This window comes from Enterobacter sp. 4974935, from assembly GCF_058661735.1.
Genome location: NZ_JBZWGT010000003.1, coordinates 3,248,775 through 3,305,658 on the forward strand (window position 1 = coordinate 3,248,775; position 56,884 = coordinate 3,305,658).

Below are 56,884 nucleotides of genomic sequence, written 5' to 3' on the forward strand. Positions count from 1 at the left end.
TGATCGGCTTTGAAGATATGCTTCACGTAAACCTCACGTCGCCGTCACTGACTTACGTTTCGTCTGCCAGCGAAGAGACAGGCCGCCAGGCGGCAGGGCTGATGATCCGCAGGCTGAAGGAGCCGGATCTGCAAACGCAGCGTATTACCCTCTCCGGCCAGCTTATCGCGCGGGAATCGGCGTAAATTCAGAATTTAGCATGGGTCTTATAGCGCGTGATGACTGCTATATTTCCATGATTTGCCATGGATAAATGTAATGCCTACCGTTATCACCCACGCTGCCGTACCTCTGTGTCTGGGCTTAGGGCTCGGAACCAAAGTCATCCCACCCCGCCTGCTGTTTGCCGGGATCGTCCTCGCCATGCTGCCTGACGCTGACGTACTGGCGTTTAAATTCGGTGTCGCCTACGGGAATATTTTCGGCCACCGCGGTTTCACTCATTCGCTGCTGTTTGCCTTTGGAGTGCCCATACTTTGCGTGCTGGCTGGGCGTCGATGGTTCCGGGCCAGCCTGTCACGCTGCTGGCTGTTTTTAACCGTGTCGCTGCTGTCGCACAGCCTGCTGGATTCGATTACCACCGGCGGGAAAGGCGTCGGCTGGCTGTGGCCCTGGTCAGATGAGCGCTTCTTTGCGCCGTGGCAGGTGATTAAGGTCGCGCCGTTTGCACTGTCGCGCTATACCACGCCGTACGGGCATCAGGTGATTATCTCGGAACTGCTGTGGGTGTGGCTGCCGGGAATCGTGCTGATGGGAGTATTATGGTGGAGGAAGAGAAGGTAAAAAAAACCGGGTGGCGGCTACGCCTTACCCGGCCTACTTTCACCTGTAGGCCCGGTAAGCGTAAGCGCCACCGGGCATTACGGACTTACTTACGACGCCAGGTGGTGCCCTGCGGGCCGTCTTCCAGAATAATACCCATCTCGGTCAGACGGTTACGCGCCGCATCCGCCGCCGCCCAGTCTTTCGCCTGACGCGCTTCCAGACGCGCTTTAATCAGTGCTTCAATTTCCGCTACTTCACCGTCGTCCGCCTGCGCGCCGCTTTGCAGGAACACGTCCGGGTCCTGCTCCAGCAGGCCGAGCACGGAAGAGAGCTTACGCAGATGAGACGCCAGCGCATTCGCCGCCGCCATATCTTCTGACTTCAGGCGATTCACCTCACGCGCCATGTCGAACAGCACGGAGTAGGCTTCCGGGGTGTTGAAGTCGTCGTTCATGACCTCAACGAAGCGGGCTTCGAACGCCTCGCCGCCAGCGGCCGGAACAGACCTGTCGGTGCCGCGCAGTGCGGTATACAGACGCTCCAGCGCAGCGCGCGCCTGCTTCAGGTTCTCTTCGCTGTAATTCAGCTGGCTGCGATAGTGGCCGGACATCAGGAAGTAGCGCACGGTTTCCGCGTCGTAATACTTCAGCACGTCGCGCACGGTGAAGAAGTTACCCAGCGATTTCGACATCTTCTCGCGGTCAACCATCACCATCCCGGAGTGCATCCAGTAGTTCACGTACTCGCCGCCGTGAGCACAGGTGGACTGCGCGATTTCGTTTTCGTGGTGCGGGAACATCAGATCCGAACCGCCGCCGTGAATGTCGAAATGGTTGCCCAGCTGTTTGCAGTTCATCGCGGAACATTCAATGTGCCAGCCCGGACGCCCTTCGCCCCACGGGGATGGCCAGCTCGGTTCGCCCGCTTTGGACATCTTCCACAGCACGAAGTCCATCGGATTACGCTTCACGTCAACCACGTCCACGCGTGCACCGGCCTGGAGCTGGTCCAGATCCTGGCGGGAAAGCGCACCGTAGGTTGGGTCCGTCGGCACCGAGAACATCACGTCGCCGTTGTCCGCCACATAGGCGTGACCGCGCTCGATCAGCTTTTGGGTGATCTCAATGATTTCATGAATATGGTGGGTCGCACGCGGCTCGCTATCCGGGCGCAGAATATTCAAGGCATCAAAATCCTTGTGCATTTCGGCGATCATGCGATCCACCAGCGCGACAAAGCTTTCGCCATTTTCATTAGCACGTTTAATGATTTTGTCGTCGATGTCGGTGATGTTGCGCACATACTTCAGGTTATAGCCCAGGAAGCGCAGGTAGCGGGACACCACATCGAACGCGACAAAGGTACGGCCATGGCCGATATGACAGAGATCGTAAACCGTAATACCACACACGTACATGCCGACTTCCCCGGCATGGATAGGTTTAAATTCCTCTTTTTGGCGCGTCATTGTATTAAAGATTTTTAACATCGAAGATTCCATGTAAACACGTGTGTGGATTGTTTGTTCCTTATAATACCCATAATTCGGAGCACGGTCAGCACACAATGCAAGGTGATCGTGTCCTGTGGTTATGCTATAACAAGCCCCTATATGTGACCCGAGCACGGGTCGACGCACCACAATAACGGAACAGGATGCAAAAATGGTTACTTTCCACACTAATCATGGCGATATCGTAATCAAAACCTTTGATGACAAAGCGCCTGAAACAGTTAAAAACTTCCTGGACTACTGCCGCGAAGGTTTCTACAACAACACTATTTTCCACCGTGTGATCAACGGCTTTATGATCCAGGGCGGCGGTTTCGAGCCTGGCATGCGCCAGAAAGAGACGAAAGAAGCGATCAAAAACGAAGCGAACAACGGCCTGAAAAACACCCGCGGTACGCTGGCAATGGCCCGTACTCAGGCCCCGCACTCTGCTACCGCACAGTTCTTCATTAACGTGGCGGACAACGACTTCCTGAACTTCTCTGGCGAAAGCCTGCAAGGCTGGGGCTACTGCGTATTCGCAGAAGTGGTTGAAGGCATGGACGTGGTCGACAAGATCAAAGCCGTTTCTACTGGCCGCAGCGGTATGCACCAGGACGTTCCTAAAGAAGACGTTGTGATCACAAGCGTGACCGTCAGCGAGTAATTCGTGGCGACACTCTTTATTGCGGATCTGCATCTGCAAACAGAAGAACCGGCGATAACCGCCGGTTTTCTGCGTTTTTTACGCGGTGAAGCGAAAAGCGCCGATGCGCTGTACATTCTGGGTGACCTGTTTGAGGCCTGGATAGGCGACGACGATCCGAACCCGCTGCACCGTGAGATGGCAGCGGCCATTAAAGCGCTGGTGGATTCCGGCGTCCCCTGCTATTTCATTCACGGCAACCGTGATTTCCTGATCGGCCAGCGCTACGCCCGCGAGAGCGGCATAACGCTGCTCCCGGAAGAGCAGGTGCTTGACCTCTATGGCCGCAATATTCTGATCATGCACGGCGACACGCTCTGCACTGACGATACCGGCTACCTGGCGTTTCGCGCCAAAGTTCACATCCCGTGGATCCAGAAAGTGTTCCTCGCCCTGCCGCTGTTTATCCGCAACCGCATCGCCGCCAGAATGCGCGCGGGCAGCAAGGCCGCCAACAGCAGCAAATCGATGACCATCATGGACGTCAACCCGCAGGCGGTGGTGAACGTGATGGAGAAGCATCGCGTTCAGTGGCTGATCCACGGCCATACCCATCGTCCCGATGTGCATTCCCTTATCGCCAACGGCGAGCCCGCCCATCGCGTGGTTTTAGGTGCCTGGCACAGCGAAGGATCGATGGTCAAAGTCACGCCGGAAGGTGTGGAACTGATCGCCTTCCCGTTCTAACCCTCCTCGTTTTTTCGCCCATTTCACGACCACGCAACCGTTTTCCTTGCCGGTATTACATGCTATTCTCTGTGCCCTCGAAAGCAGTGTGTTCCGCACCACAGGAGTTTTAAGACGCATGTCTTCCCGCAATAATCCGGCGCGTGTCGCCATCGTGATGGGGTCCAAAAGCGACTGGGCTACCATGCAATTCGCCGCCGAAATCTTTGAAATCCTGAATGTTCCGCACCACGTCGAAGTGGTTTCCGCGCACCGTACGCCGGATAAACTGTTCAGCTTCGCCGAAAGCGCCGAAGAGAACGGTTACGAGGTGATCATTGCCGGTGCGGGCGGCGCAGCACATCTGCCGGGCATGATTGCCGCCAAAACCCTGGTGCCGGTACTGGGCGTGCCGGTACAGAGCGCCGCGTTAAGCGGGGTTGATAGCCTGTACTCTATCGTCCAGATGCCGCGCGGTATCCCTGTCGGTACGCTGGCGATTGGTAAGGCGGGTGCCGCAAATGCCGCCCTGCTGGCCGCGCAGATCCTCGCGACGCATGATAATGACTTACATCAACGCCTGGCGGAGTGGCGTAAAGCCCAGACCGACGAGGTGCTGGATAACCCGGATCCGCGGGGTGCAGCATGAAGCAGGTTTGCGTTCTTGGTAATGGTCAGCTTGGCCGGATGCTACGTCAGGCCGGTGAGCCGCTGGGTATTGCCGTCTGGCCCGTCGGGCTGGACGCCGAGCCGGAAGCCGTGCCGTTCCATCAGAGCGTGATCACCGCCGAAATTGAACGCTGGCCGGAAACCGCCCTGACCCGCGAGCTGGCGCGCCATAACGCCTTTGTGAACCGCGACGTCTTCCCGATCATCGCCGACCGTCTGACGCAAAAGCAGCTGTTCGACAAGCTCGGCCTTGCGACCGCGCCGTGGCAGCTGTTGTCCGACAAAAGCGAGTGGAATGACGTCTTCGCCATGCTGGGCGATCTGGCGATCGTGAAGCGTCGTGTCGGCGGCTACGACGGTCGCGGGCAGTGGCGCCTGCGCGCGAACGACACCGCCGAGCTGCCGGACGACTGCTACGGCGAGTGCATCGTTGAGCAGGGCATAAACTTCAGCGGTGAAGTGTCGCTGGTGGGCGCGCGCGGGCATGACGGGCACACCGTTTTTTACCCGCTAACGCATAACCTGCATCAGGACGGGATTCTGCGCACCAGCGTCGCCTTCCCGCAGGCCAATGCTGACCAGCAGGCGCAGGCGGAAGAGATGCTCTCTGCCATCATGCATGAGCTGGGCTATGTGGGCGTAATGGCGATGGAGTGTTTCGTCACGCCATCGGGTCTGCTGATCAACGAACTTGCGCCGCGCGTGCACAACAGCGGCCACTGGACGCAAAACGGTGCCTCCATCAGCCAGTTCGAGCTGCACCTGCGCGCCATCACTGACCTGCCGCTGCCGCAGCCGGTGGTGACCAGCCCGTCGGTGATGATCAACCTGATCGGCACCGATCTGAACTACGACTGGCTGAAGCTGCCGCTGGTGCACCTGCACTGGTACGACAAAGCGGTGCGCCCGGGTCGTAAGGTTGGCCACCTGAACCTGAACGATACCGACACGGACCGCCTGAGCGCCACGCTGGAAGCGATTGTTCCCCTGCTGCCGCCAGAATACGCGAGCGGGATTGTCTGGGCGCAGTCAAAACTGAAGTAAGTAACCCCCGCCGGGGAGTTGACCTTCCCCTTCCCCGGCGTACAATTCCCGCCCATTGCTGCTTAGCTTTCTTCTGGAACCACCATGAACGATGGAACGGACTATCGCGCGATCCTCGCGTCCGATACCCCTTTAATCGACGTTCGCGCGCCGATCGAATTTGTCCAGGGTGCGATGCCCGCCGCACTCAACCTGCCCTTAATGAACGACGACGAGCGTGCCGCCGTCGGCACCTGCTATAAACGCCAGGGTCCGGACGCCGCACTGACGCTCGGCCATAGCCTGGTCAACGGCGAGACGCGAGAGGCGCGCATCAACGCCTGGCGCGAAGCCAGCCTGGCCCATCCTGAGGGCTACCTTTGCTGCGCGCGCGGTGGCCAGCGCTCACATATCTCCCAGGCCTGGCTTAAAGAGGCGGGAATCGATTATCCGCTGATCCGCGGCGGCTATAAGGCCCTGCGCCAGACGGCAATTCAGGTGACGATTGAGCAGTCACAAAAACCGATGGTGCTTATCGGTGGCTGTACCGGAAACGGCAAAACGCTGCTGGTGAAGCAGCATGCGCAGGGCATCGATCTGGAAGGGCTGGCGCACCATCGCGGCTCGTCATTTGGCCGCACGCTCACCCCGCAACTTTCTCAGGCGAGCTTCGAGAATCACCTTGCCGTCGAGCTGCTAAAAAAAGATGCCGCGCGCTGGGTGCTGGAGGATGAGGGCCGGATGATTGGCTCTAACCACCTGCCGGAGTGCCTGCGCGACCGCATGGCGGAAGCGCCTGTCGTGGTGGTCGAAGATCCGTTTGAGATCCGTCTTGAGCGCCTGCGCGAAGAGTATTTCGACCACATGTGGGCCGATTTTTTTGCCGCCTACGGTGAAGAAGCGGGCTGGAAAGCCTACAGCGAATACCTGCATCACGGCCTGTTCGCCATCCGCCGTCGTCTGGGGCTGCAACGATTCGCGGAATTTACCGCGCTATTAGATTCCGCGCTGCTGGAACAACAGCGCTCTGGAAGCACTGACGCGCACTTCAGCTGGCTTGTGCCGCTGCTGAAGGACTATTACGACCCGATGTACGGCTATCAGCTGGAGAAGAAAGCGGAGAAGATTGTTTTTCGCGGGACGTACGAAGAAATTGCCGAGTGGCTTGATCGCTGAAAAAAGCCGGGTGGCGGCTACGCCTTACCCGGCCTACGCGTGCTTTTGTAGCCCCGGTAAGCGCAGCGCCACCGGGGAACAAACCACTTAGAAGTCGTAACGCAGACGCACCAGGTTCATGTCGCCCAGGTTGTCGGTGCTGGAGGTGAACACGTGTTCGTAATCCACGCGGAAACCGTAGTCCAGCTGGACGCTGATACCTACGCCGTTGTCGATGCGCTGGTAGTTACGGCCGCTCACGTACTCAATGCGGTCGCCCATGAAGTACGGCTGAATGGATTTCACCGCATACTGACCGACCGGGAATTTGTATCCTGCGAAGTATTCAATACCCCATGCATCACCGGCGAAGTAGTCGTTAACGGACACTTTTTTGGTGGTCATGAAGTTCTGATACCAGCCGCCGCCTGCGGAGAAGGTCCAGTTATCCGGCGTCCAGCTCAGTGCGGTGCCGAGAATGTTCTGGTCGTAGGATTTGCTGTCGCCGTTGTCCGGATTACGCATGTCCGCGCGGGTGTAGTTCCACGCTGCGCCCCAGGTCAGATCGGTGGTCAGGTGGTAATCGATACCCAGTGAACCGCCGCCTTTACGCTTGTAGCGCAGACCGTTGCCCGGCAGGTATTCGCTGTCTTCAAACAGGTAAGAGGCGTAGATGTCAGCATCGCCCACGGTTTTCTTGTACTTCAGCATCTGGCGTGAACGGTAAGAGCCGTCGTAGTCGCCGTTGATCCCGTTACCCGACGCCTGACCAATCATGTCGTAGTCCCAGATATCGGTTTTCGCGCCCACCACGTCATAGTACACGCTGTTCTGCTGGCCGAAGGTCAGCGTACCCCAGGTGTCGCTCTTCAGACCGGTGTAGAGCATACGGCGTGAAGTATCGTGCGCGCCGTCGGCGTAGTGGTTATCCCAGTTAAACTGCGCCGGAATGTTCACACCCAGCTCGTAGTAGGTGATCCAGCTGATGTCATCGAACAGGTAGTAGTCTGCCGCGAAACGGAAACGGGTACCGCCGTCAAAGCCGTTACGCTTGTAGCCGTTTTTGCCGTCGTCACCGGTCATGTTCTGGAACTGAGGACGGATGCTGCCGCCAACGGTGAAGTTCAGACGGCTCAGCGGGTTACCCGCCTGCGGATCCTGTTTCAGAAGGGTGATTTCCGCCTGAGATGCGAAAGAAGCCAATGCCACTGCTGCGCCGATCGTTGTCGCCAGCGCTGTTTTTCTTATAGTCATTATTTTTCCTTGATAGACACGCTGCTAAATATTTAGCTGGTGAATATTAACCGGAAAAATTCGGGCTGTGTGGGCGGGTTTTTAATGTTTTGTGCTACTAAATGCATGGGTATTAACGATTAGTGCTATTAATCGATGACACACCAGCAGAAATGCCGGTGCGTCATCATCACGCAAGTAAACTAGCTGACAAACTGGCGGAACAGCGCTTTACCTTTCAACAGCCGCGTCCCGAGCCAGCCACCGCACAGGGACAGCAGCACCGCGCCGCAAACGGGCAGCGTTAGCCACAGCCGCCAGTCAGGCTCCCATGGAAAATCAAAGACTTTCGTCTGAAGCACCGCCAGTGCGGTTTCCGCCCCGATGGCCGCCACCAGGCCCGCCACCAGCCCGAGCAGGGCAAATTCGCTCCACAGCGTGGCGCGCAGCAGCCGTTTACTGGCCCCCAGCGTGCGGTAGACCACCAGCTCCTGATGACGCTGACGCATGCCGACCTGCACCTGCGCCAGCAGCAGCAATAGGCCGCAGACGGTCACCAGCACCACCATCACCTCCAGGGCGCGGCTCACCTGTTCCAGCACCTGCCCGACCTGTTTGAGGATCGCGCCGATATCCAGCAGGCTCACCGTCGGAAATTCCCGGTTCAGTTGCGTCAGCATGCCGTTGCCGTTTTCCCAGCGGAAGCTGGTCAGCCAGCTCTGGGGCTGTCCGTCCAGCGCGCCCGGCGGGAAGATGAAGAAGAAATTTGGCCGCAGGCTTTCCCAGTCCACTTTGCGCAGGCTGGTGACTTTGGCGGTGAAATCCTGGGTATCACCGGTAAAGGTCACGCTATCGCCGAGCTTCACGTTCAGGCGTGTCGCCAGCCCCTCCTCCATCGACACTTCCCCCGCTTTCGGCGGCCAGGTGCCGGCCACGATCGGGTTATGGTCCGGACGTTTCGCCTGCCAGGTCAGGTTGAGCTCGCGGTTGAGCGATTCATCCTTATTTCCCTCCGTGGACTGGCCGTTGATCTGCGTCAGGCGGGCGCGCACGATCGGATAGAACGATTCCGGAATAATGTGATGCTCAGACAGGAAACCCTTCAGCGGCGTCACCTGTTCGGGAGCAATGTTGATCAGGAAATAGTTCGGGCTTTCCGGCGGAAGCTGCTGCTGCCAGCGATCCAGCAGATCCCCGCGCAGCACCAGCAGAAGCGCCAGCAGCATAAACGACAGCGAAAATGCCGAGAGCTGGCTGAGGGTAGACCACGGCTGGTGCAGCAGTCGGTTAACCGCCAGCCGCACCGGCAGCGATCTCACCGTCAGCTTTTTGAGAAGATTGAGCAATAGCCAGCCCACCACGCCGCACAGCAGCGCCAGCACCACCGCGCCCGCCAGCACCGCCCACAGCAGCGTACTGCCGCCCATCAGCCAGGCCAACAGCCCGACTGCCACCGCAATAATCACCGGCAGATAGAACTTCAGCGGCCAGACGCTGGCCACCACATCCCGGCGCAGCACGCGCAGCGGCTGGGTGGCGAGCAGCAGCCGGTAGGGGCGTAACCCCACCAGCAGGGAGATCGTCGTCATCGCGCCGATGGCCCACAGCCACGGCCAGAGGCTGGCAGGCGGCAGCGCAGCGGGCAGTACCGGTTTGAGCAGCACCATCAGCAGCTTTTCAAACAGCAGCCCTATCGCCCCGCCGGTCAGAGCCGACAGCGCCAGCACCATCAGCCACTGGCCGACAATCAGCTTGCGCAGCTGTGCCCGGCCCGCGCCGAGGGTTTTGAGTATCGCCACCAGATCGTAACGGCTGCGGCAGTAGTGCCCCATTGCCACGGCAACGGCCGCAATGGCCAGCAGCAGGGTTAACAGCGCCGACAGCAGCAGAAACTGCTGAGAACGCTCAAGGGATTTGCCGAGCGCCCCGTCATCCTGCTCCAGCCCGTACCAGCGATGTTCCGGCTTGAGCTGAGGCAGGAGCCATTTTTCATACGCCTCCAGTTGAGCAGGCGTCCCGCCAAACTTATAGCGCCATGTGACGCGGCTACCCGGCTGGACGGCGTTGGTTTTCGCCACATCAGCAGTGTTCATCAGCAGGCGCGGCGCGAGCTGGAACGGATTAAATCCGGAGTCGGGTTCCTGCACCACTTCCCCGGCAATTTTGAGGGTCGCGTCGCCGACGTCGATACTGTCGCCGGGTTTCAGGTTCAGCAGCGCCATCAGACGCGAAGCCAGCAATACCGTACCGGAGGCCGGTTTTAGCCCCGGCGGACTGGTTTGTAAGTCACCATACATCGGGTAGATGTCATCCACGGCTTTTACGCTGGCAAGCTGTGGCGTGTCGCCCGCAAAGGTCATGGTCTGGAAGGTAATTTGCTCTCCCACCTTCAGCCCCTCTTTGCGCGCTTCCTCAATCCAGCCCGGCGGCACGGGGCGAGAACTTTGCAGAGCCCGGTCCCCCGCCATAAATTCCCGACTCTGCTGGCTAAGCCCTTTCTCCATACGATCGCTGACGCTGCCGAGCGCCAGCACGCAGGCCACCGCCAGGCTCAACGCCAGCCAGACAATCAGCAGCGAGGGCGAGCGCCATTCGCGCCAAAACCAGCGGGCAATCATGCTTCCTCCTGAAGAACACCGTTCACCAGCCGCAGGCGGCGGTCGCAGCGGGCGGCCAACTGCGGGTCGTGGGTAACCAGAATCAGCGTGGTGCCATGCTCGCGGTTGAGGGAAAACAGCAGATCGGCAATTTTGTCCCCGGTTTTACGGTCGAGATTGCCCGTGGGCTCATCGGCAAACAGCACTTCCGGGCGCCCGTTAAACGCCCTGGCCAGCGCCACGCGCTGCTGCTCACCGCCGGAAAGCTGTGCCGGAAGGTGGTGGAGACGTTTTCCCAGCCCCAGCTGTTCCAGCAACGCTTTGGCGTGATCGCGGCTTTCGCGGGTATTTTCACCGCGCAGCAGGCCGGGCAGCTCAACGTTTTCCAGCGCGTTGAGGGTTGGGATCAGCATGAATGACTGAAAGACAAACCCGATATGCCGGGCACGCAGCGCGGCGCGCGCCTCTTCATCAAGCGCGTGGAGGGGCTGGCCGACCAGGTTCACTTCCCCGCTGCTGCCATCGTCCAGCCCGGCGAGAATGGCCAGCAGCGTGGACTTACCGGAACCGGATTCGCCAATCAGGGCGATGGTTTCGGCACGTTTGACAACGAGTTCAACTCCGGTGAGGATGGAAAGCTCGTGTTCTCCCTGACCGACGGACTTCTTAAGACAATGAACTTCAACAATGTTTTCCGCTGGCATTTGCCCTTCCTGTTTTTGATGCTGATGACCTTCCGCGCGGCGGCTGCGGACACGTTATTGATTCTGGGCGATAGCCTGAGCGCGGGCTATCGTATGGCGGCCAGTGTGGCCTGGCCCGCCCTGCTCAATGATAAATGGCAGTCCCGGGCGTCTGTCGTTAACGGCAGCATCAGCGGCGATACGTCGCAGCAAGGCTTATCGCGCCTGCCTGCCCTGCTTAAGCAGCATCAACCGCGTTGGGTGCTGGTCGAACTGGGCGGTAATGATGGTTTGCGCGGCTTCCAGCCACAGCAAACGGAGCAAACGCTGCGGACTATTTTGCAGACCATTAAGGCCGCTAACGCCCAGCCGCTGCTGATGCAAATTCGCCTGCCCGCTAACTACGGCCGTCGGTATAATGAGGCGTTTAGCGCGATCTATCCTAAGCTTGCCAAAGAGTTTGATATTCCGCTGCTGCCATTTTTCATGGAAGAGGTCTATCTGAAACCCCAGTGGATGCAGGATGATGGCATTCACCCCAATCGCGATGCCCAGCCGTTCATTGCCGACTGGATGGCAACCCGGCTGGCTCCTTTAGTAAAACATGACTCGTCAAACAGCTGAGAACCTGACAGGTAAAGTTATGCAAAAATCGGTCTTAATAACAGGATGTTCCAGCGGAATTGGCCTTGAGAGCGCCCTTGAACTGAAACGTCAGGGGTTTTGGGTGCTGGCGGCCTGCCGCAAACCCGAAGATGTCGAACGCATGCGAGGGCTGGGATTTACCGGCATTCTGCTGGATCTCGATTCGCCAGAGAGCGTGGAGCAGGCCGCCGATGAGGTTATCGCCCTGACCAGCAACCGTCTTTACGGTCTGTTTAACAATGCGGGCTACGGCGTGTACGGCCCGCTACAGACCCTCTCGCGGGAACAGCTGGAGCAGCAGTTCTCCGCAAACTTTTTTGGGGCGCATCAGCTCACCATGCGCCTTCTCCCCGCCATGCTGCCGCACGGCGAAGGGCGGATTGTCATGACCTCCTCGGTGATGGGCCTGATCTCCACGCCGGGACGCGGGGCTTACGCTGCCAGTAAATATGCGCTTGAAGCCTGGTCCGATGCGTTGCGCATGGAGCTGCGCCACAGCGGCATTAAGGTCAGCCTGATTGAACCGGGCCCCATCCGCACCCGCTTTACGGAAAACGTTAACCAGACGCAGGCGGACCAACCGGTCGAAAATCCCGGTATCGCGGCGCGTTTTACGCTTGGGCCAGAAGCCGTGGTTGCCAAAGTGCGCCACGCATTTGAGAGCGATACCCCTAAAATGCGCTATCCGGTGACGCTGGTGACCCATGCCGTCGGCTGGTTGAAACGCCTGCTGCCGGGGCGGATGATGGACAAAATTTTGCAGGGTTGAGTTGAAGCGACGACGCTTACCCCCATGTAAAGAGTAAACCGATAAAAGAGAATGCCGCATGTCCGTACAGAATATCGTCAACATAACTGAAGCTAACCTGCAACAGACACTCGAACAGTCAATGACTACACCGGTGCTGTTCTACTTCTGGTCTGAACGCAGCCAACACTGCCTGCAGCTGACGCCGGTCCTGGAAAGCCTTGCCGCGCAGTACAACGGTCAATTCATTCTGGCGAAGCTGGATTGTGACGCCGAACCGATGGTGGCTTCCCAGTTTGGCCTGCGTGCGATCCCAACCGTCTACCTGTTCCAGAACGGTCAGCCGGTGGATGGCTTCCAGGGGCCGCAGCCGGAAGAGGCGATCCGCGCCCTGCTGGATAAAGTCCTGCCGCGCGAAGAAGAGCTGAAAGCGCAGGAAGCCATGGCGCTGATGCAGGAAGGCAAGTACGACGAGGCGCTGCCGCTGTTAAAAGACGCGTGGCAGCTGTCGAACCAGAACAGCCAGATTGGTCTGCTGCTGGCAGAGACCCAGATTGCGCTGCACCGCCCCGAAGACGCGGAAGCCGTGCTGAAAACGGTGCCGATGCAGGATCAGGACACCCGCTATCAGGGCCTGGTGGCGCAGATTGACCTGCTGAAACAGGCGGCGGATACCCCTGAAATTCAGCAACTTCAGCAGCAGGTTGCGGACAACCCGGCGGATGCCGCGCTGGCAAGCCAGCTGGCGCTTCAGCTTCATCAGGTGGGGCGTAATGAAGAGGCGCTGGAGCTGCTGTTTAGCCACCTTCAGAAGGACCTGGGCGCCGCAGACGGTCAGGCGCGAAAGATGTTCCAGGAGATCCTGGCCGCGCTCGGCACCGGTGACGCGCTGGCGTCTAAGTATCGTCGTCAGCTGTACGCATTGCTTTACTAACAAAAATGCCCGGTGGCGCTAACGCTTGCCGGGCCTACAAAAGCCGATATTACCCCGTCTTTTTCAACTGCGTCACCACCAGCTGGTGGCGCGCGTTGTAAAACTTCCGATAGGTCAGATAGCAGGCAATAATCGTCGACAGGCTCGCCGTAGAGAGCAGCATAAACGTCACCATAATCTGGTATTTAATCGCTTTTACCGGATCGATACCGGCAAAAATTAGCCCCGACATCATGCCCGGCAGGCTCACCAGACCCACGGTTTTGGCGGAATCCACCGTTGGGATCAGCGAAGAACGAATGCTGTCGCGGATCAACCGCGCCGAGGCCACCTTCGGTGTCGCGCCCAGGCTTAGCTTCTCCTGAAGCTGTTGCTGTTCACTGCTGAAGCGTTGCCCCAGATTGTTGTAGCATAACCCGACCGCCACCATCGCATTGCCCGCAATCATCCCGGAAATGGGGATCACCTGCATCGGCGTAAATTCTATCGAGCCGGAGAGCACCAGTACCGCCAGCGTTAACGCGGTCCCGGTGGTGATGGCAATAAACGACGAGAGGAACGCTTTATCGATGTATTTACTGCGTTTCTGCGCGTTCCATGCCGCGTTAAAGCAGATAAACAGCACCATCAACAGGGTCAGCACGGCATGATTGACGTTGAAGATGTATTTCAGCACATAGCCGACGATGATGAGCTGAATGACCGCGCGAACGATACTCCACAGAATATCTTTTTCCAGCCCCAGCTTCTCCCGGTAGCTGACCACAATCGCCACCAGCACCAGGACCATCGACAGCGCCAGCGATTCGTTGGTTATGTTATGTTCACCCACGGTGAGCCTCCTCCATTTTCCCGCCCTGCGGCCTGAGCGTGATGACATCATCCGCATGGCTAATTTCGTTTGAATCGTGCGTCACCCACAGCACGGCAATATCCTGTTCACGGACGTAGCGATGAATAATCTCATTGACGTTGCGCTTGTTAGCGTCATCCAGCGCGCTGGTGATTTCATCCAGCAAAAGCACCTTCGGCAGGAATTGCAGGTTACGGATCAGCGAGACGCGCTGCTTTTCCCCGCCTGACAGTTCGGCAGTCGATTTGGTCAGCGTCTCCGGCGGAAGCCCAAAACGGGTCAGATCGTCCGCAAACTTTTTCGGATCGGGCGTTTGGTTGCGGATGTGCCAGGGGAAAACCAGATTGTCGTACACCGTGTCGCCAAACAGGGACGGCGTTTGCACGCAGTATGACACCTGCTGGCGATAGCTTTCCGGTGTAAGCGTGGCGATATCTTTCCCTTCAAACAGGATGGTTCCCTCCGTTGGACTCAGTAGCGAAGCCACGATTTTCAGGAGGGTGCTTTTGCCGCAGCCGGAGGGACCGGTTATGAGTTTAAATTCGCCCGGAGAGAGACAAAAATCGACGTGCTGAAGGATGGTGTTATCACCCACACGAAAGCCAACATCCCTGATATCCAGAAGATTTTTTTTATTATTCATTCCGATTCCGTTAACCGCTGTGATAAGAACAGCCTTTAGCATAATCCTTTCCGCTACGCTGCGCGAATAGCCTTAACCTATCGCAAGTGTTAAACTTTTTGTTCGGTAATTGTCACCTCTATAACTACAGGAAGTCAGCAACATGACACATATCTTTTATGAGTTCTCTTCCCTGAAGCCTGGTGTTCCAGATGTGGAAACATTAATGGAAGTCATCAATTCTTCTGAACTCACGCGTTTTGTCATGGGTGCAGAGGTGGTCGATTTTGTTAAGAAGGCGCTCATCGTTAACACCACGATCGGAAGCTTTAAAAACTGCTATTTTGCTTTCGATGATGGGGCTTACTTTCTCGAGTTTGACGGCAAGGGTAAATCCAGACGCTTTACTGAGGTGCCGGACTGGTTCGTTTCCCCCGCGGAATTTGCCCGCTCGCAATGGCTGATTAACCATGACCTGGCCGATGTGAAGGCGACGGCGTTTATTGACGTGCTAATGTCCTACCCGCTTAAAGAGCGCCGGGCGCACTGCAATCTGCTGTTTGGTCTGGATCTGCATAAGGTCAATGTGGTTCCGGCGCCTACAGCCCCTGCCGGAAAAATGGGCAATAAAAACGGAAAAACCACCAAGCCTCGCGTCACGGATCTCGGCTCTTTTGAGCTTTTTACCGCGTTCTTTGCACGCATGAAAACCGCCGTCAATGCAAATGAGTTCCCCACCTTACAGGTGCTGACAGGCCAGAAGGATCTTGCAAAAGCGCCGCACAGCTTAAAGCAAGGGATCAGAACCTGGTTTAAGGGGATTACCGGCGATCTGCCGCCGAACAACAAACGTGTCGGAGCGGGCAATGCAGTACTGTTCTGCGCTCCCGTTCGCGAGCAGATCCAGCAGATAGAGGCCATCGGCCTGGAAAAATACTATCAGGGCTTATCGAAAGCCATCGCTGACGCCGGGGATGGGTTTATCACCGACTTCAGCTATTCCTGGTCTGAAGAGTAACGCTATGCGCCCCGCTCTCCTGGCGGGGCGTTTTAATTTTACCAGTCCGGTTCCCACCTCTTTACAGGGGCGAAATCCCGCCCATTAACCGATATACTTACGTTCAACAAATACGCAATTTTTCTCGTTACGGCATGCAAAACAGGAGGTTTTTATGCTCATCGTTGTTCCTGTCCTTATTTTCGTTGCGCTGGTTATCGTGGGCGCAGGCGTCAAAATTGTCCCGCAGGGTTACCAGTGGACCGTCGAACGTTTCGGTCGCTACACCAATACCCTTCAGCCGGGTTTAAGCCTGATCGTCCCCTTCATGGACAGAATTGGGCGTAAAATCAACATGATGGAGCAGGTGCTGGATATTCCTTCCCAGGAAGTCATCTCTAAGGATAACGCCAACGTCACCATCGATGCGGTGTGCTTTATTCAGGTGATTGATGCGCCGAAAGCGGCCTATGAGGTGAGCAACCTGGAGCTGGCGATCGTCAACCTGACGATGACCAACATCCGTACCGTGCTTGGCTCGATGGAGCTGGACGAAATGCTCTCCCAGCGCGACAGCATTAATACCCGCCTGCTGCACATTGTTGATGAAGCCACCAATCCGTGGGGGATCAAAGTGACCCGCATTGAGATCCGCGACGTGCGCCCACCGGCAGAGCTGATTGCTTCCATGAATGCGCAGATGAAGGCCGAGCGTACCAAACGCGCCTATATTCTTGAAGCCGAAGGGGTGCGTCAGGCCGAGATCCTGAAAGCGGAAGGGGAAAAACAGTCGCAGATCCTGAAAGCCGAGGGCGACCGTCAGTCTGCCTTCCTCCAGGCAGAAGCGCGTGAACGTTCGGCAGAAGCGGAAGCCCGCGCGACGCAAATGGTTTCCGAGGCGATTGCCGCCGGGGATATCCAGGCTGTGAACTACTTCGTCGCGCAAAAATATACCGATGCGCTGAAGGAGATCGGCTCTGCGAACAACAGCAAAGTGGTGATGATGCCGCTGGATGCCAGCAGTCTGATGGGATCTATCGCCGGAATTGCCGAGTTGATCAAAGACGGCGGAAACGAGCGTAAAAAATGATTGAGCTCATCGTTGCACATCCTCATGCGTTCTGGCTAAGCCTTGGCGGCTTGCTGCTGGCCGCCGAGATGCTTGGCGGCAACGGTTATCTGCTGTGGAGCGGTGTTGCCGCTGTGATTACCGGGCTGGTCGTCTGGCTGCTGCCTGTCGGCTGGGAGTGGCAGGGCGCGCTGTTTGCCGTGCTGACGCTGCTGGCCGCCTGGCTGTGGTGGCGCTGGCTGAACAAACGGGTGAAGGCGCAGAAGCCGGTCGACGCGCATCTCAATCAGCGTGGGCAGCAGATCGTGGGTAAACGTTTTACGCTTGATAACGCGCTGATCAACGGACGCGGTCATATGCGCGTGGGGGACAGTTCATGGCCGGTGGTGGCCGATGATGACCTCAGCGCCGGCACGCGGGTTGAGGTCATTGCGGTAGAAGGCATTACCCTGCGGGTTAAAGCCTGTTAGGCGTGGGTTTTACGGTGGCAGCAGCCGGAAAGATTGTCGATAATCGGGCACTCGGCGCTGTCATCTCCCGGGCAGGATTCTGCCAGCTGTAACAGTTGCTCACGCATCGCCTGTAATTCGATGATATGGCGTTCGATCTCCGCCACTTTTTCCAGCGTACGTTTTTTCACGTCGGCACTGTGGCGTTTCGGATCGTTAAACAGGTTAACCAGCTCGCCGCACTCTTCAAGGTTAAATCCTACCTGTCTTGCCTGGCGCAGTAACGTCAGTTCATCAAGATGCAGCTGCGTATAGCTGCGGTAGCCGTTCTCACTGCGCAACGGTGGCGTCACCAGCCCTTTTTCCTCATAAAAGCGAATCGCTTTGCTGGTTAAGCCGGTTTTTTTCGCAACATCGCTGATATTCACATTTCCCCCTTGACCTTCCCCTTGATGGAAGGTTTAACCTTCATAACAGTTAGCGAAAAGCAGAGTGAAGGTCAACAATTGACCAGAACATTATACGGGAGTTTTGTTATGTCTCACACTATTGACCTGACACTGGACGGCCTCTCCTGCGGCCACTGTGTCAAACGTGTTAAAGAAAGCCTGGAGCAGCGTCCTGACGTGGAAAGCGCTGAGGTGACTATCGATCATGCCGCCGTGACCGGCAGCGCCAGCGCCGACGCGCTGATTGATACCATTAAACAGGCCGGTTACGGGGCGGAGTTAAGCCACCCAAAGGCTAAACCGCTGGCAGAGTCATCATCCCCGTCGGAAGCACTGACAGCGGCCACTCCTGAGCTTCCGGTAGCTGATGATATTGATGACAGCCAACAGCTGCTGATCAACGGCATGAGCTGCGCCAGCTGTGTCTCCCGGGTACAAAACGCCTTACAGGCGGTACCGGGCGTCGCACAGGCACGGGTAAACCTGGCGGAGCGTACTGCGCTGGTGATGGGCAGTGCCTCCGCCGCAGATTTAGTGCAGGCCGTGGAGAAAGCGGGCTACGGGGCGGAGGCCATCGAAGATGATGCCGAGCGCCGCGAGCGCCAGCAGGAAACGGCTGTCGCCACCATGAAGCGCTTCCGCTGGCAGGCGATCGTCGCCCTGCTGGTCGGTATTCCGGTGATGGTGTGGGGCATGATGGGTGACAACATGATGGTCACCGCAGACAACCGCACCCTGTGGCTGGTGATTGGTCTGATTACCCTTGCGGTGATGGTGTTTGCAGGCGGACATTTCTATACCAGCGCCTGGAAGAGCCTGAAAAACCGCACCGCGACGATGGACACGCTGGTCGCGCTCGGGACGGGCGCGGCGTGGCTGTATTCGATGAGCGTTAACGTCTGGCCGCAGTGGTTCCCGATGGAGGCGCGCCATCTCTATTATGAAGCGAGCGCGATGATTATTGGTCTGATTAACTTAGGCCATATGCTCGAAGCCCGCGCGCGTCAGCGCTCGTCGAAAGCGCTGGAAAGATTACTCGATTTAACCCCGCCGACGGCCCGCGTGGTCACCGACGATGGGGAAAAAAGCGTTCCGCTCTCAGAGGTACAACCCGGTATGACGCTGCGTCTCACCACCGGTGACCGCGTGCCCGTCGACGGTGAAATCACCCAGGGCGATGCCTGGCTTGATGAAGCCATGCTAACCGGTGAGCCGATCCCCCAGCAGAAATCTCAGGGCGATGCGGTGCATGCGGGTACGGTGGTACAGGACGGCAGCGTGCTGTTCCGCGCCAGCGCCGTTGGCAGCCATACCACACTGTCACGCATCATTCGGATGGTCCGCCAGGCGCAGAGCAGTAAGCCGGAAATTGGTCAGCTTGCCGATAAAATCTCCGCCATTTTTGTGCCAGTGGTGGTCGGTATTGCCCTGCTGAGCGCGGCAATCTGGTATTTCTTCGGCCCGGCGCCGCAGATTGTCTACACCCTGGTGATCGCCACCACGGTACTGATCATCGCCTGCCCTTGTGCCCTTGGTCTGGCCACGCCGATGTCGATTATCTCTGGCGTCGGACGCGCCGCCGAATTTGGCGTACTGGTCCGTGATGCTGACGCCCTGCAACGGGCAAGCACGCTGGACACCCTCGTCTTTGACAAAACCGGCACGCTCACCGAGGGCAAACCGCAGGTAGTGGCCGTTAATACCATTGGCTGTACGGAGACGGATGCCCTGCGCCTGGCCGCCGCGCTGGAACAAGGCTCCAGTCACCCGCTGGCGCGCGCCATCCTTGAGAAAGCCGGTGATGCCCGCCTGCCGCAGGTAAGCAACTTCCGCACTCTGCGCGGTTTAGGGGTCAGCGGTGAAGCAGAAGGCCATACGCTGCTGCTGGGTAACCAGGCACTGCTAACTGAACACGGTGTTGATACGTCCGTGCTGGACGCTGAGCTGAACGCGCAGGCCTCTCAGGGCGCGACGCCGGTTCTGCTGGCGAAAGATGGTCAGGTGGCGGCGCTGCTGGCCGTGCGCGATCCGTTACGCCAGGACAGCGTGGATGCCTTGCAACGCCTGCACCATGCGGGCTATCGCCTGGTGATGTTAACCGGTGATAACCCGACTACCGCTAACGCCATCGCCATAGAAGCCGGGATTGATGAGGTGATAGCCGGCGTACTGCCAGATGGCAAAGCGGACGCCATCAGGAAATTGCAACGTGATGGTCGTCAGGTGGCGATGGTCGGCGACGGCATCAACGACGCCCCGGCGCTGGCGCAGGCTGACGTAGGTATTGCGATGGGCGGCGGGAGCGATGTCGCCATTGAAACCGCGGCGATCACCCTGATGCGCCACAGCCTGATGGGCGTGGCGGATGCGCTGGCGATTTCGAAAGCCACGTTGCGCAACATGAAGCAGAACCTGCTGGGGGCCTTCGTCTATAACTCGCTCGGCATTCCGATTGCCGCCGGGATTTTGTGGCCGCTGACCGGCACCCTGCTGAACCCGGTTGTTGCGGGTGCGGCGATGGCGCTCTCGTCAATTACCGTGGTGAGCAACGCTAACCGTCTGCTGCGGTTTAAACCGAAAGCGTAGAATCCCGGAAGCAGGCCGGGTAAGCGCAGCGCCGCCCGGCTTTCGCCTATTGCGCCCCCCTTCCCCACGCGCTAGCATGAACCTTTCCGTTTATGGAGCGCGTATGGGTCTGTTTAATCGTATAAAAACATCGTTTCGCGCCCTTTTTCCCCGCCGTTATGCCTGGCCCGGTATGGATATTTCGCTTCCGGGTGGGCAGCAACTGCACCTGGTGGGAAGCATTCATATGGGCACGCAGGATATGTCCCCCCTGCCCTCCGGCCTGATTAAACTACTGAAGCGCGCCGACGCGCTGATCGTCGAAGCCGACATCTCCGGCCATGAATCGCCGTTTGCCGGGCTGGAAAGCGACCGCCCCCTGGCTGAACGTCTTAACGAGACGCAGCTGGCTGAGCTTACCCGTCTTGCGGATGAGTCCGGCGTCTCGCTCTCAATGCTCGACACCCTGCCCCTGTGGCAAATTGCCATGGTGCTACAGGCAACCCAGGCGCAGCGCCTGGGGCTGCGCGGCGATTACGGTATCGATTATCAACTGCTGAATGCGGCAAGGGCGTGCAACCTGTCCGTCATTGAACTGGAAGGCACGGACAGCCAGATTGCGCTTCTTCGCCAGCTTCCTGATGACGGTAAGATGCTACTGGATGATACCCTGACCCACTGGCACACCAACGCGCGTCTGCTGCAAACGATGATTGGCTGGTGGCTGGATGCGCCGCCCGCAGACGGTAAGCTGGCGTTACCGTCGACGTTCAGTGAATCGTTGTATGATGTGCTGATGAACGCGCGCAACCAGGCGTGGCGGGAGACGCTGTATGCCCTGCCTGCCGGTCGTTATGTTGTCGCGGTTGGCGCGTTGCATTTGTACGGAGAAGGGAATTTGCCGTCGCTGCTGAAATAAAAAAATGGCCAATATTTCTATTGGCCCGTCAAAGAGGAATTTCATCGTTTTTATTATACCGAAGTGACCTTCGGCTACGCCGATTGTCGCTCAAAGTAACCATCACTGCCAATACTATTGCGCAAGATGGTGCTATTTTTTAGACAAACGTCAGGCGTATGCTGCTGGCATGAACCGTCTGTCGTAAGAAGGATAGCCATGACTCCCGCCGTTAAATTACTCGAAAAAAACAAAATTTCTTTCCGGATCCACACCTACGATCACGATCCGAACGAAACCAACTTTGGTGATGAAGTGGTGCGCAAGCTGGGGCTGAACGCGGACCAGGTCTACAAAACGCTGCTGGTCGCGGTGAATGGCGATATGAAGCACCTCGCCGTGGCAGTCACGCCCGTCGCCGGACAGCTTGATCTGAAGAAAGTGGCCAAAGCGCTGGGGGCGAAAAAGGTCGATATGGCAGACCCGATGGTTGCGCAACGCACTACGGGTTATCTGGTCGGCGGGATCAGCCCGCTCGGCCAGAAAAAGCGTCTGCCGACCCTGATCGATGCGCCTTCGCAGGAATTTGAGACGATCTATATTTCTGGCGGCAAACGCGGGCTGGATATCGAACTGGCCGCAGGCGATCTGGCGAAAATGCTGGACGCGAAATTTGCGGATATTGCGCGCAGGGATTGAGAAAATTGCCCGGTGGCGCTGCGCATACCGGGCCTACGATTCGAATGTAGGCCGGGTAAGGCGTAGCCGCCACCCGGCACAACACACCCGCTCTACTGCCAGCTCACCTCGCCCTTCGGCTCATACGCGTTCACGTCAATCGGTGAATTTTGCTGGATAAACTGCTTCAACACTTCCGCATCAATAAACCCGGTATTTACATAGCCCGGTTTGTTATCGATATGCGGATAGCCGTCGCCGCCGGTGGCGTTAAAGCTTAACGTTGCCAGGCGGTAGGTTTTCGCCGGATCAACAGGTTCGCCTTTGATACTGAGATCGTTGAGCTTACCGTCCTTCGCGACGAAGCTGACGTTAGCAAACTGCGGATACGCTCCGGAGTCCGGCTTCATCTGCGCCACGGCGGTCAGGTAGTCAATTACCTCTTTCCCGCTCATGTCCGCATACACCACCACGTTGCCAAACGGCTGCACTTTGAGCACGTCTTTATAGGTGATGTTTCCGCCATCGATGGAATCACGAATACCGCCGCCGCTCATCACGCCGAAATCCGCATTCGTGCGCGCCATCTGCGCGGCCAGCACCAGACGCCCCATGTTGGTTTGTACGAAGCGGACTTTGCTGCGGTCCCCTTCCAGTCGTCCGTTAAGCGTGCCTATCTTCACGTCCAGCTGCGCTTTCCCTTTGCTCTGGAACGGCGTCAGCAGGGAGAGCATCTGCTGGTTTTCAGCGATCTCTGGCGTGTAGAGTACCCGCTCGCTTTTGCCGTCCGGGTAGGTCACTTTCTTCTTCAGGTTGACCGGGATGAGCTGATAGTGCACCAGCTTCATCTCGCCGTTACGGAATTCGAAATCCGCACGGCCAACGTATTTACCCCACTCGTGGGCCTGTACAATCCAGATCCCGTTCTGACGATCCGGGGCGCACGGCGTGCCGGGCACATAATCTACCTGCTTTTTATTCTCAGAAGCCATGCAGACCGGATCCTGTGAGTGACCGCCCACAATCATCGCCAGCGAGCCCGCAGGAAGGCTGCGCGCCATCTCCACGTCGCCCGGCGCGTTAGAGCCGTGCTGACCGTTGTCGTAATGCCCCATGTGGGTGGTAGCGATAATCACATCCGGTTTTTCATTCTGCTGCAACTCCTGGATCACCAGCTTCGCTTCGTCCGCCGGTTTACGGAATTCGATGTCGGTGAAAAATTCAGGGTTGCCAATTTTGGCCGTATCGTCGGTGGTTAAGCCGATGACCGCGATCTTCAGATCCTGACGCTTAAAGAGCGCCCACGGTTTAAACAGGCGCTCGCCGGTGCTTTTCTGATAAATATTGGCGGAAAGGAACGGAAATTTGGACCACTTTTCCTGCTGGCGCAATACGCTCAGCGGGTTATCAAACTCGTGGTTTCCGACCGCCATCGCGTCGTAACCAATTAAATTCATGCCCCGGAAATCAGGCTCGGCATCCTGCAAATCAGATTCCGGTACGCCGGTATTAATATCCCCGCCCGACAGCAACAGCACGCTGCCGCCCTGAGCCGAGACCTCTTTACGAATGCCGTCCACCAGCGTTTTTTGCGCCGCCAGGCCATATTCACCGTATTCGCTGCGCCAGAAATGGCCGTGATGATCGTTAGTATGCAGAATGGTAATTTTATAGGTTTTATCTTTTTCATACGCCTGCGCGGGCAGGCTTGTCAGCCCCCATGCGGCGATGAGCGCCAGCGCGACGCCACGCTTTATTAACTTCATCTTCTCTCTCCCTGACCCATAGACAAACGCAAAAATTACAGTGACTCACAAGAATAGACAAATAAGTTTTCAGAATTGCGACTTTCTTCAAATGTCACGGACGGGTATGTTAGTCGGATAATAATTACTCCCTGCATCTCTAATTACAAATTGACGTGGTATTTATGGCAATCAGTGAATCAACCCAGCCTGTTCAGGGCGTTCCGGCGTCGCCGCCGAAATCGCGCACTTCCTTCAAAGTATTAGGCGCAATCAGTCTCTCTCATCTGCTCAACGACATGATCCAGTCGCTGATTCTGGCGATCTACCCGCTGTTGCAGTCTGAGTTCTCATTAACCTTCGTGCAGATCGGGATGATCACCCTGACCTTCCAGCTGGCCTCTTCGCTGCTACAGCCGGTGGTGGGCTACTGGACGGACAAATACCCGATGCCATGGTCGCTGCCCATTGGGATGTGCTTCACCCTGAGCGGGCTGGTGCTGCTGGCCATGGCGGGCAGCTTTGAGGCGGTACTGGTTGCCGCGGCGCTGGTGGGAACCGGTTCATCGGTGTTCCATCCGGAATCGTCCCGCGTGGCGCGTATGGCCTCCGGCGGACGCCACGGGCTGGCGCAGTCTCTGTTCCAGGTGGGGGGGAATTTTGGTAGCTCCCTCGGTCCTCTGCTGGCGGCGGTAATTATCGCGCCTTACGGCAAAGGCAACGTGGCGTGGTTTGTGCTGGCCGCGCTGCTGGCGATTGTCGTCCTGGCGCAAATCAGCCGCTGGTATGCCGCGCAGCACCGCGTAAATAAGGGAAAACCTGTCGCGAAGATAACCAATCCCCTTCCGCGTAATAAGGTGATCCTTGCCGTCAGCGTGTTGCTGGTGCTGATTTTCTCGAAATATTTCTATATGGCGAGCATTAGCAGCTATTACACCTTCTATCTGATGCAAAAATTCGGATTATCGGTACAAAACGCCCAGTTCCATCTCTTTGCCTTCCTGTTTGCGGTGGCGGCAGGCACGGTGATTGGCGGGCCTGTGGGAGATAAAATCGGACGTAAATATGTGATTTGGGGCTCTATCCTCGGCGTTGCGCCGTTTACGCTTGTTTTACCGTACGCAACGCTGGAATGGACCGGAATATTGACAGTGATTATTGGTTTTATTCTCGCGTCGGCGTTTTCAGCCATTCTGGTCTATGCGCAGGAGCTGCTGCCGGGACGTATCGGTATGGTTTCCGGTCTCTTTTTCGGTTTTGCCTTTGGCATGGGCGGCCTTGGCGCCGCCGTGTTAGGGATGGTTGCAGACCACACCAGCATCTTCCTGGTCTATAAAATCTGCGCTTTCCTGCCACTTCTGGGGATGTTGACCATATTCCTGCCTGACAACCGTCATAAAGCGTAACTTCATGGCTGCCAAAGTTAAACTTTGGCAGCCGGATAACCTGATGCCATAAGGCTTTCCTCTCCCTCCCCTCAGCAAATTTATCAAAATCTGCCTTTTTTCGTGCTTATTGCCTTTTTATTGTGATTTCAACAATTATTCATAAACATAAGCGTAAAAATTGTCATAAACTATTAATCGGCTTTTTGGTATTTGCACCAAAAATGGATCACCCATCGCGAAAGGAGACGGAATGCACCACGCCACACCGCTTATCACCACCATTGTTGGTGGACTTGTGCTCGCTTTTATCCTCGGCATGATTGCCAACAAACTGCGTATTTCGCCCCTGGTAGGCTATTTGTTAGCGGGCGTGCTGGCAGGACCCTTTACGCCGGGTTTTGTCGCAGATACCAAACTTGCACCGGAGCTGGCGGAACTGGGCGTTATCCTGCTGATGTTTGGCGTCGGACTGCATTTTTCCCTAAAGGATCTGATGGCGGTAAAGTCGATCGCCATACCGGGAGCGATCGCCCAGATAGGGGTGGCGACGCTGCTGGGCATGGCGCTTTCGGCGGTGCTGGGCTGGTCAATCATGACCGGTATCGTATTTGGGCTGTGTCTTTCAACCGCCAGTACCGTGGTGCTGCTGCGCGCGCTTGAAGAGAGGCAGCTGATAGACAGCCAGCGCGGGCAAATCGCGATTGGCTGGCTGATAGTTGAAGATCTGGTGATGGTGTTGACGCTGGTACTGCTGCCCGCCGTCGCCGGGATGATGGAAAAAGAGAATATCGGCTTCGCTTCGCTGGCGCTGGATATGAGCATTACCATCGGTAAGGTTGTGGCGTTTATTGCCATCATGATGCTGGTGGGCCGCCGTCTGGTGCCGTGGATCATGTCCCGCAGCGCCGCCACCGGCTCGCGTGAACTGTTCACGCTTTCGGTCCTTGCGCTGGCGCTGGGCATTGCCTTTGGCGCTGTCGAGCTGTTTGACGTCTCCTTTGCGCTGGGCGCGTTCTTCGCCGGGATGGTGCTGAACGAGTCCGAGCTGAGCCACCGTGCCGCGCACGATACTCTGCCACTACGTGATGCGTTCGCGGTGCTGTTCTTTGTCTCCGTCGGGATGCTGTTCGACCCGATGATCCTCATCCAGCAGCCGCTGGCCGTGCTGGGTACGCTGGCAATCATCATCTTTGGTAAGTCCGTTGCCGCCTTCTTCCTGGTGCGGATGTTCGGTCACTCGCCGCGCACGGCGCTGACCATCGCCGCCAGCCTGGCGCAGATTGGCGAGTTCGCCTTTATTCTGGCTGGTCTGGGAATGGCCCTGAATCTGCTGCCACAGGCTGGGCAAAATCTGGTGCTGGCGGGGGCGATCCTCTCCATCATGTTGAACCCGGTATTGTTTGCCCTGCTGGAGAAATATCTCGAGAAGACCGAAACCCTCGAAGAGCTGACGCTGGAAGAGGCGACAGAAGAAGAGAAACAGATCCCGGTGGATATCTGCAACCACGCGCTGCTGGTCGGTTTTGGCCGCGTCGGCAGCCTGCTGGGTGAAAAACTGATGGCTCAGGGCATTCCACTTGTAGTGATTGAAACGTCACGCACCCGCGTCGACGAACTTCGCGAACGCGGCATCCGCGCGGTGCTGGGCAACGCGGCTAACGAAGAAATTATGAATCTGGCGCATCTGGACTGCGCTCGCTGGCTGCTGCTCACTATCCCGAACGGTTACGAGGCTGGCGAGATTGTCGCCACAGCCCGTGAAAAATGCCCGCATATCGAAATCATAGCCCGCGCCCATTATGATGACGAAGTGGAGTACATTACCGAGCGCGGCGCGAATCAGGTGGTGATGGGTGAGCGTGAGATTGCGAATACGATGCTGACAATGCTGACGAAGCCGCCGGTTGAAGAGGCGGTGACGGGGTAAATTTTGTGCGGCCTGGTCCCCTCACCCTGGCCCTCTCCCCAAAGGGGAGAGGGTGTTCAAGTTCCCTCTCCCCTTTGGGGAGAGGGCCAGGGTGAGGGGTCTTCTTTTACCTGTCCCAATACGCCTCTTCGAGGCTGTCTTCCCGTTCCGGCAGCCCACGCGTTAAGCGCGGTGAATGCTGGTTCAGCACCTGATAACTCACGCGGTTCGCGTACTTGCACACCTGCGCCAGCGAGGAATAGGTCAGCCAGTTGAAGGTGTGTTTGCTGGAATTCGGCACATTGGTTTTGTGGTAGGCGTTAGCGGTGATGTCGTGCAGCAGCGCGGCCAGCGCGCCGTCGCCCGCGCCGTTGGTGTTCATGATCTTCTCGGGGCCACCCATATACGGTGCAATGTGGGAGAAGATACGCAGCGGGTTGATGCAGTCTTTATGACGCATGGCGCGGCTGAACTCGTACTGGTTAAATTCGGCGATAGCGCCCGGCAGCAGCGGGTGCTGGGTTTTCCGCTTGCTCTCTTCTTCCGTGAAGCCCGCCATGTACAGCCCGACCGGCCCGGCGGTGCAGAGCACCAGATCCACCCAGTCCAGCGCCTTATCAGACGCCAGCAGCGGATCGCTTTCGCCGGTCAGCGCTTCGGCTTCTTCTTCATTCATCGCCAGAATCGAGACGTGTTCTTTCAGGAAGGCCTGCCACCACTCCGGGTTGTCGGCAATGACGAATTTGGTGCCCAGCGTCAGAACCACAGGCACGTTGTATTTCTTCGCATACTCAATTGCCTTCATGGTTGCGTCCGGCATTGGTTCGCCCGGCTTGCAGCGCACCAGATAAGACGTCAACACCAGCGCAGACGCGCCCGCGATCACCTCTTCCGGAATACTTTCAGCGCGTAGCTTGTTCATATGGCCGGGGCTGATGGCAAAGGTACGCTCGCCGGAATCGCTTATCAGCGTAAAGCAACGACCAATCGGCCCGTCAACGCCCTGCAAATAGTTCAGATCGGTGCGGCTGGAGGTATTGCACAGGTAGCGGTAGGCGTAGCCACCGATTTCGATATTGCTGCACATCACGCCAAGCAGCACCGAGCGGTCGTCTGCCAGAACGGAGTAGTTGTGCATGGTGTTACCGATGGTGCCGCCAGCAAACTGGTGGGTGATAAGATTTTCGCGCATCAGTTCCTGATACAGCGCTTCGGCAACGTCATCCTCAATCACCAGCGAGTGCCCGGCGCTCAGACCGTAACGTGCGACAAACGCATCATCCACTTTGGCTTCAATGTCCACCAGCGTCTGATCGATACCGACCACCCAGGCAGCGCTGGTTTCGCTTTCCTGCTGAATTTGCTGTAACAGCGGATCGCGGGCATCGACGGGGAAATAGTGTTTGGACTTACGTTTACCGGGAAATTTCATGGTCTGAACTGTGCAAAGAATACGGGCCGGGAATGGTAGCACAAACCCGGCCCGTAACGCGATCAGCGGCGGGTGGTGACCAGTGACACCATCATATCGATGTGTTCAGGGGAGTCGTTAAGCGCAGGAATGTATTCGTATTTCGTTCCGCCGGCCTCCATGAAGAACTCTTTGTTCTGGACGGCAATCTCTTCCAGCGTTTCCAGACAATCCGCCGAGAAGCCCGGCGACATAACCTGAATGTGCTTCACGCCCTTCTCGCCCAGCATTTTTAGCGTTTCATCAGTATACGGGGTCAACCACGGTTCACGACCGAAGCGCGACTGGAAGGTCATCATCACCTTCTCAGGCGGCAGGCCGAGGGCGGAGACCAGCTCGCGGGTGGTATCGCGGCAACGCTGGGGGTAATCGTCCCCTTCGTTCGCGAAACGCTGCGGAATACCGTGATAGGAGAGCAGCAGCAGATCCGGCTCGCCGTGTTTTTCAAACGACGCGCGCGCGCTGCTGGCAAGCGCCTGAATGTACAGCTCGTTATCGGCGTAGTCGCGGATAAAGGTGATGCCCGGTATACGGCGGCGGGTCGCCAGAATGCGTGCCAGTTCGTCCCAGACGGCAGCCACCGTGGAGCACGAATACTGCGGATAAAGGGCCAGCACCACAATGTGTTCAACGCCCTGCGCCAGCAGAGAGTCGACGGCGCTTTCCAGGGATGGCTTACCGTAGCTCATACCGAGCGCAACGGGCATGTCCGGCAGACGGGCGGCCAGCGCCTTCTCCTGACGACGGCTGTAGACCATCAGCGGCGAGCCTTCTTCCATCCACACGGACTGATAGAGCTTTGCTACACGCGGAGAACGAATCGGCAGAATGACACCACGCAGCAGTGGCCACCACAGCAGTCTTGGGGTATCCACGACGCGCGTGTCGCTTAAAAATTGTCGCAGGTAGCGTTTTACCGCCGCTGGAGTAGGTGCTTCTGGGGTGCCCAGATTGGCAAGCAGGATGCCGGTTTTCGCCTGACTCATTCACGCCTCTTAACCATTTGATAGGCTGTCAATTGTAGCGGAAATGCGTTTAAACGAAACCCATTGCTGTAATAGGTAAGATGAGAATTTTTCTCACCCGGGGCTCCGGGTGAGAGAGGTGCGCTTAGCCGAGGATTTTTTCCAGCTCTGCACGTACGTCAGCCACGGCTTTGGTGCCGTCAACTTTCGCGTATTTGGTGTTACCCGCCTGCGCCTCTTTGGAGTAGTAGCCGATCAGCGGTGCGGTCATCTGATGGTATTCCACCAGGCGTTTACGCACGGTTTCTTCCTGATCGTCTTTACGGGTGGTCAGCTCTTCGCCGGTCACGTCGTCTTTGCCTTCAACCTTAGGCGGGTTGAATTTGATGTGGTAAACGCGGCCAGAGGCAGCGTGCACGCGACGGCCAACGATACGGTCAACGATCAGTTCGTCCGGTACATCGAACTCCAGCACGTAATCCACGTTGATGCCAGCTTCTTTCATGGCGTCAGCCTGAGGAATGGTGCGCGGGAAGCCGTCCAGCAGGAAACCATTGCGGCAGTCTTCCTGAGCAATGCGCTCTTTTACCAGCGCGATAACCAGTTCGTCGGTCACCAGCTTGCCTGCGTCCATGATGTCTTTAGCTTGTTTGCCCAGCTCGGAGCCAGATTTAACAGCGGCACGCAGCATGTCACCAGTAGAGATTTGCGGAATACCGTATTTCTCCATGATGAACTGAGCCTGAGTTCCCTTACCCGCGCCCGGAGCGCCAAGCAGAATAATACGCATTGCGAAAATCCCCTCAAATGTCGATTCAATTTTTCAAAAGCGCTAAACAATACCACCAGAACGGGTATCGCTCAAGGAAGGCGGGGAGGCTGAAACGGTTAACGGGGGGAGATTATTTGGGTTAGTGCGAGAATGCCCCCTCACCCTAACCCTCTCCCCAAAGGGGAGAGGGGACGATTAAACCCTCTCCCCTTTGGGGAGAGGGCCAGGGTGAGGGGTAGGTTTTGTATTACGCCAGCAGCAGCGCATTCACACGTTTAATGAACAGGTTAGGATCTTCCAGGGTGCCGCGCTCGGCCAGCAGGGACTGATCCAGCAGCAGTTCAACCCACTCCGCAAAGCGGGCGTCGTCCTGGGTATCCGCCGCGCGTTTCACCAGCGGATGATCCGGATTAAGCTCAAAGATATATTTCACTTCCGGCACGGCCTGGCCCGCCGCAGCGAACAGTTTCGCCATCTGGGTGCTCATTTCGTCCGCATCGGTGGTGACAATGGCTGGCGTATCGGTCAGACGGTGCGTGAAGCGCACCTCTTTCACGCGGTCGCCCAGCAGGGTTTTCACGCGCTCAACGAACGGCTCCAGCGCCTTCTCGGCTTCCTTCGCGCTGTCGTCCACTTCATCCGCCAGCTTATCGATAGACTCGTCGGCTTTAGCAACGGACTGGAAGGATTTACCGTCGAACTCGGTCAGGTAGTTCATCATCCACTCGTCGATGCGGTCAGACAGCAGCAGCACTTCGATGCCTTTCTTACGCAGCAGCTCCAGATGCGGGCTGCTCTTCGCTGCCGCATAGCTGTCGGCGGTGATGTAGTAGATCTTCTCCTGCCCTTCTTTCATTCGGGAGACGTACTCTTCCAGCGATACGGTCTGGGCGGAGGAGTCGTTGTGCGTAGAGGCGAAGCGCAGCAGTTTAGCGATAGCTTCCACGTTCGCGGTGTCTTCCGCCGGGCCTTCTTTCAGCACCAGGCCGAACTGTTTCCAGAAGGTCTGGTATTTTTCCGCATCGTCTTTCGCCAGTTTTTCCAGCATCTGCAACGCTCGCTTGGTCAGGGCGTTACGCAGGTTACGGGTGACGGTGCTGTCCTGGAGAATTTCACGGGAGACGTTCAGCGGCAGATCGTTGGAATCTATCAGGCCACGCACAAAGCGCAGGTAGTTCGGCATGAACTGCTCGGCGTCGTCCATGATGAAGACGCGCTGCACGTACAGCTTCAGGCCGTGCTTGTGATCGCGGTTCCACATGTCCCACGGCGCCTGCGCCGGAATGTACAGCAGGCTGGTGTACTCCTGCTTCCCTTCCACACGGTTGTGGCTCCAGGTCAGCGGGTCGGTAAAGTCGTGGGCGATGTGCTTGTAAAACTCGTTGTACTCGTCGTCTTTAATTTCAGCTTTGTTGCGCGTCCACAGCGCCTGCGCCTTGTTGATTTTCTCCCAGGAAACCACGGTTTCGCCGTCTTTCTCTTCCTGTTTTTCAATCTCAACCGGCAGCGCGATGTGGTCAGAATATTTGCTGATGATGGAGCGTACGCGCCAGTCGTTCAGGAAATCGTCTTCGCCTTCGCGCAGGTGCAGAGTGATTTCGGTGCCGCGATCCGCTTTGGTGATATCATCAACGGTGTATTCGCCTTCCCCTTTGGATTCCCACAGCACGCCGTTTTCGGCGCTGTCGCCCGCGGCGCGGGTGCGCACGGTGACTTTATCCGCCACGATGAATGCCGAGTAGAAGCCTACGCCGAACTGACCGATCAGCTGGCTGTCTTTCGCCTGGTCAGAGCCCATGGACTCGAGGAACGCTTTGGTGCCGGATTTAGCGATGGTGCCGAGATGGTCGATCACCTCGTCGCGGTTCATCCCGATGCCATTATCGGCAATCGTCAGGGTGCGGTTCTCTTTATTAAAAGAGACGCGCACGCGCAGTTCGCCATCGCCTTCGTACAGATCCGGGTTGGACAGCGCGCGGAAGCGCAGCTTGTCCGCCGCATCGGAGGCGTTGGAAATCAGCTCACGCAGGAAGATTTCTTTGTTGGAATACAGGGAATGGATCATCAGGTGCAGAAGCTGTTTTACTTCTGACTGGAAACCACGGGTTTCTTGTCCTTTCATCTAAGTCGACCTCAACAATGCCATTTAATGGGGTTGTAAAACGTTGAGTGAGAGATGGGGATAAGGGGGGGAATTTTCAAGCGGAGGCCGCGCACGCAGCCTCCGTTTGGTCAGAAAATAATCTTGTGTCGTCCGGCCAGCGAGTGCGACAGCGTGGTGCCGTCGACCATCTCCAGCTCACCGCCGACCGGCACGCCGTGGGCGATGCGGCTGGCGTCAACGCCGTACTGCGCGCACAGCTCGGCGATGTAGTTGGCGGTTGCCTCCCCTTCCACCGTCGGGTTGGTGGCGAGGATCACCTCTTTGATCGTCTCGGACTCAAGACGCTGTTCAAGACGATCGAGACCGATATCATCCGGGCCGATGCCGTCCAGCGGGGAGAGATGCCCCATCAGCACGAAATAGCGGCCGGAAAACTGCCCGGTTTGTTCGATGGCGTAGATGTCCGCCGGACTCTCCACCACGCAAATCTGACCGTTTTCCTGACGACGCGGGTTCGTGCAGATGTTACAGACGTCCTGCTCGGTAAAGGTCCGGCAATCCGCACAGTGACCAATTTCTGACATGGCGCGGGTCAGAGCCTGCGCCAGGCGCATCCCGCCGCTGCGGTCGCGCTGCAATAGCGTAAACGCCATACGCTGCGCCGACTTCGGGCCAACGCCCGGCAGGCAGCGCAGTGCTTCCATTAACTGCGTGAGCAGCGGACTGGTTTGCATCAGAATGGCATCTTAAAGCCCGGCGGCAGTTGCATACCGCTGGAAACAGAGGCCATTTTCTCTTTCTGGGTTTCGTCGATACGGCGAGCGGCATCGTTAAACGCGGCTGCAACCAGATCTTCCAGCATCTCTTTGTCGTCTTCGAGCAGGCTCGGGTCGATTTCAACGCGACGGCAGTTGTGCGCACCGTTGATGGTCACCTTGACCAGACCGGCACCCGATTCACCCGTGACTTCCAGCTGAGCGATCTCTTCCTGCATCTTCTGCATTTTTTCCTGCATCTGCTGAGCCTGCTTCATCAGGCCACCCAGACCGCCTTTTCCACCAAACATAGGCTTCTCTCTTCTTTCACGTTAAGGATTACAACCGTAAGTCAGACTCACGATCAAAGGGGGCGAATACTCTCTTCATCCAGATCGGCGTCGAAGAACCGGCGCAGGGTCTGGATGTTGTTATCCGCGATAATCGACTCGCGCGCCTGCGCGAGCTTCTCTTCATAAATCGCCTGTCGCCACTCGAGCGGCGTTTTCACCGCCGGATTATCATCTTCAATGATAGTCAATTCAACCGGCACACCCTGTAATGCGGTAAGCGCCTCGGCCAGCGCCTTTTGCGCGCCTGGGGAGTTGAGGTGCCGCTGGCCAGGGCGCAGGTGCAGACGCACCTGATTGCCTTCCTGCTCTTTCCAGGCATTCAGCGCGACCTGCTCCACCAGCTTCGGCAGCTGAAGTTTGCTGACCTCAGCGGCCCAGGCGTCGCGCTCGATGGACTCTTCCGCGAGCTTCGCGGACAGCTCCGGCGTTTTTTCATGCTCAAGCGCCTTTTTCAGCGCTTTTGGCGTGGCGACCACTTCCTTGACCGTTTCAACAACGGTAGTCGCCTTCCAGCGGTATGCCTCTTCTTTCGCCGGGGCTTTTTGCTCGAGCGCGGACGGTGCCGGACGCGACTGCACGCGCTCCGTTACCGAGGCCAGTCGTTCAAGCGCGGCGTTGTTCACCGGCCGCGCTCTTGCAGGCGCTGCCGGTTCACTCTTTTTTGGTTTGGTTGCTCCCTGCGCACGTTGCAACTGGCTTCGTGCGGCAAGCACCGAACTGGTGGCATCCGACAGCGGCACGTTCTGCGGCGGCGGCGATGCCGGTTGCGGTGGCACCTGCTGCGGTGACATTACCGCGGTCGGCGCAACCGGCGCAAAGGACTGCCGGGGCGTTTCCGGCTCCGGCAATGGCTTGCGCGGATGGAAGGCCAGCGCGCGCAGCAGCGTCATTTCAACGCCCATCCGGCGATCCGGTGCAAACGGCAGCTCTTTGCGGCCAATCAGCAGGGTTTGATAATAAAGCTGCACGTCAGCCGGCGGCACGGTGCGCGCAAGTTCACGCATCCGCTGTTCAATGGTCGCCATGTCCGCGCCAATGGCCGACGGAGACAATTGCAGCATCGCCACGCGATGCAGCAGGCTGAGCATCTCGACCAGCAGCGCTTCCCATTCAATGCCACGGGCGGCGGCATCGTTGACGAGGGTCATTACCCGCTCACCGTTGGCGGCGATCATCGCTTCGATAAGCGACAGCGCCTGATCGTCATCCAGCGTGCCGAGCATGGTGCTAACCGCGTCAGTGGAAAGCTTACCGTCACCGCTGGCAATTGCCTGGTCAGTCAGGCTCAGCGCATCACGCAGGCTGCCGTCCGCCGCGCGGGCCAGCAGCTGCAGGGCGCGCGGCTCGTGAACGATCTTCTCTTCATCAAGAATGTGTTCAAGCTGTGCGCGGATCTGCTCAACGTCCAGCGCCTTCAGATGGAATTGCAGGCAGCGCGACAGGATCGTGACCGGCAGCTTTTGCGGATCGGTGGTCGCCAGCAGGAATTTGACATGCGCAGGCGGCTCTTCCAGCGTTTTCAGCAGGGCGTTGAAGCTGTGGCGCGACAGCATGTGTACTTCATCGATCAGATAGACCTTGAAGCGGCCGCGCGCCGGGGCGTACTGCACGTTGTCGAGCAGATCGCGGGTGTCTTCCACCTTGGTGCGCGAGGCGGCGTCGATCTCGATCAGATCGACAAAACGCCCCTGCTCGATCTCCCGGCAGTTGTCACATACGCCGCACGGGGTGGCGGTGATCCCGGTTTCGCAGTTCAGACCTTTTGCCAGCAGACGGGCAATAGAGGTTTTACCGACGCCACGGGTGCCGGAGAAAAGATAGGCGTGATGGATGCGACCTAGCGACAAGCCGTTCGCCAGGGCCGTCAGCACATGTTCCTGACCGACAACGTCAGCAAAGGTTTGTGGTCGCCATTTACGGGCTAACACCTGATAACTCATGGGCAGGCTCTGCAACGCTGGAAGGTGAATTAATGGAGGGGAATGCTATCACAACCTCACCCATTGAGCGAGGTTGTGAGATACGGGATTAATGTCCCGGGAAAGGCACCAGGCTGTAGCTGGTAATACCCTGTTTTTCCAGGCGCTGCTCGCCGCCGAGATCGAACAGGTTGATGATGAAGGCCGCGTCGGTCACTTCCCCGCCCAGACGACGGATCAGCTTCACGGTCGCTTCGATGGTGCCGCCGGTTGCCAGCAGATCGTCCACCACCAGCACTTTGTCGCCTGGCTTGATGGCATCAACGTGAATTTCCAGCTGATCGGTGCCGTATTCCAGCTCATAGCTCTCAGCAATGGTTTCACGCGGCAGTTTGCGCGGCTTACGCACCGGCACAAAACCCACGCCCATCGCCAGCGCAACCGGTGCGCCGAACAGGAAGCCACGGGCTTCGGTACCTACTACTTTGGTGATCCCGGCGTTTTTATAACGCTCAACCAGCAGTTCAATGCTGAGGGCGTACGCTTTCGGGTCTTCCAGCAAGCTGGTGACATCACGGAAAAGAATGCCAGGCTTTGGATAATCCTGGATACTTTTGATGCTATTTTTCAGATATTCAAGCTGCTGTGCAGTTGCGGTCATCGGTTTGTGCCTAAATGAAACAGTGTTACTCACGGCGCGCGACGAGTCGGTCAAAGTAACAGTTGTTTAACCTTTGACCAGGCGCACCTGTGCTCGAAAACGGTCGAATTTACTGGCTGTGCGCCATAATTGCAACCGCCATGATGAGGCTTCAGTGCTTTTGTTGCTTTTCATCAACCACGGGGATCCGCCACATGAAGATCAGCAGGCAGACCAGGATCGCCAGCAGCAGAATGCGCACCCACATCATTTTCACCAGCCATAACGAGACGGCGAAGGTGATCAGGATGAAGGCAATGGCGCGCGGCTTGGCCCCGGGCGGCATGGCCCGGTGTTTTTGCCAGTGCCGCAGGTAGCCGCCAAACCACGAACGGTACAGGAGCCAGTGGTGAAAACGCGGCGACGAGCGGGCGAAGCACCAGGCGGCCAACAGGATGAACGGGGTGGTCGGCAGCAGGGGCAATACGATGCCCAGCGTACCCAGCACTACCGCGAGCCAGCCAATGATGATTAAAATAGTACGCTGCATAATGCGAATCGTTATCAAACTGAACGGCTACTTTACCACTGGAGAGCGCATTGAAAACAGCACTGCTTCTTGAGAGGCTGCAAAATCAGCTGATCGCGCTGCGGGCGCAGGCCACACCGCTGATGGGACATGCTACGCTGAAACCGCGCTTTGATCGGCAGCTCTTCCGCACCCGCAGTACCGTCATTCAGGATTACCTTGCTGAGATGCAGACCAACCTCGACGAGCTTCGCCACGCGGTTGAGAGTGAACAGCAGGAACAGGTGGTGTGGCTTGCGGAGCATCTTACCGAGCAGATCACCGCCCTGCACCGCGAAATCGCCGCCTGGCCGCTACGGGCGTGGGACAGCGCCTCGCCTGGGCTCGGAAAATGGCAGCGCAAGCGGCTGGAGAACCAGGAGTTTGAGCGGCGTCTGTTTGAGATGAAGTGTGAGCGCGAAGCCCGCCTGACCACCAGCGAAACGCTGCAAGAGCAGCAGTTATTAATGCGTGAAATCAGCGCGCTGGAAGGCCGCATCGTCCGCTGCCGTCAGGCGCTGGATGAGATTGAACGCGTCATTGAACGCCTGACCCGTTAACAGGAGCCACTAATGTCACTGGAAAATGCCCCCGACGAGGTCAAGCTGGCCGTCGATTTAATTATGCTGCTGGAGAATCACGAGATCCCGGCGGAGACGGTGCTGAAAGCGCTGGAGATTGTGCGGCGGGATTTTGAGGGAAAGGTGAAGGCCGGCTGCCCTCACCCTAGCCCTCTCCCTGGAGGGAGAGGGGACCGTTAGGTGCGGTTTGAAAGATCTGCCCTGATTCGCTTTTTACCCTCTCCCCTCTGGGTAGAGGGCAGGGTGAGGGGCGGAGTTTTCGTCACCCTTAATCTCGCGCTTCACTTCCGTATGTTCGTCACCTTTCTCGTTACGCAGGTGAACTTCAAGCTGGTTGAAGGCGATATTAATGTTGTTTTCACGGCACAGACGGTCAATGGTGCGGTTCAGCTCATCGACGGTGTAGCTGCGATCGCGTAGTTCGCGTACGTACAGGCGCAGCTCATGATCCAGCGTGCTTGGCCCGAAGGTGGTGAAGAACACGTCAGGCGCAGGATCGTGCATCACTTTAGGATGTGATTTCGCGGCTTCCAGCAGGACCTCTTTCACTTTATCCAGATCTGAACCATAGGCCACCCCGAGTCGGACCACCACGCGCGTCGTAGTATCCGAAAGCGACCAGTTGATCAGTCGCTCAGTCACGAAGGCTTTGTTCGGGATGATCACCTCTTTACGATCGAAGTCAGTGATGGTGGTCGCACGAATACGGATCTTGCTGACGGTCCCGGAGAAGGTGCCGATGGTGACGGTATCGCCGATACGCACCGGACGTTCGAACAGGATTATCAGGCCAGAAACAAAGTTACCGAAGATCTCCTGCAAGCCGAAGCCCAGACCTACCGACAGCGCCGCCGCCAGCCACTGGAGTTTATCCCACGAGACGCCCAGCGAGCCGAATACCGTCATCGCCCCGACAATAATAATGACGTAGTTCAGGATGGTGGTAATGGCATACGACGCCCCCTGACGCAGGTTCAGCCTTGAGAGCACCAGCACTTCCAGCAGACCAGGCAGGTTGCGGATCAACGCCCAGGCCACCACCGACGACACCAGCGCAAAGAGCAGGCTGCCCATGGTGACGCTTTTCATTACCGCAGCGCCCGCTTCGGTACCGTTGTATTGCCAGAGGGTGATACTGTCGAGGTAGGCGAAGACGGTAATTAAATCAGACCAGATGGCCCAGAACATCACCGCAAACAGCGCAATCATCACCAGCATGGTAATACGCATCGTTTGCTGGTTGACCTGCTCCAGGGCAATGGTCGGCTCTTCCTGCGGCTCAGCCCCTTCAGCCCCCTCTTTAACCTGATGCTGTCGACGGGCAACAGCGCGACGATACGCAATGCGGCGCGCCGCCACGCTCAAACCGCGCAGCACGGTCTGGAACAGCAGGTTCCACAGGATCACCAGATACACGGTTTCAATCCAGCGGCCTGACAGACGAAGCGTGGTATAGAAGTAACCCGTTGCCGTAAGGACCATCAGCGCCAGCGGAATGATCGCCAGCACCGTTACGGTAACCAGACGAAGATTGTGGGACTCTTTATCACGCCAGCTGTCGCGGCACATCGGCCACATCAGGACGGCTATCAGCAGCAGGTTCAGCATAATTACCAGCTGTCCCAGCACGTCATCCATCAGATGCAGCGGCGAAAGCTCGGCCACAACGGACCAGAAGTGCAGCGGCAACAGCGCGAGGCTGATACGTACAATCTGGCGACGCCAGTGGCTGGTGAGTTTCTCCGGCATGTTGAAGTGTCGGACCGCGACGCCGTCTTTTTCCAGCACTTTCCAGCACAGACCAAACACCAGCCAGAACAGCGCCAGCTTTTTGCTGAACGCCCACAGCAGGTCGCTGATATTGAGCTGCATGGTCAACAGGATCAGGCCGACGGCGAGGATCAGCAGGCAGACCGGCAGAGCACGGATCAGATCGATCAGGATCGCTTTCGGGGTGTGCAGCTGGCTGTCGTTACGCAGTTGCCCCACTTCCGAGGCCAGCTTCGCCTGGTACTGCTTCAGCCATTTCAAACGCCAGCGTATTACTCCGGCGATGAGCAGCAAAGGCAGACCCGCAAGGAAGGCAATCATTACCGCAGGCCAGGCTTTCTCCCAGTTCACGGTAATTTTCATGCTTTTGATCTGGGATTTCAGCGTTTCAGGGAAAGATTTAAACCAGTCCCAGTCCATGGGTTTGTTGCTGTTCACCCAGAAAATCTGCTGGGTCAGGATCTCCTGGAGGCTTTTAGACACGCTCACCAGCTGCTGCTGGTTGATTTGCAGGTTAATCGCCATCATCAGCTGGTTGCCCAGCTGCTTATTAAGCTGATCGAGCAGTTCGCGGCGCATATCCACAACCTGCAACAGCGCGTCGTGAACTTCACCGTTTACTTCACTTGAATGGCCTTCTTCCACTTTGGCAACAAACGTATCGCTCTGGAACAGGGCATCGCGCTGCTGGTTAACGTCAAACTGTTCAAGACGCAAATCCGCAATGCGGTTGGTCATGTCTTCCAGCTCGTCGGCGGACGGCAGCGTCTGCTGCTGCTGGTAAAGAATGCGCGACAGCAGCAGGCTTCCCTTCAGGACGGCAATCTGCTCTTTGACATTGCGCTCAGCCTGCAAAGCGCGATCCAGCCAGTTTTTGACTTTAATATTCTGCTGCACCAGCGCGCTGCCGTTTTCAGTCGCCTGAATCAGGCGCTCGCTCAGCTGATGGTTAATCTCCAGCTCCTGCTTCACCAGCGGATTGGCCTGGATACGCGCCGTTTCGTCTGGCGAGACCGCTTCCTGCGCCGTTTTTTCGGTCAGCGTCAGGCGCTTGCTGTTCACCGCCTCCTGCAACAGCTGAAGCTGATGCTCGAGCCGGTTGATATTCGCGTTCACGTAGTCACGCTGTTTTTGCAGCGCATCCTGCAACACCGTGTTGCCTTCCAGACTCTTACGCTGCTGTTCAATCTCCGCGTTCAGCAGCGTCTGCTGGATGTTCAGCAGCGTTTGCTGGGTCGGTCGAAGCGCCCCTTCCCCCACAGTGATGCCATTCAGACGGTTACGTATCTGCTGTAGCTGTTGCGATGCAGAATACATGGCGTTCTGCACGCGCTCAGGCTGGGTTTGCAGCGAAACCAGCTGGCTGTTATAGGTCGAGAGATCGGACTGCGCCGTTTGCAGATCGTCCAGCAGCTGCGCCACGCGCGACTCAAGCTGGCGCAACGAAAGCGTGGCAAGCGTTTTTCGGGTTTCATCGTCGTTATCAACGTCGCTAAGCGCGTTCAGGGCCTCCGTTGCTTTACGCATGTTCTCCGGCGCCTGAGCGACCTTCTGCCGCAGCTGGGCCGTTTCGGCTTTGATGCGATCGATCTTATCCAGCGTATCCAGGGTTTCCGTCAGGTCCTGCTGAACGAGCTTTTCCTGGGCGGAGAGATCTTTTTGTTTATTCAGGGTGTCGAGTTGCGACTGAACCTCGGCACGCGTCGGGACGTCACTGCCGTTGTCTGCACGGGCCCAGGAATGCGGTGCGGCTGCAAAGAAAAACAGCAGGATCAAAAAAACGGCCAGAACAGAATGTGTCGAGCGATAGGTGTGCAGCATAGTCGTGAATGTGATCTGAGAAATGACCGAAAATAGTCGGGCGTGAAGAATATCACGCCCGGCTAAAGCAGAATAGCGGGAAGGTAATCCTCTAAGACATTTCCTGGAAAGATTCAGGCAGTAAGCGGCGCTCCCTCGCTGCGAAGGGTCGGGCAAAGCTGGCACATCTCCAGGAAAATCGCGACGTAGCTGCGCGCCTCTGATTTCAGATCGAACGACTGCGGGGCGAAAAGCCAGTTTTCCATCAGGCCGGAAATATAACTGCGCATCAGGATCGCCGCCCGGCGCGTTAACAGCGTAGCGGGAAGCATGTCGGCCTGCATACATTCCTTAAGAACTTGCTCGATGCGATCGTAGCTTTCCAGACACAGGTCGCGCTGCGCCTGCTGAACCACCGCCATTTCGCCAACAAACTCACATTTATGGAAGATGATTTCCATCATCAGACGTCGGCGTTCTTCCACAACAGTCGCTTCAAGGATATATACTAATATTTCTCTTAATACTGAGAGTGGATCGTGAGGGAATTTTGCCCGATACTCACTCTCAAGATCGCTGATGCTGGACTCTGAAAGCTCCCAGATTTCACCAAACAGATCTGACTTGTCTTTAAAATGCCAGTAAATCGCTCCCCGCGTGACGCCCGCGGCCTGAGCAATCTGCGCCAGCGAGGTTGCCGAAACACCCTGCTGTGAGAACAAACGCATTGCCACATCCAGAATGTGTTGTCGGGTTTCCAGCGCTTGTTGTTTGGTTTTTCGTGCCATACGTTGATGAATTTACAGGAGTCAGATTTACATACATTTATGAATGTATGTACCATAGCATGACGATAATATAAACGCAGCAATGGGTTTTTAGACTCAGGACCCTTGATCAATTTGAAATCGGACACTCGAGGTTTACATATGAACAAAAACAGAGGGTTAACGCCTCTGGCGGTCGTTCTGATGCTCTCAGGCAGCTTAGCGCTTACAGGATGTGACGACAAAGAGGCTCAACAAGGAGCTCAGCAGGTGCCAGAAGTTGGCGTCGTGACGCTCAAATCCGAACCTCTCCAGATGACAACAGAACTACCGGGCCGCACCAGCGCCTATCGCATTGCAGAAGTACGTCCGCAGGTGAGCGGTATCATCCTGAAACGTAACTTCACCGAAGGCGGTGATGTGAAAGCAGGTGAGTCTCTTTATCAGATTGATCCAGCAACCTATCAGGCGTCTTATGAGAGCGCTAAAGGCGATCTGGCGAAAGCAGAAGCGGCAGCCAAAATTTCGCAACTGACGTTGAATCGTTACAAGAAACTGCTCGGCACGCAGTACATCAGCCAACAGGATTACGATTCTGCCCTGGCCGATGCACAGCAAGCCAATGCAGCCGTTGTGGCGGCGAAAGCGGCGGTAGAAACCGCGCGTATTAACCTCGCCTACACCAAAGTGACCTCCCCTATCAGTGGTCGTATTGGTAAATCAGCCGTCACCGAAGGTGCGCTGGTGCAGAACGGTCAAACCAACGCGCTGGCCACCGTGCAGCAGCTTGACCCGATCTACGTTGACGTTACACAGTCCAGCAACGATTTCCTGCGTCTCAAACAGGAGCTTGCCAGCGGACAACTGAAACAGGAAAACGGTAAAGCCAAAGTTGAACTGGTTACCAACGACGGTATCAAGTTCTCACAGACAGGCACACTGGAATTTTCTGATGTGACCGTCGATCAGACCACCGGCTCTATCACCATCCGGGCTATTTTCCCGAATCCGGATAAAACCCTGCTGCCGGGTATGTTCGTACGCGCCCGTCTTGAAGAAGGGACTAACCCAAGCGCCATTCTGGTTCCGCAGCAAGGTGTGACCCGTACGCCACGCGGCGATGCGAGCGCGCTGGTTGTGGGTGCCGATAACAAAGTCGAAACACGCAATATCACTGCAACGCAGGCGATTGGCGACAAGTGGCTGGTAACGGAAGGTCTGAAAGATGGCGATCGCGTGATTATTACTGGTTTGCAAAAAGTTCGTCCTGGCGCGCAGGTCAAAGCTCAGGAAGTGAAATCTGACGACAAACAACAAGCGTCGGCCGCTGGCCAGTCAGAACAAACCAAGTCTTAACTTAAACAGGAGCCGTTAAGACATGCCTAATTTCTTTATCGATCGCCCCATATTTGCGTGGGTGATCGCCATTATCATCATGCTGGCCGGGGGACTTGCGATCCTGAAGCTGCCTGTTGCGCAATATCCAACGATTGCGCCGCCGGCAGTGACGATCTCCGCAACCTACCCGGGCGCTGATGCCAAAACGGTGCAGGACACCGTTACGCAGGTTATCGAACAGAACATGAACGGTATCGATAACCTGATGTACATGTCCTCAAACAGTGACTCAACCGGTACAGTTCAGATTACCCTGACCTTTGAATCAGGTACGGATGCGGACATTGCGCAGGTTCAGGTGCAGAACAAACTGCAGCTGGCGATGCCCCTGCTGCCTCAGGAAGTGCAACAACAGGGTGTGAGCGTCGAGAAATCGTCCAGTAGCTTCCTGATGGTTGTCGGCGTGATTAACACCGATGGCACCATGACGCAGGAAGATATTTCCGACTACGTGGGCGCCAACATGAAGGACGCCATCAGCCGTACGTCTGGTGTGGGTGACGTTCAGCTGTTCGGTTCACAGTACGCGATGCGTATCTGGATGGATCCGAATAAGCTGAACAACTTCCAGCTGACCCCGGTTGACGTGATCAGCGCAATTAAAGCGCAAAACGCCCAGGTTGCAGCCGGTCAGTTAGGCGGCACGCCGCCGGTGAAAGGCCAGCAGCTTAACGCGTCTATCATCGCGCAAACGCGTCTGACCTCGGCGGATGAGTTCAGTAAAATTCTGCTGAAGGTGAATCAGGACGGTTCGCAGGTTCGCCTGCGTGACGTGGCGAAAGTGGAGCTGGGTGGCGAGAACTACGACGTTATTGCGAAGTTCAACGGTAAACCGGCTTCCGGTTTAGGTATCAAACTGGCGACTGGGGCGAACGCCCTGGACACCGCGACGGCTATCCGTGCAGAACTGAAGAAGATGGAACCTTTCTTCCCGTCAGGTCTGAAAATTGTTTACCCGTATGACACCACGCCGTTCGTTAAAATTTCGATTCACGAAGTGGTAAAAACCCTGGTTGAGGCGATCATCCTCGTCTTCCTGGTAATGTACCTGTTCCTGCAAAACTTCCGCGCAACGCTGATCCCAACCATCGCCGTGCCGGTTGTACTGCTCGGCACCTTCGCGGTTCTGGCGATATTTGGCTATTCGATAAACACCCTGACGATGTTCGGGATGGTGCTCGCCATCGGCCTGCTGGTGGATGACGCCATCGTAGTGGTCGAAAACGTTGAGCGTGTGATGGCGGAAGAAGGCCTGCCGCCGAAGGAAGCAACCCGTAAATCAATGGGCCAGATCCAGGGCGCGCTGGTCGGTATCGCGATGGTTCTGTCTGCGGTATTTATCCCGATGGCCTTCTTCGGTGGTTCAACCGGTGCGATTTACCGTCAGTTCTCTATTACCATCGTTTCCGCGATGGCGCTGTCGGTGCTGGTAGCCCTGATCCTGACGCCAGCCCTGTGTGCGACCATGCTGAAGCCGATTAAGAAAGGTGGCCACGGCGAGCACAAAGGGTTCTTCGGCTGGTTTAACCGCATGTTTGATAAGAGTACGCATCACTACACCGACAGCGTGGGGAACATCCTGCGCAGCACCGGTCGTTATCTGCTGCTCTATATCATCATCGTGGTGGGCATGGCTTTCCTGTTTGTTCGTCTGCCAAGCTCGTTCCTGCCAGATGAAGACCAGGGCGTGTTCCTGAGCATGGCTCAGCTTCCGGCGGGTGCGACGCAAGAACGTACGCAAAAAGTGCTGGATGAGATGACCGACTACTTCCTGACCAAAGAGAAAGACAACGTCGAATCCGTGTTTGCGGTTAACGGCTTTGGCTTCGCGGGTCGTGGTCAGAACACCGGTATTGCCTTCGTTTCTCTGAAAGACTGGTCCGAACGCCCGGGTGATGAGAACAAAGTTGAAGCCATTACCAACCGGGCCATGGGTACCTTCTCACAGATTAAAGATGCGATGGTCTTCGCCTTTAACCTGCCAGCGATTGTTGAACTGGGTACGGCGACCGGCTTCGACTTCCAGCTGATTGACCAGGGCGGTCTGGGCCACGAAAAACTGACTCAGGCGCGTAACCAGCTATTTGGCGAGGTGGCTAAACACCCTGACCTGCTGGTGGGCGTGCGTCCTAACGGTCTGGAAGATACGCCGCAGTACAAGATCGATATCGACCAGGAAAAAGCACAGGCGCTGGGTGTGTCCATCAGTGACATCAATACCACGCTGGGTGCAGCCTGGGGTGGCAGCTACGTCAACGACTTCATCGACCGTGGTCGCGTGAAGAAAGTGTACGTCATGTCCGAAGCGCAATACCGTATGCTGCCGAACGATATCAACAACTGGTACGTTCGCGGCAGCGATGGCCAGATGGTGCCGTTCTCCGCCTTCTCAACTTCGCGCTGGGAATACGGTTCGCCGCGTCTGGAGCGTTATAACGGCTTGCCATCGATGGAGATCCTCGGTCAGGCGGCGCCGGGCCGAAGCACCGGTGAAGCCATGAACCTGATGGAAGAGTTGGCCAGCAAACTGCCTGCGGGTATTGGCTACGACTGGACCGGTATGTCCTATCAGGAACGTCTGTCCGGTAACCAGGCCCCTGCCCTGTACGCCATTTCACTGATTGTGGTGTTCCTGTGTCTGGCGGCATTGTATGAGAGCTGGTCGATTCCGTTCTCCGTTATGCTCGTGGTTCCGCTGGGGGTTATCGGTGCGCTGCTTGCCGCAACCTTCCGTGGGCTGACTAACGACGTTTACTTCCAGGTGGGCCTGCTGACAACCATTGGCTTGTCGGCGAAGAACGCGATACTTATCGTCGAATTCGCCAAAGATCTGATGGAGAAAGAAGGTAAAGGCCTGATTGAAGCAACGCTTGAAGCCGTTCGTATGCGTCTGCGTCCAATCCTGATGACGTCCCTGGCGTTTATCCTCGGCGTTATGCCGCTGGTTATCAGCTCAGGCGCAGGCTCCGGCGCACAGAACGCGGTAGGTACCGGTGTAATGGGTGGTATGGTCACTGCGACCGTTCTCGCCATCTTCTTTGTACCGGTGTTCTTCGTGGTGGTACGTCGCCGCTTTAGCCGCAAAAATGAAGATGTGGAGCACAATCATTCGGTAGAACATCACTGATACCGGTTTCACATGATAAAAAGGCCGCATTTGCGGCCTTTTCATTTTCAGAAAAATTCATAAAATAGTCTTATTGTCGTTTTATTTATTTTCACCCGTCCTGATAAGACTTATCATAATAATCCGATAAGCTAATCGTAGAATTCAGCATTCTTTTTATATCAATTCATCGCCTAAAATATTCGGACAAATCCTAAATCATCGTAAATGCCGAAGACATCTGAATCCGGACTTCAATTGAAACATTGCGCTAACTCAATGAATCTTAAGGAACGGATTAAAAAAAGGGTTTCTCTCGATAAAAGTGTTCGCGTCTGAGGTCACATTTGCGTAAGCGCTCGCAAGGAAACGTTTTAATTGTAATTTTTCGTAATAGCGCGGTGAAATCCTGATCAGAGTGGCTTATAGTTAGTGTTATCAGGAACCCAGCTCCCGTGTGGCTAAGCAAGTTGTATCCATCCCGACATGATGTTCGGTGAGTAAAAAATCACTCAGAAGGGGATGCGCTATGGACGAGTACTCGCCAAAAAGGCATGATATCGCGCAGTTGAAATTTCTCTGCGAATCCTTGTACCATGACTGCCTTGCCAATCTTGAAGAAAGTAACCATGGCTGGGTGAACGATCCAACGTCTGCTATCAATTTACAGCTTAATGAGCTGATCGAGCATATCGCAACCTTCGCACTTAATTATAAAATTAAGTACAATGAAGATAATAAGTTGATAGAGCAAATTGATGAATACCTGGACGACACCTTTATGTTGTTCAGCAGCTACGGCATTAACGCACAGGATTTGCAGAAATGGCGTAAATCAGGAAACCGTCTATTTCGCTGTTTCACGAATGTCAGCAGAGCTAATCCGGTTAGTCTTTCCTGTTAAAATTATTACAAATACTAAGGTGAATTTTATGTCTGATAAACCATTAACTAAAGTCGATTATTTGATGCGCCTGCGACGCTGTCAGTCAATTGACACGCTCGAGCGTGTTATTGAGAAAAATAAATACGAGCTGTCTGATAATGAACTGGCGGTATTTTATTCAGCTGCCGACCATCGTCTTGCTGAACTGACCATGAATAAACTCTATGACAAGATCCCCTCTTCGGTATGGAAATTTGTTCGTTAGTCGTTGAAGAGAGACTTTAAGGCACTACGCCCGTTGTTAAGCTGAATTTACCTTTCGTATTACGCTTCAAGTGCAAACGCCAGGTCCCCGTATAAAACGTATTTATACGCAAGAATGTTGTGACTCCTGTCACAGCCACTTTTAGGGAACGTTCCCTTTCTGGCTAATCCTCTTTACGCTACGTAAAACGATTCCAGAGAGGTTCCCATGAGTGAAGAAAAACAGAAGATGATTGCCGGTGAATATTATCGCCCCGGCGATGACACGCTGAGGGCTGACCGTTTACGCGCTCGTCATATTGTTCACCGCTATAACCATACCGCACCCGATGAGAAGGCCGAACGTCGCGCCTTATTAGCTGACCTGCTGGGTCAAAGCGAAGGCGCTTATATTGAGCCGAGCTTCCGCTGCGACTACGGCTATAACATCTATCTGGGCAACAATTTTTACGCCAACTTCGACTGCGTCATGCTGGACGTCTGCCCTATCCGCATTGGCGATAACTGTATGCTCGCACCGGGGGTGCACATTTATACGGCCACGCATCCTCTGGACGCGACCGAACGTAACAGCGGGCTGGAGTACGGTAAATCGGTCACCATAGGCCATAACGTCTGGATCGGCGGACGCGCGGTGATTAATCCGGGCGTGACCATTGGCGATAATGCGGTTATCGCTTCCGGCGCGGTAGTGACCAAAGACGTGCCGGCCAATGCGGTAGTGGGCGGGAATCCGGCGAAAATCATTAAAATGATCTAAGCGCATCCTGAGTAACTGTTATGCTTTTTCCTGGCATAACTGTTACTTTCATCGCATAAACCCCTCTCATAAAATAGGCAGATCACCTGTATTTTTAACAATCATAAAGGCAAAAAATGACAGAGATACAGCGCCTGCTTACCGCCACCATCGACGAGCTCAATACCCGCGAAAAGCGCGACAATCGTCCGCGCTTTAGCATCAGCTTTATTCGCAAACATCCCGGATTGTTCGTCGCCATGTACGCCGCCTGGCTGGCAACGCTTATCGTCATGCTGAAGTCTGAAACGCTGGTCGATTCCGTCTGGCTGCTGGTTGTGCTGTTCGTGGTGTTTAACGCGTTTTTCTTTTTCGACGTCAATCCGCGTTACCGGTATGAAGATATCGACGTACTCGATTTCCGCGTCTGCTACAACGGGGAGTGGTACAACACGCGTTACGTGCCGAAGGAGCTGATCGACAGCATCCTGCACTCGCCGGCTGTCGAAGCCGGGCAAAAAGAGAAGTTGCAGAAAATGGTCATCACTAAGGGCCAGCTCTCTTTTTATGATGTCTTTACCCTTTCCCGCCCCGCTGCTGTGTAATGAGCGCCTGAAGACGTCGAATACCCGGCGCAAACTGCGAAGCAGAGGTATTGCCGTAACCTAAAACCAGACCGGTTTGCCCCTGCGTCGTCTCAAGGTAGTACCCGCTCAGTGCAGCGGGTGCCAGCTGAAACGCTCTTGCCTGCTCCACCAGCCGCTGGTCGTCGATACCGTCAATCGCCAGCGCCAGGTGCATCCCTCCTTCTCCGGCAAGAACACGGTGCGGCGTATGAAGCTCTGCGCTTAGCACCTCCCGCAGCTGGCGGTATCGCTTACGATAAAGTCGGCGCATGGCGGCAAGATGTCGCGCATAGTGGCCTTCCTCAATAAATAGCGCCAGGGTGCGCTGTTCAGCGCGATGCCCGCCGCGCAGTAGCGAGCCGATGGCCGGACGCGCTGCCTTCGCCAGCGCTGGCGGTAATACCATGAACCCCATTCTGAGCGACGGAAACAGCGTTTTGCTGAACGTTCCCAGATACACAACGGGCGCATTGTTGACCATTCCCAGCATCGCCGGTACGGGCTCACCGGCATAACGGAATTCGCTGTCGTAATCGTCCTCAATGATCCACGCGCTGTGCTGCCGGGCCAGTTCCAGCAGCGCCAGACGCCGCCGCGCGCTGAGCACGCTTCCGTAAGGGAACTGATGCGATGGCGAGGTAAAAATCAGCGTGGGTGAAGGCGCACACAACCCTTCCCAGCACATCCCCTCGTCATCAACCGGTATGCCGCTCATCGCCAGGCCGGTTTTGACGAAAGCGCTTTTAGCGCCGCTATAGCCGGGATTTTCAACCCAGGCGACATCCCCCGGCTCGCTTAACAGCATCGTGCACAGATTGACGCCCTCCAGTGCCCCTTCGGTTATCACAATCTGGCTGGCATCGCAGTCAATGCCGCGGGAGAGCGCAAGATGGCGGGCAATGGCGGCCCGTAGCGTCGGCTCGCCGGCCGGGTCGCCATACCCTAACAGGGCGCTCCCCTCCTCGCGCAGGACGCGATCGTATAACCGCCGCCACAGCGGCAAGGGGAAATAGTTGATGGCAGGCGTTCCTGGCGTAAATGCCATCACCGGAGTGTCGCGCGGCACAGGCGCGGGCAGCAGGGCAACACGTTTTGTCAGCCTGACGTCCGGGTCCGGTAATGTCCGGGCAATCGTACGATGAGCGAATTGCCCCACCCGCGTACCCTGGCGGCTACGCAGCAAATAACCTTCGAGCGTGAGCTGGTCCAGCGCCGCATTAACGGTGTTTCGGGACACCGAGATCTGCTGCGCCAGCGTTCGCGAGCCGGGCAAATGACTGCCGGACCGAAGCCTTCCGCACAGTATGGCCTCCCGCAAAGCAAGGTAGAGCGCGCGCTGGAGCGTTTCTTCCCCACGTTTTTTCAGCGCAGCATGGAGCAAGGTGTATAGCTCATCACCCGGTATATTCATCTTTACCTCCTCGTGGTACCAGCAAAACATAGCCTGGTGGTTCTTTTTAAGGAACCAGTAATTCACTAATCTGGAGATCTTTTCAACATCGTGGAAATAAAGATGAGTATATTCAATGAGTTTGGACAACCTGTAGGGGAAAGCCTTACCGACTGGCAGCCTCGCCCGTACCCGTCCCGGGTGGTACTTCAGGGTCGCTATTGTCGGCTTGAGCCGCTGCGCGTGGAGCATGCCCACGCGTTGTTCTCTGCGTATTCCCTGGCCGGAGATACCCGAAGCTGGACGTGGCTGCTGCGTGAACCCGATGCCACCGCAGAAGAGTTTGCCGAATGGGTGGCGAGCGTGAGCAAATTATCCGATCCCATCCACTTTAGCGTTATCGATAACCAGACCCAATCTCCTGTCGGGACGCTGTCCCTTATGCGGATCGATCCTAAAAACGGCGTTGTAGAAGTGGGACATGTTCACTTCTCGTCACTGTTAAGCCGCACGCCCATGTCGACAGAAGCGCAGTATCTGCTGATGCGGTACGTGTTCGATACCCTGGGCTACCGACGTTATGAATGGAAGTGCAACAGCCTGAACGAACCCTCCCGCAAAGCGGCCCTGCGTCTTGGGTTTCAGTTTGAAGGGCGTTTTCGCCAGGCGCTGGTCATTAAAGGCCGAAACCGGGACACCGACTGGTTTTCAATTCTCGACAAAGAGTGGTCAGCGCTGGCGAGCGCGTTTGAAAGCTGGCTTGCCACCGACAATTTTACCGTCGATGGCAAACAGAAAAGATCCCTGGAAAGCTGGCGAGAAATGCGCGTCTAGCGTCTTTTTTTACGCCCCTGCACCGCCTTAAAGCGCGGGTTAGATTTGCAAATCACGTATAAGCGTCCCTTGCGTTTGACTATCTGGCAATCCGGGTGACGCTGTTTTGCACTGCGCAATGAGTTAAGCACCTGCATGATTAGCCTCGCTTCGCATCAAGAAAGCCACCAAAACGCTTGCGGAAGCGTGCCGCGCTGCCATCCGTCGAGAAGGTCTTCTGCTTCCCGGTATAAAACGGATGTGATTTAGAGGAGACATCAAGAGTAACGTAGGGATACGTTTTCCCCTCAAGTTCAATTTCACGGTCTGTCTTAATCGTTGAGCCAACTTTAAAATATTCATTAGCCGTGGTGTCGTGAAACACAACGGTGCGATAGGTTGGATGGATATTCGGTTTCATCTCTGGCCTTCATGTATTGTTATAACATAACAAAATACTATCTGAGCTTTGCTGCAAAAACAACCCCTGTGACGCACAGCCTGTTTTTGAAAGGTTTTCAAATACTGCCAGAGACTGTTACATGCTATAACTATATCATTTAGCGATAAAAAATTTTTCCTCTGGCGCGCAAACTCCATGCCCTGGTCGGGCATATGGAAAGGATACAGCAGCATGCGAACCCGACATCTGGTCAGCCTGGTGACAGGCGTACTGATCTTCTCTGTGCTGGTCCCTGTGTGCCTCAGTATCTGGCTGGCGCATCGTCAGGCAGAGGCGAAATTTGTGGATGCACTGGATAGATATGCCTCGCGCGCCCTGATCCGTACCGACAGAGTCGTTGCGCAGGCAAAACAGGCGCTCACGCACCTACAGTTGTTCAACGCCCCGCCCTGCACTCCTCCGCACTTACGCGAAATGCGTCGTGTCGCGTTCTCATGGCGCTATATTCAGGAAGTGATGTATATCGATAACCTGAAGCCGCTCTGCTCCTCTCTGGAACAATCCAGTAATACGGCGATCTTACCGCCCCCGATGCGGATCACCGCAGACGGATATAGCGCGTGGCTCACCTCGCAAAACGACCTCGGCATTCACCGTTATATGGCCGTTCTGGGGAAAGGACATTATCTGGTAATGGTCGATCCGGCGTCGCTTGTGGATGTTGTCCCGTTCGGTGACATTTCGATGGATGCCGCCCTGGTGGGAAGCGAAACCCATCGGATATTTGCCAGAAGCAATATTCTCGACCCGTATATTCTTTCTGTCGTTAAGGAGCAGCAGGACGTTAAGCGCGTGCAATACAACGGCTCGATGTACGTGTTGAAACCGGTGCCAGAACTGGGGCTTACGGTTATTGCCTGGGCATCGTTAAAACCGCTCGCGGCATCCTGGCATCAGCAGCTGATCATCTGGCTACCGGCTGGCATACTGATAAGCCTGGTTGCAGCCCTTATTGTGCTTCGCATCCTCCGCCGTTTGCTTTCCCCGCGTAACCGGCTGATCGACGCGATCAACAACCGGGAGATCGAGGTTCACTATCAGCCCATTGTGGCGCTATGCAGTGGAAAACTGGTGGGTGCAGAAGCGCTGATGCGCTGGCCGCAGCCAGATGGCAGTGACCTGTCGCCTAATCTCTTTGTTCCCCTGGCGGAGCAGACGGGGCTTATTTCAACGCTGACACAGCTGGTGGTGAATAAGGTGTTTGAGGATTTAGGTGCCTGGCTGCATCATCACCCGGAACTGCACATTTCTGTCAACCTTGCGCCAGCCGATTTAACGTCCCCCGAGCTGCCTCGCCTGCTGAGTCAATTGCTCAACAAATGGGGCGTCCACCCGCGCCAGATCACCCTTGAATTGACCGAGCGCGGCTTTGCCGATCCTGCCGTCAGCGCCCCTGCCATCGCTGCGTTTCGGCGCTCCGGGCATGCCATCTACATTGATGATTTTGGTACGGGTTACTCCAGCCTGAGCTATTTGCAGGATCTTGATGTCGATACCCTGAAGATTGATAAATCCTTTGTGGACGCGCTGGAGTATAAGAACGTGACTCCCCACATCATCGAAATGGCCAAATCGCTTAAGCTGGCGATGGTCGCAGAAGGCATTGAAACTGAAGGGCAGCTCGAATGGTTGCATCGCCACGGCGTGCAGTACGGACAGGGCTGGTATTTCAGCAAGGCGCTGCCTAAAGAAGATTTCATTCGCTGGGCCGAGCACAACCTCAGGAAATAAACCCATTACGCGGTGTTACGTGCGGTCACGACAGTGGCCGCACGTTTCGGCTCAGCCGTTCTGCTGCCAGCTAAACGTGTAGCGCAGCCGACGGTTTTGCAGAATGAAGGCGGGTGCTACGCTCGGGCTCCATGAGTCGTCCCCCCCCACGCCCATGTGGAACGCATCAAGATTCAACCAGCAGCCATCCTCTTCCCGTAGCAAATGGTGATGCGTTGTCGTATGCAGTTGCTGCTGGCTGTAACGGCTCAGGGAGAAATGGAACTGTCCCTGGAAGTGATGTGAGCCAAACGTCAGCTCACGGGTGTCGCAGCGTAAACCGTTCTCCGTCGGGAAGATATACGGCGTCTGCATGGCGTCCAGCGGTAACGCCCAGCGCCCCTGCTGCGCCGCCAGTTTTCTGTCCGGATAGTTCTCCAGCGGGCCCAGCCCCAGCCAGCGCACCGTTTGCGGGATATCCGCCAGCATAACGCTCAGGCCCACGCGAGCGGGTTCAGGAATGTCAGACGCCACCGTCACCTGCACATCACCGTGCAGTAACCCGTGGTCATCAATCCGCCAGACCTTGTAGCTGATAAACAGCGCTTTACCCTGATGCTCCCAGACGTGCTGCGTGGTCACCACCACCTCACGGGCATGCTGTTCCGCTTCACACTGGATAAGGCGCGAGGATATCTCATACATCCCTGCCGCTTTCCAGCGTTCCACCCACGCGTTCGGATCGATGCGGGTCGCCTCGCTGACGCCAATGTCATTATCCAGCGGCGCCCGGGTAAAGTTATCCGTTAGCGGGGAACGGAGCGTTTCAGCGCCCGCGTTCCACCACTGGGTCAGGTTGCCGGTGAGACGGCTAAACTGCCAGCGCTGCTGCTGATGAGTGATGTCCAGCACCTCTTCCTGCACCGTTAACTGTGGTGGGGTTCCGTCTGCTTTCGGTGGCGTAAGGTACAGCGGAGCCGGGAGCGGCCACTGATCCCAGGCACAACGGTGGCCGGACGGCGACCACGGCGTGGCCTGCGGCTGAACGATCTCCACGTTGAGCCAGACCTCGCCCGGTTCAGCGCCGAATTCAGTCTGCGGGATCTCAACGCGCTGTGTTCCCTGGGGCGCAACAGAAAGGGTTATTTCGCCGGAAGCCAACACCGCACCGTCACGCGCCACCGACCATCGCAGACTCTCGTTGTCAGTATGACGGAACAGATAATCGCTCTGGATATCGACGACCAGCGGAGCGGTGCTCACCAGCGTAAAGGTAAAGAACTGCTGGGCACGCTGTGCCTCGTAAAGGGCGGGATGCGGGGTGCGATCGGGAAACACCAGCCCGTTGAGGCAGAACTGACGATCGTTGGGCTTATCGCCAAAATCGCCGCCGTAGGCCCAGAATGCCGTGCCGTCTTCCGCTTTTTTCGTCAGCGCCTGATCGACCCAGTCCCAGACAAAGCCGCCCTGCAACCGGGGATGGCTGCGGAATGCCTGCCAGTAGCTGGCAAAGCCGCCAAAGCTGTTACCCATCGCGTGGGCATACTCGCACAGGATCAGCGGACGGGTTTCGTCCGGCATACCAATCCACTTTTTAATCGACCACTTTGGCACCGCCGGGAACGGCTGATCCTGATCGACGCGGGCATACATCGGGCAAATAATATCAGTTGCCGCCGTACTGGCCCCCCCGCCTTCGTACTGCACCGGCCGCGTGGGATCGGTGGTTTTCAGCCAGCGGTACAGCGCATCGTGATTCGCCCCATGCCCGGACTCATTCCCCAGGGACCAGATGATGATGGACGGATGATTCCGGTCCCGCTGCACCATACGCGTGACGCGTTCGCTCATGGCAGGCAGCCAGCGCGGATCGTCCGCCAGGCGGCTCATCGGCACCATGCCATGGGTTTCAATATTCGCCTCATCGACCACGTACAGGCCGTAGCGATCGCAAAGCGTGTACCACAGAGGGTGATTCGGATAATGCGAGCAGCGCACGGCATTGAAGTTATGCTGCTTCATCAGTTGGATGTCGCGGCGCATGGTCGCCTCATCCATCACCTGCCCCTTCTCAGGATGATGTTCATGACGGTTCACGCCGCGGATCAGCAGCGGTTTGCCGTTAAGCTTCAGCAGACCGTTGCTGATTTCGACGCGTCTGAAACCGACATCGCAGGCTTCAGTCTCCAGCATGTTGCCCTGCACATCCCGAAGCGACATGGTCAAACGATAGCGTTCCGGTGTTTCAGCGCTCCACAGCGCGGGATTGTTCACGGGTATCGCCACCGTGAGCCGCTCCGCCCAACTGCCGCGTTCGTCCACGATGGCCGATCCGGGCTGTTGCGTGATTTGCGCGCAGGCTTCGCCGTTACGCCACAGGGTAAACGCCACCTCGCATTCGGCATAGCGTAAGCCTTCCAGCGCAACGTCAACCCGGAGCAGCGCCCGATCGCATTCGGCATTCAGATCAGTCACGATCTGATAATCGGCAATCTGCGTTTCCGGCTTGTGCAGCAGCGAGACGTCACGGAAAATGCCGCTCATCCGCCACATGTCCTGATCTTCCAGGTAGCTTCCGTCGCACCAGCGTAACACCATCACCGCCAGGCGGTTCTGCCCCGGTCGCAGCACCGCGCTGAGGTCGAACTCCGCAGGCAGACGGCTGTCCTGGGAATAGCCCATCCACTGGCCGTTACACCACAGATGAAAAGCTGAATTCACCCCATCAAAGATAATGCGGGTTTGCCCGCTGAGCAGCCAGGCATCATCCATCTCAAATGTGAGCGAGTAACAACCGGTTGGGTTTTCAGCCGGTACATAGGGCGGGTTCACATTTATCGGATAGGTGACGTTGGTGTAGATGGGGGTATCGAATCCCTCCATCTGCCAGTTCGACGGCACGGGCATCTCAACGGCATCAGACAGATCGTCCGTTACCCATGCCTCGGGCACCTGCTCTGGTGCCGGGAAAAAGCTGAATCGCCAGATGCCGTTAAGCAGACGCTCGCTCAGCGAAGGCTTATCCTCCCGGGCGAGGGTTTCATCGCGCCAGCTATGAAAAGGCGCGTGTGCGGCCAGACGATTCCACTGCGTCACGCCCGGGTTTTCCCAGTCACGACGAGCCAGAATTGCGCTGAGGGTCAGCGGCAATGTGGAAGACATATCAACCTCTTTGCGAATCGCTCACAATTTTAGTCAACATGCCATGGTAAACGGTGGCGGTAAAGACTTTGATCGTCACCAGGCGAGCACGATCACAAAAGCGCTAGCTGCGCGCCAGTTTCTCCGCCAGCAGCGCCAGCGTTCTTAGCTGTTGCGCCAGCTCTTCACGATCGGCCTGTTGTACGGCGCGCGGCGCGGTGGAATGACGAACGATCAACGTAACGGGAAGTTGTTGTTGCCAGGGTTCGGCGTGACGGGCAGTTGCCAGGAGCCACTCCACGCTGCGTTCACCGGCCTCGCGGAACGCCTGCCGAACGGTGGTCAGCGGAGGGGAAAACCACGCGCTGTCAGCCGTATCATCAAACCCGACAACCGAGATCTGCCCCGGTACCGCAACGCCTTTTTCCGCACAGGCGCGTAAAACGCCAAGCGCCATCTGATCGTTCGCCACAAGGATCGCCTCCGGCAGCTGCGCGCCCGCCAGGAGCTGATGCCCTTTCTCGTAGCCTGAAGCCGCGCTCCAGTCGCCCTGCGCCACCGCATACGCCTCCACGCCAGCCTGAGCCAGCGTAGTTTTCCATCCCGCCAGGCGAGCCCGGGCAGAGACAGAACTTTCCGGCCCGGCGAGCAGCGCAATTCGCCGGTGCCCCAGCGAAAGCAGATGCTCCGCCCCCAGGCCAGCGCCCTGTTCAGCATTGAAAACGAGGCTGTTAACCCGAGCTGTGGGGGAAACATCAAGAAAAAGAACCGGGGTCGGCGAGGCCATTTCCTGAAGCATTTCTGCCTGAGCATCTTCCAGCGGAACGTTCACCAGCAGCGCCTCCACGCGCTGCGCCAGTAACTCCTGCAAAGCAGCCTGACACTGCGCGGGCTGCTCCACCATAGAGATGAGCACGCCAGCCCCCTGCTCCACTGCCCGGGATTTTA

General features: G+C 56.7%; 52 protein-coding genes and 1 other annotated feature (2 of these 53 only partly in view). Of the genes, 28 read left to right on the forward strand and 24 right to left on the reverse strand.

From position 1 onward, the window contains the following. Both malI and AC4OVS_RS16880 read left to right on the forward strand, forming a co-directional pair. Positions 1–185: the 3' portion of a Mal regulon transcriptional regulator MalI gene (gene malI, locus AC4OVS_RS16875; RefSeq protein WP_023299483.1), read on the forward strand. Its footprint begins 832 nt before the window's first position; only the last 185 of its 1,017 coding nucleotides appear in the window; its start codon lies off the left edge, out of view; it ends in the stop codon at positions 183–185. A 73-nt stretch (positions 186–258) separates the two neighbouring features. Next, complete coding sequence (locus tag AC4OVS_RS16880) at positions 259–783, forward strand: metal-dependent hydrolase (RefSeq protein WP_206227289.1); 525 nt, start codon at positions 259–261, stop codon at positions 781–783. A gap of 85 nt (positions 784–868) precedes the next feature. Here the strand turns inward: AC4OVS_RS16880 and cysS are convergent, their stop codons facing one another. Then, entirely contained in the window at positions 869–2,254 is a 1,386-nt protein-coding gene (gene cysS / locus AC4OVS_RS16885) for a cysteine--tRNA ligase (protein ID WP_023305609.1), read from the reverse strand. Positions 2,255–2,429: 175 nt separating this feature from the next. Here cysS and ppiB point away from each other — a divergent pair, with 175 nt between their 5' ends. The 5 genes from ppiB (at position 2,430) to mnmH (ending at position 6,497) form a co-directional block, all read left to right on the forward strand. Continuing rightward, a complete protein-coding gene (gene ppiB / locus AC4OVS_RS16890) occupies positions 2,430–2,924 on the forward strand; it encodes a peptidylprolyl isomerase B (protein WP_000256009.1) in 495 nt (164 codons plus the stop codon). Between the two features lie 3 nt (positions 2,925–2,927). Continuing rightward, positions 2,928–3,650 carry a UDP-2,3-diacylglucosamine diphosphatase gene (lpxH, locus tag AC4OVS_RS16895; RefSeq protein ID WP_491922584.1) on the forward strand — a complete coding sequence of 241 codons (723 nt, stop codon included), beginning with the start codon at positions 2,928–2,930 and terminating at the stop codon, positions 3,648–3,650. 118 nt (positions 3,651–3,768) lie between these two features. Then, positions 3,769–4,278 carry a 5-(carboxyamino)imidazole ribonucleotide mutase gene (gene purE, locus AC4OVS_RS16900; RefSeq protein WP_023299481.1) on the forward strand — a complete coding sequence of 170 codons (510 nt, stop codon included), beginning with the start codon at positions 3,769–3,771 and terminating at the stop codon, positions 4,276–4,278. Continuing rightward, positions 4,275–5,342, forward strand: coding sequence for a 5-(carboxyamino)imidazole ribonucleotide synthase (gene purK, locus AC4OVS_RS16905; protein WP_023299480.1), 1,068 nt, complete (start codon positions 4,275–4,277; stop codon positions 5,340–5,342). Before purE ends, purK begins: the two co-directional genes overlap by 4 nt. Before the next feature lie 84 nt (positions 5,343–5,426). Continuing rightward, on the forward strand, positions 5,427–6,497 hold the full coding sequence (gene mnmH, locus AC4OVS_RS16910) for a tRNA 2-selenouridine(34) synthase MnmH (RefSeq protein ID WP_038415556.1): 1,071 nt from the start codon (positions 5,427–5,429) through the stop codon (positions 6,495–6,497). Between the two features lie 87 nt (positions 6,498–6,584). Here the strand turns inward: mnmH and AC4OVS_RS16915 are convergent, their stop codons facing one another. From AC4OVS_RS16915 to ybbA, 3 genes are all read right to left on the reverse strand, one after another. Beyond that, complete coding sequence (locus AC4OVS_RS16915) at positions 6,585–7,730, reverse strand: porin (protein WP_491922585.1); 1,146 nt, start codon at positions 7,728–7,730, stop codon at positions 6,585–6,587. A gap of 182 nt (positions 7,731–7,912) precedes the next feature. Continuing rightward, positions 7,913–10,327: a putative ABC transporter permease subunit YbbP gene (ybbP, locus tag AC4OVS_RS16920; RefSeq protein WP_063152369.1), complete on the reverse strand. Its 2,415-nt coding sequence runs from the start codon at positions 10,325–10,327 to the stop codon at positions 7,913–7,915. Continuing rightward, positions 10,324–11,010 (reverse strand): putative ABC transporter ATP-binding protein YbbA, encoded by a 687-nt coding sequence (gene ybbA / locus AC4OVS_RS16925; protein WP_491922586.1) that lies wholly within the window; start codon positions 11,008–11,010, stop codon positions 10,324–10,326. Before ybbA ends, ybbP begins: the two co-directional genes overlap by 4 nt. Between ybbA and tesA the strand changes: the two genes are divergently transcribed. From tesA to AC4OVS_RS16940, 3 genes are read left to right on the forward strand one after another with little or no spacing between them, the layout of a single operon-like run. Then, positions 10,981–11,613, forward strand: coding sequence for a multifunctional acyl-CoA thioesterase I/protease I/lysophospholipase L1 (tesA, locus tag AC4OVS_RS16930; protein ID WP_491922587.1), 633 nt, complete (start codon positions 10,981–10,983; stop codon positions 11,611–11,613). The genes ybbA and tesA overlap by 30 nt on opposite strands. Beyond that, positions 11,594–12,403 (forward strand): SDR family oxidoreductase, encoded by an 810-nt coding sequence (locus tag AC4OVS_RS16935; protein WP_096216772.1) that lies wholly within the window; start codon positions 11,594–11,596, stop codon positions 12,401–12,403. The genes tesA and AC4OVS_RS16935 overlap by 20 nt, the downstream gene beginning before the upstream one ends. Positions 12,404–12,461: 58 nt before the next feature. Further along, on the forward strand, positions 12,462–13,316 hold the full coding sequence (locus tag AC4OVS_RS16940; protein ID WP_022647291.1) for a co-chaperone YbbN: 855 nt from the start codon (positions 12,462–12,464) through the stop codon (positions 13,314–13,316). 49 nt (positions 13,317–13,365) lie between these two features. Here the strand turns inward: AC4OVS_RS16940 and fetB are convergent, their stop codons facing one another. After that, a complete protein-coding gene (fetB, locus tag AC4OVS_RS16945) occupies positions 13,366–14,148 on the reverse strand; it encodes an iron efflux ABC transporter permease subunit FetB (protein WP_022647290.1) in 783 nt (260 codons plus the stop codon). Continuing rightward, on the reverse strand, positions 14,141–14,812 hold the full coding sequence (gene fetA / locus AC4OVS_RS16950) for an iron efflux ABC transporter ATP-binding subunit FetA (RefSeq protein ID WP_023305606.1): 672 nt from the start codon (positions 14,810–14,812) through the stop codon (positions 14,141–14,143). The genes fetB and fetA overlap by 8 nt, the downstream gene beginning before the upstream one ends. Positions 14,813–14,954: 142 nt before the next feature. On the opposite strand from fetA, the gene AC4OVS_RS16955 reads away from it, so the two are divergent. The 3 genes from AC4OVS_RS16955 to AC4OVS_RS16965 all read left to right on the forward strand — a co-directional run bounded on the left by AC4OVS_RS16955 (position 14,955) and on the right by AC4OVS_RS16965 (position 17,327). After that, positions 14,955–15,809 carry a hypothetical protein gene (locus AC4OVS_RS16955; RefSeq protein ID WP_058646023.1) on the forward strand — a complete coding sequence of 285 codons (855 nt, stop codon included), beginning with the start codon at positions 14,955–14,957 and terminating at the stop codon, positions 15,807–15,809. A gap of 154 nt (positions 15,810–15,963) precedes the next feature. Continuing rightward, the gene (locus AC4OVS_RS16960; RefSeq protein ID WP_003858941.1) at positions 15,964–16,878 is read left to right on the forward strand and encodes an SPFH domain-containing protein; all 915 of its coding nucleotides are present in this window, start codon (positions 15,964–15,966) and stop codon (positions 16,876–16,878) included. Then, positions 16,875–17,327: an NfeD family protein gene (locus AC4OVS_RS16965; protein ID WP_023305604.1), complete on the forward strand. Its 453-nt coding sequence runs from the start codon at positions 16,875–16,877 to the stop codon at positions 17,325–17,327. Before AC4OVS_RS16960 ends, AC4OVS_RS16965 begins: the two co-directional genes overlap by 4 nt. On the opposite strand, the gene cueR is transcribed toward AC4OVS_RS16965, so the two are convergent. After that, a complete protein-coding gene (gene cueR, locus AC4OVS_RS16970) occupies positions 17,324–17,734 on the reverse strand; it encodes a Cu(I)-responsive transcriptional regulator (protein WP_017383222.1) in 411 nt (136 codons plus the stop codon). The two genes, AC4OVS_RS16965 and cueR, sit on opposite strands and share 4 nt — an antisense overlap. 108 nt (positions 17,735–17,842) lie before the next feature. On the opposite strand from cueR, the gene copA reads away from it, so the two are divergent. From copA to ybaK, 3 genes are all read left to right on the forward strand, one after another. Beyond that, positions 17,843–20,341 (forward strand): copper-exporting P-type ATPase CopA, encoded by a 2,499-nt coding sequence (copA, locus tag AC4OVS_RS16975; protein WP_491922588.1) that lies wholly within the window; start codon positions 17,843–17,845, stop codon positions 20,339–20,341. Between the two features lie 103 nt (positions 20,342–20,444). Continuing rightward, a complete protein-coding gene (locus AC4OVS_RS16980; protein ID WP_023299471.1) occupies positions 20,445–21,239 on the forward strand; it encodes a TraB/GumN family protein in 795 nt (264 codons plus the stop codon). A 198-nt stretch (positions 21,240–21,437) separates the two neighbouring features. Next, positions 21,438–21,917, forward strand: coding sequence for a Cys-tRNA(Pro)/Cys-tRNA(Cys) deacylase YbaK (gene ybaK / locus AC4OVS_RS16985; protein WP_010428207.1), 480 nt, complete (start codon positions 21,438–21,440; stop codon positions 21,915–21,917). 92 nt (positions 21,918–22,009) lie between these two features. Here ybaK and ushA read toward each other — a convergent pair whose 3' ends face one another. Continuing rightward, the gene (gene ushA / locus AC4OVS_RS16990; protein ID WP_491922589.1) at positions 22,010–23,662 is read right to left on the reverse strand and encodes a bifunctional UDP-sugar hydrolase/5'-nucleotidase UshA; all 1,653 of its coding nucleotides are present in this window, start codon (positions 23,660–23,662) and stop codon (positions 22,010–22,012) included. 164 nt (positions 23,663–23,826) lie between these two features. On the opposite strand from ushA, the gene AC4OVS_RS16995 reads away from it, so the two are divergent. Continuing rightward, positions 23,827–25,047, forward strand: a complete 1,221-nt coding sequence (locus AC4OVS_RS16995; RefSeq protein WP_022647282.1) for an MFS transporter — start codon at positions 23,827–23,829, stop codon at positions 25,045–25,047. A gap of 232 nt (positions 25,048–25,279) precedes the next feature. After that, complete coding sequence (gene ybaL, locus AC4OVS_RS17000; RefSeq protein WP_022647281.1) at positions 25,280–26,956, forward strand: YbaL family putative K(+) efflux transporter; 1,677 nt, start codon at positions 25,280–25,282, stop codon at positions 26,954–26,956. Between the two features lie 106 nt (positions 26,957–27,062). Here the strand turns inward: ybaL and AC4OVS_RS17005 are convergent, their stop codons facing one another. From AC4OVS_RS17005 to AC4OVS_RS17045, 9 genes are all read right to left on the reverse strand, one after another. Continuing rightward, positions 27,063–28,367 (reverse strand): inosine/guanosine kinase, encoded by a 1,305-nt coding sequence (locus AC4OVS_RS17005; protein ID WP_022647280.1) that lies wholly within the window; start codon positions 28,365–28,367, stop codon positions 27,063–27,065. A gap of 62 nt (positions 28,368–28,429) precedes the next feature. Continuing rightward, entirely contained in the window at positions 28,430–29,392 is a 963-nt protein-coding gene (gene hemH / locus AC4OVS_RS17010) for a ferrochelatase (RefSeq protein ID WP_017383216.1), read from the reverse strand. Positions 29,393–29,516: 124 nt separating this feature from the next. After that, a complete protein-coding gene (gene adk, locus AC4OVS_RS17015; RefSeq protein WP_022647279.1) occupies positions 29,517–30,161 on the reverse strand; it encodes an adenylate kinase in 645 nt (214 codons plus the stop codon). Between the two features lie 229 nt (positions 30,162–30,390). Continuing rightward, entirely contained in the window at positions 30,391–32,265 is a 1,875-nt protein-coding gene (gene htpG, locus AC4OVS_RS17020) for a molecular chaperone HtpG (protein WP_015571245.1), read from the reverse strand. 110 nt (positions 32,266–32,375) lie between these two features. After that, positions 32,376–32,981, reverse strand: coding sequence for a recombination mediator RecR (recR, locus tag AC4OVS_RS17025; RefSeq protein ID WP_006809843.1), 606 nt, complete (start codon positions 32,979–32,981; stop codon positions 32,376–32,378). Continuing rightward, positions 32,981–33,313 carry a YbaB/EbfC family nucleoid-associated protein gene (locus AC4OVS_RS17030; RefSeq protein WP_003858972.1) on the reverse strand — a complete coding sequence of 111 codons (333 nt, stop codon included), beginning with the start codon at positions 33,311–33,313 and terminating at the stop codon, positions 32,981–32,983. Before AC4OVS_RS17030 ends, recR begins: the two co-directional genes overlap by 1 nt. Positions 33,314–33,366: 53 nt before the next feature. Beyond that, positions 33,367–35,295, reverse strand: coding sequence for a DNA polymerase III subunit gamma/tau (dnaX, locus tag AC4OVS_RS17035; RefSeq protein ID WP_023299467.1), 1,929 nt, complete (start codon positions 35,293–35,295; stop codon positions 33,367–33,369). Next, positions 33,973–34,037: a sequence feature (DnaX frameshifting element), on the reverse strand. (Overlaps the previous gene by 65 nt.) A gap of 88 nt (positions 35,296–35,383) precedes the next feature. Beyond that, complete coding sequence (apt, locus tag AC4OVS_RS17040) at positions 35,384–35,935, reverse strand: adenine phosphoribosyltransferase (protein WP_000127359.1); 552 nt, start codon at positions 35,933–35,935, stop codon at positions 35,384–35,386. Positions 35,936–36,086: 151 nt separating this feature from the next. Further along, positions 36,087–36,464 carry a DUF454 family protein gene (locus AC4OVS_RS17045; RefSeq protein ID WP_023299466.1) on the reverse strand — a complete coding sequence of 126 codons (378 nt, stop codon included), beginning with the start codon at positions 36,462–36,464 and terminating at the stop codon, positions 36,087–36,089. A 50-nt stretch (positions 36,465–36,514) separates the two neighbouring features. Between AC4OVS_RS17045 and priC the strand changes: the two genes are divergently transcribed. Both priC and rsmS read left to right on the forward strand, forming a co-directional pair. Then, positions 36,515–37,042, forward strand: a complete 528-nt coding sequence (gene priC / locus AC4OVS_RS17050; RefSeq protein WP_022647276.1) for a primosomal replication protein N'' — start codon at positions 36,515–36,517, stop codon at positions 37,040–37,042. 12 nt (positions 37,043–37,054) lie between these two features. Next, entirely contained in the window at positions 37,055–37,243 is a 189-nt protein-coding gene (rsmS, locus tag AC4OVS_RS17055) for a pleiotropic regulatory protein RsmS (protein ID WP_038415536.1), read from the forward strand. A gap of 33 nt (positions 37,244–37,276) precedes the next feature. Here rsmS and mscK read toward each other — a convergent pair whose 3' ends face one another. Both mscK and acrR read right to left on the reverse strand, forming a co-directional pair. Beyond that, entirely contained in the window at positions 37,277–40,654 is a 3,378-nt protein-coding gene (mscK, locus tag AC4OVS_RS17060; protein ID WP_491922590.1) for a mechanosensitive channel MscK, read from the reverse strand. Positions 40,655–40,767: 113 nt separating this feature from the next. Continuing rightward, the gene (gene acrR / locus AC4OVS_RS17065) at positions 40,768–41,421 is read right to left on the reverse strand and encodes a multidrug efflux transporter transcriptional repressor AcrR (RefSeq protein ID WP_032624732.1); all 654 of its coding nucleotides are present in this window, start codon (positions 41,419–41,421) and stop codon (positions 40,768–40,770) included. A gap of 141 nt (positions 41,422–41,562) precedes the next feature. Here acrR and acrA point away from each other — a divergent pair, with 141 nt between their 5' ends. The 6 genes from acrA (at position 41,563) to AC4OVS_RS17095 (ending at position 48,398) form a co-directional block, all read left to right on the forward strand. Then, the gene (gene acrA, locus AC4OVS_RS17070; protein WP_022647272.1) at positions 41,563–42,756 is read left to right on the forward strand and encodes a multidrug efflux RND transporter periplasmic adaptor subunit AcrA; all 1,194 of its coding nucleotides are present in this window, start codon (positions 41,563–41,565) and stop codon (positions 42,754–42,756) included. A 22-nt stretch (positions 42,757–42,778) separates the two neighbouring features. Continuing rightward, the gene (acrB, locus tag AC4OVS_RS17075; RefSeq protein WP_023299464.1) at positions 42,779–45,925 is read left to right on the forward strand and encodes a multidrug efflux RND transporter permease subunit AcrB; all 3,147 of its coding nucleotides are present in this window, start codon (positions 42,779–42,781) and stop codon (positions 45,923–45,925) included. 508 nt (positions 45,926–46,433) lie between these two features. Then, a complete protein-coding gene (tomB, locus tag AC4OVS_RS17080; RefSeq protein WP_006809850.1) occupies positions 46,434–46,808 on the forward strand; it encodes an Hha toxicity modulator TomB in 375 nt (124 codons plus the stop codon). Positions 46,809–46,836: 28 nt separating this feature from the next. Beyond that, positions 46,837–47,055, forward strand: a complete 219-nt coding sequence (gene hha, locus AC4OVS_RS17085; RefSeq protein ID WP_015571250.1) for a hemolysin expression-modulating protein Hha — start codon at positions 46,837–46,839, stop codon at positions 47,053–47,055. A gap of 207 nt (positions 47,056–47,262) precedes the next feature. Further along, entirely contained in the window at positions 47,263–47,814 is a 552-nt protein-coding gene (maa, locus tag AC4OVS_RS17090) for a maltose O-acetyltransferase (protein ID WP_022647270.1), read from the forward strand. Between the two features lie 116 nt (positions 47,815–47,930). After that, positions 47,931–48,398: a YlaC family protein gene (locus tag AC4OVS_RS17095; RefSeq protein WP_022647269.1), complete on the forward strand. Its 468-nt coding sequence runs from the start codon at positions 47,931–47,933 to the stop codon at positions 48,396–48,398. Here AC4OVS_RS17095 and pdxR read toward each other — a convergent pair. Then, positions 48,370–49,830, reverse strand: coding sequence for a MocR-like pyridoxine biosynthesis transcription factor PdxR (pdxR, locus tag AC4OVS_RS17100; RefSeq protein WP_023299463.1), 1,461 nt, complete (start codon positions 49,828–49,830; stop codon positions 48,370–48,372). The genes AC4OVS_RS17095 and pdxR overlap by 29 nt on opposite strands. A 102-nt stretch (positions 49,831–49,932) precedes the next feature. On the opposite strand from pdxR, the gene AC4OVS_RS17105 reads away from it, so the two are divergent. Further along, positions 49,933–50,643, forward strand: coding sequence for a GNAT family N-acetyltransferase (locus tag AC4OVS_RS17105; protein ID WP_023299462.1), 711 nt, complete (start codon positions 49,933–49,935; stop codon positions 50,641–50,643). On the opposite strand, the gene ykgO is transcribed toward AC4OVS_RS17105, so the two are convergent. Together ykgO and AC4OVS_RS17115 are read right to left on the reverse strand one after the other, a co-directional pair. Then, a complete protein-coding gene (gene ykgO / locus AC4OVS_RS17110; RefSeq protein WP_003859006.1) occupies positions 50,640–50,780 on the reverse strand; it encodes a type B 50S ribosomal protein L36 in 141 nt (46 codons plus the stop codon). The two genes, AC4OVS_RS17105 and ykgO, sit on opposite strands and share 4 nt — an antisense overlap. 2 nt (positions 50,781–50,782) lie before the next feature. Next, positions 50,783–51,043 carry a type B 50S ribosomal protein L31 gene (locus AC4OVS_RS17115; protein ID WP_015571255.1) on the reverse strand — a complete coding sequence of 87 codons (261 nt, stop codon included), beginning with the start codon at positions 51,041–51,043 and terminating at the stop codon, positions 50,783–50,785. Between the two features lie 213 nt (positions 51,044–51,256). Between AC4OVS_RS17115 and AC4OVS_RS17120 the strand changes: the two genes are divergently transcribed. Then, a complete protein-coding gene (locus tag AC4OVS_RS17120) occupies positions 51,257–52,816 on the forward strand; it encodes an EAL domain-containing protein (RefSeq protein WP_022647266.1) in 1,560 nt (519 codons plus the stop codon). Between the two features lie 51 nt (positions 52,817–52,867). On the opposite strand, the gene AC4OVS_RS17125 is transcribed toward AC4OVS_RS17120, so the two are convergent. Further along, on the reverse strand, positions 52,868–55,957 hold the full coding sequence (locus AC4OVS_RS17125) for a beta-galactosidase (protein ID WP_491922591.1): 3,090 nt from the start codon (positions 55,955–55,957) through the stop codon (positions 52,868–52,870). Between the two features lie 103 nt (positions 55,958–56,060). Then, positions 56,061–56,884 carry the 3' portion of a LacI family DNA-binding transcriptional regulator gene (locus AC4OVS_RS17130; protein WP_063163460.1) on the reverse strand. 247 nt of this gene lie beyond the right edge of the window, so only the last 824 of its 1,071 coding nucleotides appear in the window; the start codon falls outside the window, past its right edge; its stop codon occupies positions 56,061–56,063.

Bases quoted from the DNA above. Each gene is read 5' to 3' on its own strand.
- ykgO (WP_003859006.1), bottom strand. From the start codon at position 50,780: ATGCAGGTGCTTAACTCATTGCGCAGTGCAAAACAGCGTCACCCGGAT.
- cysS (WP_023305609.1), bottom strand. From the start codon at position 2,254: ATGTTAAAAATCTTTAATACAATGACGCGCCAAAAAGAGGAATTTAAA.
- AC4OVS_RS16880 (WP_206227289.1), top strand. From the start codon at position 259: ATGCCTACCGTTATCACCCACGCTGCCGTACCTCTGTGTCTGGGCTTA.
- purE (WP_023299481.1), top strand. From the start codon at position 3,769: ATGTCTTCCCGCAATAATCCGGCGCGTGTCGCCATCGTGATGGGGTCC.
- purK (WP_023299480.1), top strand. From the start codon at position 4,275: ATGAAGCAGGTTTGCGTTCTTGGTAATGGTCAGCTTGGCCGGATGCTA.
- fetA (WP_023305606.1), bottom strand. From the start codon at position 14,812: ATGAATAATAAAAAAAATCTTCTGGATATCAGGGATGTTGGCTTTCGT.
- ybbA (WP_491922586.1), bottom strand. From the start codon at position 11,010: ATGCCAGCGGAAAACATTGTTGAAGTTCATTGTCTTAAGAAGTCCGTC.
- AC4OVS_RS16915 (WP_491922585.1), bottom strand. From the start codon at position 7,730: ATGACTATAAGAAAAACAGCGCTGGCGACAACGATCGGCGCAGCAGTG.
- AC4OVS_RS17045 (WP_023299466.1), bottom strand. From the start codon at position 36,464: ATGCAGCGTACTATTTTAATCATCATTGGCTGGCTCGCGGTAGTGCTG.
- AC4OVS_RS16935 (WP_096216772.1), top strand. From the start codon at position 11,594: ATGACTCGTCAAACAGCTGAGAACCTGACAGGTAAAGTTATGCAAAAA.
- htpG (WP_015571245.1), bottom strand. From the start codon at position 32,265: ATGAAAGGACAAGAAACCCGTGGTTTCCAGTCAGAAGTAAAACAGCTT.
- AC4OVS_RS16995 (WP_022647282.1), top strand. From the start codon at position 23,827: ATGGCAATCAGTGAATCAACCCAGCCTGTTCAGGGCGTTCCGGCGTCG.
- rsmS (WP_038415536.1), top strand. From the start codon at position 37,055: ATGTCACTGGAAAATGCCCCCGACGAGGTCAAGCTGGCCGTCGATTTA.
- mnmH (WP_038415556.1), top strand. From the start codon at position 5,427: ATGAACGATGGAACGGACTATCGCGCGATCCTCGCGTCCGATACCCCT.
- AC4OVS_RS16980 (WP_023299471.1), top strand. From the start codon at position 20,445: ATGGGTCTGTTTAATCGTATAAAAACATCGTTTCGCGCCCTTTTTCCC.
- tesA (WP_491922587.1), top strand. From the start codon at position 10,981: ATGAACTTCAACAATGTTTTCCGCTGGCATTTGCCCTTCCTGTTTTTG.
- adk (WP_022647279.1), bottom strand. From the start codon at position 30,161: ATGCGTATTATTCTGCTTGGCGCTCCGGGCGCGGGTAAGGGAACTCAG.
- AC4OVS_RS16965 (WP_023305604.1), top strand. From the start codon at position 16,875: ATGATTGAGCTCATCGTTGCACATCCTCATGCGTTCTGGCTAAGCCTT.
- AC4OVS_RS17005 (WP_022647280.1), bottom strand. From the start codon at position 28,367: ATGAAATTTCCCGGTAAACGTAAGTCCAAACACTATTTCCCCGTCGAT.
- AC4OVS_RS17120 (WP_022647266.1), top strand. From the start codon at position 51,257: ATGCGAACCCGACATCTGGTCAGCCTGGTGACAGGCGTACTGATCTTC.
- ybaL (WP_022647281.1), top strand. From the start codon at position 25,280: ATGCACCACGCCACACCGCTTATCACCACCATTGTTGGTGGACTTGTG.
- AC4OVS_RS17115 (WP_015571255.1), bottom strand. From the start codon at position 51,043: ATGAAACCGAATATCCATCCAACCTATCGCACCGTTGTGTTTCACGAC.
- AC4OVS_RS17125 (WP_491922591.1), bottom strand. From the start codon at position 55,957: ATGTCTTCCACATTGCCGCTGACCCTCAGCGCAATTCTGGCTCGTCGT.
- pdxR (WP_023299463.1), bottom strand. From the start codon at position 49,830: ATGAATATACCGGGTGATGAGCTATACACCTTGCTCCATGCTGCGCTG.
- acrR (WP_032624732.1), bottom strand. From the start codon at position 41,421: ATGGCACGAAAAACCAAACAACAAGCGCTGGAAACCCGACAACACATT.
- ppiB (WP_000256009.1), top strand. From the start codon at position 2,430: ATGGTTACTTTCCACACTAATCATGGCGATATCGTAATCAAAACCTTT.
- AC4OVS_RS16940 (WP_022647291.1), top strand. From the start codon at position 12,462: ATGTCCGTACAGAATATCGTCAACATAACTGAAGCTAACCTGCAACAG.
- acrA (WP_022647272.1), top strand. From the start codon at position 41,563: ATGAACAAAAACAGAGGGTTAACGCCTCTGGCGGTCGTTCTGATGCTC.
- acrB (WP_023299464.1), top strand. From the start codon at position 42,779: ATGCCTAATTTCTTTATCGATCGCCCCATATTTGCGTGGGTGATCGCC.
- dnaX (WP_023299467.1), bottom strand. From the start codon at position 35,295: ATGAGTTATCAGGTGTTAGCCCGTAAATGGCGACCACAAACCTTTGCT.
- ushA (WP_491922589.1), bottom strand. From the start codon at position 23,662: ATGAAGTTAATAAAGCGTGGCGTCGCGCTGGCGCTCATCGCCGCATGG.
- hha (WP_015571250.1), top strand. From the start codon at position 46,837: ATGTCTGATAAACCATTAACTAAAGTCGATTATTTGATGCGCCTGCGA.
- AC4OVS_RS17095 (WP_022647269.1), top strand. From the start codon at position 47,931: ATGACAGAGATACAGCGCCTGCTTACCGCCACCATCGACGAGCTCAAT.
- hemH (WP_017383216.1), bottom strand. From the start codon at position 29,392: ATGAGTCAGGCGAAAACCGGCATCCTGCTTGCCAATCTGGGCACCCCA.
- AC4OVS_RS17105 (WP_023299462.1), top strand. From the start codon at position 49,933: ATGAGTATATTCAATGAGTTTGGACAACCTGTAGGGGAAAGCCTTACC.
- apt (WP_000127359.1), bottom strand. From the start codon at position 35,935: ATGACCGCAACTGCACAGCAGCTTGAATATCTGAAAAATAGCATCAAA.
- recR (WP_006809843.1), bottom strand. From the start codon at position 32,981: ATGCAAACCAGTCCGCTGCTCACGCAGTTAATGGAAGCACTGCGCTGC.
- maa (WP_022647270.1), top strand. From the start codon at position 47,263: ATGAGTGAAGAAAAACAGAAGATGATTGCCGGTGAATATTATCGCCCC.
- AC4OVS_RS17030 (WP_003858972.1), bottom strand. From the start codon at position 33,313: ATGTTTGGTGGAAAAGGCGGTCTGGGTGGCCTGATGAAGCAGGCTCAG.
- mscK (WP_491922590.1), bottom strand. From the start codon at position 40,654: ATGCTGCACACCTATCGCTCGACACATTCTGTTCTGGCCGTTTTTTTG.
- tomB (WP_006809850.1), top strand. From the start codon at position 46,434: ATGGACGAGTACTCGCCAAAAAGGCATGATATCGCGCAGTTGAAATTT.
- AC4OVS_RS16960 (WP_003858941.1), top strand. From the start codon at position 15,964: ATGCTCATCGTTGTTCCTGTCCTTATTTTCGTTGCGCTGGTTATCGTG.
- copA (WP_491922588.1), top strand. From the start codon at position 17,843: ATGTCTCACACTATTGACCTGACACTGGACGGCCTCTCCTGCGGCCAC.
- AC4OVS_RS16955 (WP_058646023.1), top strand. From the start codon at position 14,955: ATGACACATATCTTTTATGAGTTCTCTTCCCTGAAGCCTGGTGTTCCA.
- ybaK (WP_010428207.1), top strand. From the start codon at position 21,438: ATGACTCCCGCCGTTAAATTACTCGAAAAAAACAAAATTTCTTTCCGG.
- ybbP (WP_063152369.1), bottom strand. From the start codon at position 10,327: ATGATTGCCCGCTGGTTTTGGCGCGAATGGCGCTCGCCCTCGCTGCTG.